This is a genomic window from Corynebacterium sp. HMSC055A01, assembly GCF_001809405.1.
GTDB classification, from domain to species: Bacteria; Actinomycetota; Actinomycetes; order Mycobacteriales; family Mycobacteriaceae; genus Corynebacterium; species Corynebacterium hesseae.
On record NZ_KV797592.1, the window covers coordinates 114,161 to 163,639 of the forward strand.

Sequence of the window (49,479 nt, forward strand, 5' to 3'; positions counted from 1 at the left end):
GATGCCTGCTTTGAGGGTTTCACCCTCCTGCATCGGGTGGGTACGACGCACCGAATCGAAGCGACGGATGAGCACATCATCGCGCGCATCGAGGAAAAGCAAGGTGGGCTTCATGTCCAGCTTTTCGAGTTCCTCCAAGGTTTCCGCTAAAGAACCCGGAAACATTCGGGAACGCACATCGGTCACCGCGGCAATCTTTGTCACCGGGGAATCGGGCCGAGCGCACAGCCTCAGCAGGTCGACGATAGACTTCGGCGGAATGTTGTGGGCTACGTAATAGCCCTTATCCTCCAGCACTTTAGCCGCCGACGTCAGGCCACCGCCTGACATGCCCGTGATCAAAATGGGTGGGGAGTCTAACAGCGTCATGACTTCCATTCTTACCATCTGATCACGAGGCAAGGAGGGAATCCTGCTTAGGAATCCTGGAGATGATCAAATACCGTCTGCGCCAGCTTCGGGCCAAACCCCTTCACCGCAGCAATCTCCTCCACGCTGGCCTCTTTGAGCTTCTTCACTGAGCCGAAGTGCTTCACCAGATCGGTGCGCCGCTGCGGCCCCAATCCCGGTACCGCATCGAGTACGGACGAGCGCATCCGCTTCGACCGCTGCTGTCGGTGGTACGTAATAGCTACGCGGTGCGCCTCATCGCGGAGGTGCTGAAGAAGATATAGCGCCTGCGAATTACGCGGCAGAATCACCGGCTCATCATCGCCCGGGACCCACACTTCTTCCAGGCGCTTGGCCAGGCCGATGAGTGTCACATCGACGATGCCGAGCTCGTCGAACACCGCCTGCGCCGCCGCCACCTGCGGTGCGCCACCGTCGACGATGAACAGTTGCGGCGGGTAGGAGCTGCGTTTGGTCTGGCTCGCGGCCTCCTCGCGGACCATTTCTTCAGCGAAGGTGGTGTTCTCCAGCTCCTCGTCCGGAACCGCTCGTTTGTCCTCGTGGTGGTGCTTGAAGCGGCGCCGAGTCACCTCAGCGATAGACCCCACGTCGTTCGAGCGGCCATCGCCCGCCGCCTCCTTGATGCGGTAGCGGCGGTAATCGGACTTGCGCGGTAGCCCATCTTCGAAAACCACCAGGGAGGCCACGACATCGGTGCCCTGAATGTGCGAGATATCCGTGCACTCGATGCGCAGCGGCGCGGAATCCATGTCCAACGCTTCCTGCAGCTCCTGCAGGGCTGCGGATCGGGCAGTAAGGTCTCCGACTCGCTTGAGTTTGTGCTGCCGCAGCTGTTCCTTCGCATTGCGCTCGACGGTCTCCATCAAGGCGCGCTTGTCACCGCGTTGCGGAACCCGCAAGTCAATCTGCGCGCCCCGCAGGTCCTCCAGAACTATCTTCACCTCATCGGCTTCGTCCGGCAGCGTTTGGACCAAGATCTCACGAGGGATGGCGTTTCCCCGATGAACCGCGGTACGGGATTCCTGGTCTACTCCCCTGCGCTCCAGCTTGGCGTCTTCCGCGGCCTCCTGGCGCTGGCGCTCCACGACATCCGAATAGAACTGGATTAAGAAATTCTGGATGAGCGCCGGAAGCCCCGGATCAGGCTGTCCCTCCTCGATTGGCTCCGTGATGGCTTGGTCACCGGAGCGTTCCACCACCCAGCCGCGCTGGCCGCGGATGCGCCCCGCGCGCACGTGAAAGATCTGAACTGCCGCCTCCAACTCGTCAGAGCTAAACGCGATGAGGTCGGCGTCGGTGCCGTCGGAAAGCACCACAGCCTGTTGCTCCATGAGCTTGTCAATCGCGCCGAGATCGTCGCGCAGGCGGGCAGCCAGCTCGAACTCGAGGTTCTCTGAGGCCTCCTCCATTCGCTGCGTTAGTCGCTTGCGCACAGGACCGGTATTGCCGTTCATGAAACTCAGCAGCTGGTTCACCGTCTCACGGTGTTCCTCGGCGCTCACCCTGCCAATGCACGGGGCGTCGCATTTTCCGATATACCCCAACAAACAAGGCCGCCCCAAGCGCTCATGGCGGTTGAATACCCCTTTGGCGCACGTGCGCATGGGGAAAATTCGCGTCAGCAGGTCAAGCGATTCACGCACCGCCCAGGCGTGGGAATAGGGGCCAAAGTAGCGCACACCTTTACGGCGAGGCCCGCGGTAGAAAAACGCTCGCGGGATGGTCTCCCCCACAGATACCGCGAGCATCGGATACGTTTTGTCATCGCGGTACATGACGTTGAAGCGTGGATCGAAGCGCTTAATCCACGTGTACTCCAACTGCAGCGCTTCCACTTCGCTGGCCACCACGGTCCATTCCACCGAAGCCGCAGTGAGGACCATTTGGCGGGTCCGCGGGTGCAGTTGCGTGATGTCTTGAAAGTAGTTCGATAGCCGCGCCCGCAAATTCTTTGCCTTGCCCACATAGATGACGCGGCGATTGTCATCGCGGAACTTATAAACGCCCGGATCCGTGGGGATGCTTCCGGGCGCAGGGCGGTACTCAGAGGGATCAGCCACTAGTCATCCTGCGGCATGTAGCGTGCTTCCAAGTCACGGAAAGAGCGGACCTTGGTGACAATGTCCTGCTTATCGCCCGATTGCAGGGCCCACACCGGAACATATTCAAAGTCAGGAAGTTCGATGCGTGCCATGCGCGAGCCTTCGGGAAAGGACAGACCATAGATGACCTGCCACGGGTAGAAGCGGGTTCCCACAATGTTGCGGATCTCTACGCCATCGGAGTTCGCGCGCAGCCGCGGACGCGTCAGTGCCAACCAAGACAGGATGGAGATAATCACGCCGACGCCGGGGAAGGCAAACTTATCAATCGTCGTCACAGTCGCGCCGGTAAAGGACAAGCCAACCGTGAAGCCCATAAACAGGTGCGCTGCCATCACAAGGATGATCCAGATGATTGCCACCTTGCGCAGATAGGGCGAGGTGGCCTCATACTCCCAGGGCTTGGATGAAGTCTGGGCGAAGGGATCGGCGCTGGTATAAGCCCGCACCTGCTCATCGCTCACGCTCGAGGAACCCCCAGACGCAGCGGGCGCGCCCGGCTGCGAGGATTGGGAGGCCTTGCCAGCGCGGGCTGACCGCGCGCGCTCTTCGTGCGCCGAAGGCACCTGTGGATCAGTCATCGAGTTTCCATCTCCTCATCACTCCGCTAAGACAGGCCACGGGCCTGCGCGATATGCAGATCGCCGTGGTTGCGCTTGGCAGCCTACTTTAGGGTCGACTCGTTCAGTGTACGCAACGTATGCACGGTTTCTAAAGCTGCATGCATAGCCTCCGCGCCTTTATCTTCTGAAGAGTTCTCAAATCCGGCGCGATCGACGGCTTGCTCATAGTCGTTCACCGTCAGGACACCATTTCCTACAGGCGTCGACTCGTCGAGAGCAATGCGCGTCAGTCCCTGCGTGACCGAATCACACACGTAGTCAAAGTGCGGAGTGCCGCCGCGGACGACACAGCCCAGCGCCACGACAGCATCGTGGGTGCGCGCCGCAGCTTGGACCACGACGGGCAGCTCAAGGGCACCGACGACGCGCAACGGAGTGACCTCAGCGCCAGCGGCTTCGGCGGTCTCAAGCGCGCGGCGGTGCAGCTGATCGCAGATCTCGGCGTTCCATGTGGCGGTAACCACGGCGACGCGCAGTCCCTCTCCCGAGACATTGTTCGGGGTTGGCAGGCCTTCCTTGCTCACGGTGTGCTCCTTTGTTTTGTTCTAGAGTTCGGTCTTAATGCTCTAAGAGTGTTTGAGATCCCATTCGGCCACCTGTGGCAGGTCATGGCCCATCCTGTCGCGCTTCGTGCGCAGATAGCTAATGTTTTCGGCCGTGGCGGGTGTCGCCAGGCCGGTGCGGGCAGTGGCGTCAATGCCGAAGCCCTGTAGCCCCTCACCCTTGTGTGGGTTGTTGGTCAAGAGGTTGACGGATTTCACGCCCACATCGCGCAGGATTTGTCCGGCAACGGAGTACTCGCGGGCGTCTTCAGGCAGCCCCTGCTCCACGTTGGCGTCGACGGTGTCCATCCCGTCATCTTGCAAGCGATAGGCCTTGAGCTTGTTCACCAAGCCAATGCCACGCCCTTCCTGTCCGCGAAGGTAGATGACAATGCCACGCCCGGCCGCTTGGACCGCGCGGAGGGATTCCTGCAGCTGCGGGCCGCAGTCACAGCGCTCAGATGCAAAGACATCACCGGTCAGGCACTCAGAGTGCACGCGGACAGGTACGTCTTCCGCACCGGAATAGCTCTCCACGTCACCGACGAAGAGGGCAATGTGCTCGCGCTTGTCGACGCCATTCACATAGCCCACCGCGCGAAACTCGCCGTACTCGGTGGGCAGGCGGGTTTCTACCTCGCGGTGAACCTGTTGCTCATTGTGGCGGCGCCATTCGATGAGCTGCTCGATGGAGATCATCGTGAGCCCATGGGCGTCGGCAAAGCGGCGCAGCTCCGGCGAGCGAGCCATATCCGTGGGGTCTTCTTCGGAAACGATCTCACAGAGCACGCCGGCCGGGCGGAGCCCCGCCAACCGTGCCAGATCGATCGCGGCTTCCGTGTGGCCATCACGCTCGAGCACACCATTCGGGCGGGCAGCCAGCGGGACGACATGGCCCGGGCGCGTAAACTGCGACGGCTCGGAGGAGGGATCAGCCAACTTGCGGATGGTCTCACAGCGCGAGGTAGCGGAGATGCCAGTGGAGCCATTAGCCAGGTCCACGGTGACGGTGTAGGCGGTCTGCCGCACGTCCTGGTTAACCGCCATCATCGGGGGCAAGTTCAGGCGCTTGCAGTCCTCTGGGAGCAAAGGTGCACAAATATATCCGGAGCTATAACGCACCATGAAAGCCACGAGTTCCGGGGTGGCGAGCTCGGCGGCGAAGATGAGATCACCTTCGTTTTCCCGATCTTCATTGTCCACGACGACGACGGCCTTGCCGGCCGCGATGTCGGCGATGGCTTGCTCGACGCTATCTAAACTAAAAGCTGAATCTGCAGCGCTCATAAGGACTAACTCTATCCCTCTGTGCCCGCGGCGTGGGCGTTAGGGTGAACCATTTTCTCAACATACTTTGCAACCACGTCTACCTCGAGGTTTACGCGGGCACCGGGCGCCATCGCACCAAACACGGTATCGCGCAATGTGGTGGGAATGAGAGAGACCTCAAAAAAGCCATCCGCGCCAGGTTTATCTTCATCAGCCGATACCGCGGACACCGTCAGGGACGTTCCTTGGACGGCGATGGATCCCTTCTCCACGACGTATCGGGCGAGCTCCCGCGGCAGGCTAAAACGCAACACTTCCCAGTGCTCCGAGGGGGTGCGGGAAAGCAGCGTGCCGGTGCCGTCGACATGGCCCTGCACGATGTGGCCACCCAAACGAGTCGTTGGGAGCACCGCCCGCTCGAGGTTAACCGCCGAACCCACTTCGAGTTCTCCCAATGAACTACGGTTCAAGGATTCCTTCATAACGTCTGCGATAAAGGTTCCTTCTCCCAGCTCGGCTACTGTCAGGCAGACGCCGTTGACAGCGATGGAATCACCCAACTGCGCATCACTCAGCACGGTGGATGCCGCGATGCCCAAACGGACTGCATCGCCCTGCGGTTCCACGCTATCGACGTGCCCGATTTCTTCTACGAGTCCGGTAAACATAGTCCGTACTCCCCTTTCCTACTTCTCGTTCTTCCGGTATTCCACGAGCAGGTCGGCGCCAAGCTCGGTAACCGCCGCGCGCTGCCACCTCGGAGCCAGCGCCAAGTTCTCGGCCATAGCCCGAGTGAGAACTCCCCTGCCCTGGCCAAGGATGACGTTGCCGATGTATGCCTGAATGCAATCCACGCTGCCCAGTTCCATAAAGCTCGTCGCGAGTCCAGCGCCGCCTTCGACGAGAATGTCGCGCGCGCCGCTGGCGTACAGCTCGGCTAGCGCCTCCTGCGGGGTGGAATAGTGCTCGAAACCTAGCTTTGCCAGATTACTGCTTCCGCCTCGGTCCACGTCCCGGGAGCCGATGACGACGCGCCGCGGCTGCGTTTCACGCAAGGAGCCGTCCCGGTAACGTGCCGTCAACGACGGGTTATCAGCCAGCGCGGTGCCCGTGCCGATGAGGATGGCATCCCTTTTTGACCGGTCGCGGTGCACATGCTCGCGAGCCTGCTCCCCGGTAATCCATTGGCTGCTGCCATCCACTGTGGCGGTAAACCCGTCGAGGCTTTGGGCAAACTTAAGCGTCACGTGCGGCCGGCCCAAGCGCACCGCACCCAACCACCCGGCGAGTGCATCGCTCACGCCGTCCGGCGCCTCAATCTGCCCCACGGCAATGCCGGCGCCGCGCAATGTGGCCGCGCCGCCGCCGGCCTCCGGGGTGGGGTCTGGGTGAAGGAAGTAAACGGCGGCCACAGAGGCATCGATAAGCGCCTGCGCACAGGGCCCAGTACGTCCGGTGTGGTTACAGGGTTCCAAGGTCACGACCGCCGTGCCGCCCCGCGCCTTGTCGCCCGCTTCGCGTAACGCCATGACTTCGGCATGCGGACCGCCCGGGGGCTGGGTTGCGCCGACACCGGCGACGCGGCCGGCGGCATCAAGTATGACTGCTCCTACAGGCGGGTTTGGGCTCGTCGTGCCGCGCACCTTATCGCCGGCCTCCATGGCCACACGCAGCGCCCGCGTGAGAACCGCTGAGTTTAGGTGTGGGATCACAGCGTGGCCAAGCTACGCAGCTCGTCGACGGCCGCTGCCTTGTCTGCTTGTTTGTAAATGGCGGAACCTGCGACGAAAGCATCGCAGCCCGCCTCGGCGGCGGAGCGAATCGTTTCAGCGGAAATGCCACCGTCAATCTCGATGAGGACGTCCAGACCACGCTCGTCGATGGCCGCGCGCAAGGCGCGCACCTTGTCCAGCTGATCCGGCATAAAGCTCTGACCACCAAAGCCCGGCTCAACTGACATAACGAGCACTTCGTCGAAGTGCTCGAGGGCGTCCAGCCAAGGGTCGATCGGCGTGCCCGGCTTAATGGAAAAGCCCGCGCGCACACCTAAATCCCGGATTGTACGCGCGAGGGCGATGGCCGCGTCCTTGTCGGCGACTGCCTCGACGTGGAAGATGATGCAATCGGCGCCGGCCTTGGCGTAGGTTTCTACCCACTTCTCGGGTTCCTCAATCATGAGGTGAACGTCCAGCGTCTGGGGTGTAATCCCGTCTACCGTCGCGGTGATATCCGGGCCAAAAGACAGGTTCGGGACGAAGTGTCCATCCATGATGTCGACGTGGATCCAATCTGCGTTGGCCACGGCGCGGACCTCTTCGCCCAAGCGGGTGAAGTCGGCGGCCAAGATGGACGGGGAAATAATGGGACCAGACGAGAGTGCAGACATGACCTTCAGCCTAGTCCCTCTCGCAGCCTCAGTCCGCTACTCGGCGCAAGACCGCGAAAAACATCGCATCGGCGCCATGGCGGTGCGGCCACATCTGCGCGGACAGCTCGGCGCCAAGGTCCCCCATCTCCGGCAGCACGTCGCGCGCATCCAGTTCTTCGATGTGAATCGCTGATCCCTCTGCGTGCCGTTGCACGGCGGCATCCACGATGCCCCTGGTCTCACGCAGATCCGGCGAGCAAGTCGAGTACACCACGACGCCACCTGGGCGCACCAGCTCCAACGCGGATTCCAGGAGCTCGGTTTGCAGCTGGTTAAGCTCCGCAATATCCGATTCGGCTTTGCGCCAGCGAGCTTCCGGGCGCCGGCGGAGCGCGCCTAGGCCGGAGCAGGGGGCGTCGACCAGCACGCGGTCGAAGCCTGGTTTCAGTCCTGGTGCTCGGCCGTCCGCTTGGTGCACGCGCACAGGCAGGTCCCCCACCGTCTTTTCCACCAAGGTGGCGCGATGCGGGGAGACTTCAACGGCATCGACTGTCGCGCCCTCAATTCGGGCGATGGCCCCCATAAGGGCGGCCTTGCCACCAGGTCCGGCGCACAGATCCAGCCAGCGTCCAGTGTCTTCACCACTGAGCTCGGCTTCCGTTACCGCGCGGGCAATGAGCTGCGAACCTTCGTCCTGGACCGCCGCTAGCCGTTGGCGAACCGGCTCTAGCGAACCAGGATCCCCGTGCTCAAGGTAGACCGCATAGGGAGAATAGCGGCCTTCCTCGCAACCGGTGATCAGGGCGAGTTCTTCGGCGGAGATCTCACCGGGGCGCGCTACCAAGTGCACAACGGGGCGTTGGGAGTCCGCCTCGAGTGCGAGCTCCAGCTCACGCGACTGGTCGGCGCTGAGCGCACCAGTGCCATCGGGTTCCAACACACCCAAGGCACGGCCGAAGGAGCGGGCAATCCACTCCGGATGGGCATGGCGGAAGGCCAAAGCAGCCACCTGACCTTGGGGAGCAAGCTGATCCAACCACGCTTGCGCCGGCGTACGGGTGATGGTGCGCATGATGCCGTTGGCAAAACCTTTAGCCTTGTCCTGACCAACTGCCTCCACGAGGCGCACGGTAGTATCGACCGCCGCGTGTGCCTCAACGCGGGTATAGAGCACCTGGTAGGTTCCCATTCGCAGGGCGGTGAGCACGTCGGGGGCGATAGCGTCGAGGCCACGAGAGGAGCACTCGGCGATGACGGCATCGAGCACGCCCTCGGTCCGCAGCGTGCCATAGGTTAACTCGGTGGCGAAGGCAGCATCGCGGCCACTGAGGCTATTGGCACGTACGGCTTTCGGCAGCGTGAGGTTGGCAAAGGCATCGTCTGCATCCACGCGTTGCAATACTTCGAAAGCCACCGCGCGTGGACGATCCACCCCGCAGCGCTGCGCGGCAGAAACCACCGAGGTCGACGGCGCTGGGCGCCGTGTATCGTGACGCTGACCGCCGCGACGCTCCCTGTTGCCCTTGGCAGTGCGTTTCGCACCGCCGCGTTGCTGCTTCCCACGCGGCGCGCGGTCTGCAGGATCGCCTGACTTGCTGCGGGATCTAAAACCTCCGCTCATGAGAACTTCACCTCATCCTCGCCGCCTTCTACTGACTGCGAAGACTGGTGCGCAAGCCCGCGGCCCCAGTCGGCGGCATTCATCATCTTCTTGCCTGGCGGTTGAATCTTTCCCAAACGAACCGGGGAGCTGCCAGTACCGACCATCACTTCCTTCTTGGACACGTGAACTTCACCCGGCCGCAATGCGGAAAGCGCGGAATGTTCAGTAAGGTCCTCAAGTTCTGTGGGTGGCACAGGTTCTACTGGACCGAGCTTTAAGCGTGACTGCCCCAGCAGGGTCCAAGCACCCGGCCCCGGGGTATGCGCGCGAATGTGGCGATCAACGGCCTCGGCGGGCGCAGTCCAGTCGATGCGGGCATCGTCGGTAGAGATCTTGTGCGCATAAGAGGCTTCACCTACCTGCGGCTGCGGCGCGATGCTGCCGTCTTCCAACCCATCCATGGTCCGCACGAGGAGCTCGCCACCGGCATAGGCCAGCCGCGTCAATAGGTCATCCGCGGTATCGGTGTCTTGGATGTCCTCGTCGATCGTGGCGAGGATGTCCCCAGTGTCCAGGCCTTGGTCGATGCGGAAGGTCGTAGCACCAGTGCGAGAATCCCCAGCCGCAATGGCTGCTTGCACCGGTGCCGCGCCACGCCACGCCGGGAGCAGGGAGAAGTGAAGGTTCACCCAACCGTGCGTCGGAAGGCTCAGCAAGTCCTCGGTGATCAGGTTTCCGTAGGCAACCACGGGGATAGCCTCGGGAGCAATGTCTGCTAGTCGTGCACGCAGGGCATCACCGTCCTCGGTGCCAGGCTTAAGTGTGGTCGGCGTGAGCACCTCGATACCGTGTTTCTCCGCCAGTGCCTTCACCGGACTTGGATGAACGGTGCGGCCACGGCCCCGGCGGGCATCAGGCCGAGTAATGACGGCGGCCACCTCATGGGGTGAGTCAATGAGCTTCTCCAAAGCCACAACTGCGGGCTCCGGGGTTCCGGCAAAAACAATACGCACTGCTAGAGCATGCCTTTCTCGTGTGAGAGTTTCTAAATCTAATGTTCAAAAATGAATCTGCTGTACTGCTGATTAAGCAGGGCTACGGCTATGCGTTGAACCACTCCGATTGGCGGATGGTTTTCATAGAGTCCTTCCGAAGCTCATCGCTCAGACGCTGCAAGAACAAGATCCCATCCAAGTGGTCCGTCTCGTGTTGGATACAACGCGCCATCAGCCCAGAGGCAAGCATGGAAATCGGGCGGCCGTGTGGGTCGAATCCGCGCAGAAGTACGGTAGAAAAGCGTTCAGTGGGCTGAGAAATGCCGGGGATGGACAAGCAACCTTCGGTCCCCAACTGCATGTCCTGGCCCACCGCTTCCCATACCGGGTTAATGACGGCACCGCGCAAACCATGCTGATAATGCGAGCAATCGAAGACAAAGATGCGTTTGGTCACACCGATCTGGTTGGCCGCTAAACCTACTCCCCCTGCGGCTTCCATTGTCTCCAGCATGTCCTGAGCTAAGCGTTCCAATGATGGCCCGAACTCGGTGATTTCCTCAGCTCTGGTGGTGAGGACCGGGTCGCCGTAGAGACGAACCTCTCGCACGGTCATAGTGGTACTCCTCGTGGTTGACGGTGTGGCACGTCGTGCGGGGGTTGTCGGCCTTGGCATTCCTTGCCTGCCCAGGGCCCTCCGCGCTCCTGCACCGAGAATAGTTCACCTTCCGCGGGAGGCGCTCGACAGGGGTGGAAAGGAGCGCAGCGTTAACCGATGTTTATCGGATCCACGGCGATACGCAGAGGCAAGACATCCTTGCGAGCGCTGCGCAAGGAATTGGCTGTGCGCAAGGCCTGGCCCAGCAGGGACCTCGGGCCCAGCGGGGTTCGAATTAGCAGACGCTGTGGTTCGCCGCCGCGCTCATGATCGTATTCACCCGGCAAGCTCACGCCAGGCGGCAACGGTACGGGCCCGAGAAGCTCCGCATGCTCCGGCAGTTCCGCTAACTCTAGGAATGCATCGAGGGAGGCGTCGGCCCCGTCGATCGCCGCCATATGCACCGCGGGTGGAAAGCGAACCTCGCGGCGCGCCTGCAACTCGGCCGCTGCGGCGCCCACCATGTCCCACCGACTAAAGAAGCCCACAAGCGGCAGCTGTTCATCCGCGGCGACGATAACGACACCACCCTCTTTGGCTGGCGCTACGAGGGTGGCCGCCGCGGCCCATGTGGCCAACGTGTCCTCCGTGGCGCGCAGATCCTGGCGGCCGAGCAACGCCCCGGTTTCCACAAGGAGCGCAGCCCCGTACATCCCGCTTTTCGCTACGCGCGGCTCCGCGCCGGGTGTCGCGATGACGAGCGCCGGTGCGTCTGGGATTTCATCTACGACGGTGGATCCACCGGATTGAATCACGCGTGTATTGGGAAAGGCCCGGCCCATCTCTTCCGCAGTGCGCTCGGAGCCCAACACGATGGCGCGCAACCGCGGTGAGCCGCACTCCGAACAGCGGTAATGCGCGTCAACGCGCCCGCACCACCGACACGTGGGCAGCGCCGCAGAATCGGTCGACTCGTGCTTCGAGCCGCGAGCGGAAGGCAGACCTAAGGGGCCGTTGCAATGACGACACCGCGCAGGAGATGCGCACTGCCCACAGGCGAGGATTGGGGCGTAGCCCTTGCGCGGGACTTGAACAAGGACGGGCTCGCCGCGGTCGAGGGCTGCGCGCGTGGCTTGGAAGGCGGAGCCGCTTACCGACGTCGTGCCTCCCCGCATATGGCGGGCCACGTTGACGCCATACGCACCCACCGCAACAATCTCGGGGCGCCTATCTTCCAGTGTGTTGGCGGCGGGTAGAAGATCGTGGGCCCACCCCGATTCAACGAGCAGTTGGGCTTCCGCGGTGCGGGCGTGGCCGGCGAGGATAAGGCTGCAACCTTCCTGCGCGGAGCGTGTGCTCAGCACTTCCCTGGAGTGAACATAGGGCTTGAGGTTGTCAACCAGGCTATCGTCGCCATCGTTGAGTAGGACGGCCAATTGGAGGCCCTTGACCGGGGCAAAGGCGGCGGAGCGCGTCCCGATGACGATTCGAGCTTGACCTGTCAGCGCCGATAGATAGCGGCGATAGCGTGCCTGGGGGCCGGTGCTGTGCGCGAGCACCGTGATTTGTTTGGCAGAGACGTGGCGGCGAAAAGCCTCCTCGAGCTGATCCAAGTCCTTCTGGTCGGGTACGACCATGAGCACGCCGCCGCCTTGGAGCGCCACACTGGTGCCCAGCGCTGCCAGCGCGCTTGCCCAATCCTCCCCCGGCGCTATCTGCCATGCTGCTCGCGCGATATGGCCCGACAGCACTGAGTCCACGAAGGACTCACCATGCTGGTACCCGGACCACGCAGAAAGATCCGGGTGCTCCGCTGTGCCTAATTCTTCCCACGGTGTATCGACATCCGCTTCCTCAGCCTTCGCATGACGCGCCGGGATAGCGGCGCGAATGATATCGGAGCGCACGCCGCCATAGCGGGCCGCAAGGGATTCGATGAGCGCCGACATTTCCGGCGAGTACACCGCAAAGGGGGAAATGACGCGATCGATAAAGCGAAGTGATCCAGCGAAGTCGGAATCGCTGGCGCGGGAGAGCAGGATGGCGTCGACCAGCCGGCCATTGAAGCGAATACGCACGCGTACGCCTGGCTGGGCGGCCTGCGAATCCGATTCATCGATGAGGTAGTCGAATTCGCGGTCCAGGTGCGCTACCCCCAACAAAGGCAACACCCGCGCGACCGGTTGCTGGGCGGCGGGTGTCTTCTTGGGCATAGCGCCCGATTCTACAGGCCGGCGGCGCGGCGCAAGTCGACAGCCCGCGAGGTGTCCTCCCACGGAAGGTCAACATCGGTACGGCCAAAGTGACCGTAGGCCGCAGTTTGACGGTAGATCGGGCGCTGCAGGTTTAGCTCGCGGATAATGGCGGCGGGGCGCAGATCAAAAACCTTGTCCACCGCAGCCTGAATGTCGGCATCGCTCAAACCGGGTTGAGCAGTGCCGAAGGTTTCGACATAGAGACCAACGGGCTTTGCGCGGCCAATAGCGTATGCAACCTGCACTTCGGCGCGATCGGCCAGACCGGCGGCCACGATGTTCTTAGCTACCCAACGCATAGCGTAGGCGGCTGAGCGGTCCACCTTGCTCGGGTCTTTGCCGGAGAAGGCACCACCACCGTGGCGAGCCATGCCGCCGTAGGTATCGACGATGATCTTGCGCCCAGTCAGGCCTGCATCACTCATTGGCCCGCCAAGAATGAAGGAACCAGAGGGGTTGATGAGGAGCTCGGTGTCTTCGGTGTAGTACTTGCTCAGGTTCGCATCGTTGACGACCCACTCGACGACATGGGTGCGAAGCTGCTCCGCGAGCCAGTCCTGGGTCACCTCCGGATCATGCTGGGTGGAGATGACAATCGTCTCTAAGCGAGTCGGCACATCGTCCTCGTCATATGCAAAGGTGACCTGGGTCTTGCCATCTGGGCGCAGGGAAGGAACGATGCCTTCCTTGCGGACCTGGGTGAGGCGCCGCGAAAGGTGGTGTGCCGTAGAGATCGGCAGCGGCATGAATTCTGGAGTCTCATTCGTTGCGTAGCCGAACATGAGGCCCTGGTCGCCAGCGCCATATTGATCGTCATCCTCAAACTGGCCCGAGCGAACCTCGGTTGAGGCGTCCACTCCGGCACCAATCTCTTGGGATTGCTCACCAATGGCTACGTTGACTCCACAAGTGTGGCCGTCAAATCCCACGTCGGAGGAGGTAAACCCGATCTCCACGAGGGTCTTGCGTACAATCTGCGGGATCTCCACATACCCGGAGGTACGCACCTCACCCACAACGTGAACTTGACCCGTGGTGACAAGAGTCTCCACGGCGACGTGTGCGTTTGGGTCTTCCTTAAGGAGGGCGTCAAGAATGGCGTCCGAGATAGCGTCACAAATCTTATCCGGGTGACCTTCTGTCACGGATTCGCTGGTAAAAAGACGTACCGCCTGAACAGCTGTTTCAGTCACAAATCTTCCTTAAACTAGTTCTGCGCGCCGTGGGCAAGGCAGCGCCTATCCCACGTCCCGGCTAATAACACCGCCCCATCGTAGACCAAGCGGTCTACAGCTGCAAGAACGAGCGCTACCTTTCCAGAATTTCATTCACCACGTTAAGTATTTGGGCGGCTACAACCTGTTTCGACCCCGGTTCAACCTCCACCGGATCAGCACCCTTCCGAAGGATCCACCCTGCACTCGTTGGCTGTCCGAAGACCTTGCCCTCCCCAACCTCGTTGGCCATGAGTACATCGCACCCCTTCTTCAAGAATTTTTGCTGGGCGTACTCGAGCACGGTCGTGTGTGCATCCCCGGTCTCCGCTGCAAAACCGACGATGATGGCATCGCGCTTCAAGTCCCCATTCTCGCGGCGTTCGACCAACCCCTTGAGGATATCCGGGTTTTCCACCAGCTCGAGATGAGCTAAGTCCTCGTCAGCGGCCCCCTTCTTCATCTTGGAGTCCGCGACGGAAGCCGGCCGATAGTCTGAAACAGCTGCAGCCATGATGACGATATCCGCATCCACTGCTTCAGCGTTGATTGCCTTGTGCATATCGCGCGTAGAAGTCACCCGCACAACGGAGGCGCCTGATGGAATCGGAAGCGCGTCAGTATTCCCGGCAACGATAGTTACATCTGCACCGCGCTGCGCGGCTACTTCTCCCAAGGCAAAGCCCTGTCGACCAGAGGAACGATTGCCCAGATACCGCACCGGATCTAAGTTCTCCTGCGTTCCCCCGGCAGAAATCACGACCTTTAGCCCGTGCCAATCATGATCTACGCGGTGGCCAGCCATAATCGTGCGGGCAAACTCCGCTATCTGCCCCGGTTCCGGCAAGCGGCCTGCGCCGGAATCAACGCCGGTGAGCCGCCCATGGGCCGGTCCCATCACGATAACGCCGCGACGACGCAATGTCGCCACGTTGTCTTGCGTCGCGGGATTGAGCCACATCTCCGTGTGCATAGCTGGGGCAATGATGACAGGACACGTAGCAACCAGCACAGAGGCGCTCAGCAGATCATCGGCGCGGCCACAAGCCAGCCGAGCGATCAAGTCAGCGGTAGCTGGGGCGATGACGACGGCATCGGCCTGCTGCCCCAGCGCGACATGCTGCACCTCATCAACAGCATCGAAAACGGTAGTCGAGACCGGATGCCCTGACAGGGCCTCGAAGGTGGCTGCACCGACGAAATTTAACGCGGCTTCTGTAGGAATCACGCGGACATCATCGCCGTGCTCCGTGAAGTCCCGAATCAGATGACACGCTTTATAGGCGGCGATTCCGCCAGCCACACCGACAAGGATGCGACGCGGCTGCGTGGTTCCGCCTGCACCCGGTGAAGCCGCCTCTGCGGGAGCCGAGGCAGTGCTGCTCTCTGGACTATCTGGGGTTTGCTGTACATCCTTCACTCGGACGATAGTACCCAAGACACAACAAACCCACCCAAGCGCCTCAAGCGACACTAGGGTGGGTCTATTTCGGAATACGCGCTAGGCTGCTGCCTTCACGGGGCGAAGGCTAGTTGCCTTCCTCGTGGTCCAGCAGGCCGGCGTCGATCTCGCGCAGTGCGATGGACAGCGGCTTCTCGCCCGGCTCCGGGGTCACCAGCGGTCCGACGAACTCGAAGACGCCTTCGTCCTGTTCCTTGTAGTAGCTGTTGATCTGACGTGCGCGCTTAGCGGCGAAGATCACCAGGGCGTACTTAGACGAGACCTTGCCCAGCAGCTCATCGATAGGCGGGTCAGTGATACCCGTCGGCGGATCGAATACTGGCTCCGGCTTTGCGGCCTCAGAATTGGCAGGTGTGGTCACGTTGGTCACATGCACCTTTACTGTTGGTAGATGGTCAAAATCGTGGTCTATCCACGCAGGATAGCACTAATTGCAGCAACGGCCTCATCGAGATTGTCATTGACAACGATGTGGTCGAACTCTTTTTGCGCGGCAAGTTCCGTTTCTGCGGTGTGCAAACGGCGGTCAATCACATCCTGTGGCTCGGTACCGCGCCCAGTCAGGCGCTCCACCAAAACCTCCCAGGACGGTGGGGCCAGAAACACGGTTTCCGCCTCCGGCATCGCCGCCTTCACGTTGCGGGCGCCTGCAAGATCAACCTCCACCAACACTGGGCGACCAGCCAACATCGCTTCCCTAACGGGTTGAGCCGGCGTACCAGAACGCTGCAAACCACCGTGGATCTCTGCCCATTCGAGCATGTCTCCGGCGTCTATGTGTTCCTGGAAAGCCTCCGGGGAGACAAAGAAGTAGTCCACCCCATCAGACTCGCCGGGGCGGGGTTGGCGCGTCGTCATCGAGACGCTGAAGTAAAGGTTGTCTACATCATCGCGCAGGCGCGAAACCACAGTGGACTTACCCACAGCGGACGGCCCGGCCAGAACGACCAGGCGCCCGCGTGCAGTTTCGTCAGCCATTGCGCTAATTACTCGCCGTAGCCGAAACGCTCGAGCAGGGCGCGGCGCTGACGGTCACCCAGGCCACGCAGGCGGCGGGTCTGAGCAATCTCCAGGTCCTCCATGATTTCCTTAGCCTTGACCTTGCCAACCTTCGGCAGAGCCTCGAGAAGCGCGGAGACCTTGGTCTTACCGATGATCTCATCGGTCTCGGCTTTCTCCAGAACTTCCTGCAGGTTGGTCTCGCCGCGCTTCAGCGCAGCCTTGAGCTCAGCGCGAGCCTTGCGAGCCTCAGCGGCCTTTGCGAGAGCTTCTTTGCGCTGCTCATCTGTCAACTTGGGAAGGGCCACGGGTTTCCTCCGATTTCATTAGTACGAACATTGTCATCTGATGGCTAACACCAGAATCTCGGCTCACGGTGGGAAGATTTCCCCAGCGCGGGGTAGCTTTTGCTACCGCCGCGAACCGACTTCTGGCAATCCTAGCACTGGTCTGTACGCGATGACGTAACCCGGCCCCTTTCTACTAAAGGTTCCTGCACGTCAACGCACATGCCTTAAACAAAATACCAGGTAAACGGCGCGCCTGTTAATCCAGCGCGCCGTTTGAGACCGAGCTCTTTAGTCTCGGAATTCAGCAGCCGTATCAATTACGGCTTTGCGCAGGTCAGCAACGTCTGGACCTGCCGAAAGGATGGCTCGAGAGACGTTGGCAAAGCCCAGCTCGGGTGCCGCGGAGGTGAGTTGCCTAACATCAGCTGGAGTCGCGCCCTGCGCGCCCACGCCCGGAAGAAGAACCGGACCATGTAAAAGGTCTAATACCGGCGGCGCGTCGAGTGTCGCACCGACAACCACTCCGAGCGCTCCCACAGCGTCATCCGTGGCCATTGCCGCGACATTGCGCTGTCCGAGTTCATCAACGACGCGCTGCGCGACGCTGCGGCCATCGACGCTCAGCGATTGCAACGCTACGGCCTCCGGGTTGGAGGTCGCCGCAAGGACGAAGACACCAGCACGGGTCTTTTCCGCAATATCGAAGACAGGACTCAACGCTCCCACACCGAGGTAAGGCGATACCGTCACCGCGTCCGCGCGCAACGGCGAGTCCTCCCCCAGCCAGGCCTCGGCATAACCAGCCATGGTGGAGCCGATATCGCCGCGTTTAGCATCGGCCAGACTCAGGCAGCCTTGCTCGCGCAGCGCCGCCAGGACCTCTTCGAGGACGGCGAAACCGCGCGAACCACAGCGCTCAAAGAACGCCACTTGCGGTTTGACTACAGCTGCCGTATCGGCGAATGCCTCTACGCAACGCATACTGAAGGTGCGCAGTCCGTCGACATCGACTGACAGGCCCCACGCCTCCAGGAGGTGTGGGTGTGGGTCAATACCTACGCACAGACGCCCTCGTTGCCTACCCGCGGCGACAAGGCGATCGCCAAAGGTAGGTGCAGCATTAGTTGACTGGGTCATGCTTGAGCTCCTGCAGCGCGCGTACCTTAAGATCGCCCTGGCGCAGCGCCTCGATGCCCTGCACCGCCGCGGTAACGCCCTGGACGGTCGTCACCAGCGGAACCCCGACGGATACTGCCGCGGCGCGAATGTCATAGCCGTCGTGGCGTGCACCGGCGGAACCGGCCGGGGTGTTGAGGATGAGGTCGACCTTGCCTGCCAGGATGGCGTCGACGATGGACTCTTGTCCCTCCTCAGCCTCGGAGACCTTGACTGCCACCTCGCACTCCACGCCATTGCGACGCAGCATCTGCGCGGTGCCTGCCGTGGCGACGATGGTGTAGCCCATGTAGGCCAGGCGCTGAATCGGGAAGATCAGCGTGCGCTTGTCGCGGTTGGCCACGGACACGAAGACCGTGCCCTCCGTCGGCAGCTCGCCGAAGGCGGCCATCTCACCTTTGGCATAGGCTGCGCCGAAGTTGTCGGCCAAGCCCATGACCTCACCGGTGGACTTCATCTCCGGAGAGAGCAGCGTGTCAAGCAGCTGACCGTCCGGGCGGCGGAAGCGGTTGAACGGCAGCACGGCTTCCTTAACCGCAATCGGGTGCTCAATGGGCAGGGAGCCGCCGTCATAGGTGGACGGGATGATTCCCTCATCCTTGAGCTGCGCGATGGACGCGCCGAGCATGACGCGCGCTGCGGCCTTAGCCATCGGTACACCGGTGGCCTTGGACACGAACGGCACCGTGCGAGACGCGCGCGGGTTGGCCTCAATGACGTAGAGGGTGTCGTCCTTAAGCGCGTACTGGACATTCATCAGGCCCTTGACGCCGATACCGTGCGCTAGACGACGCGTCGACTCCCGCACCTTTTCAATATCCTCCGGGCCGAGGGTCATCGGCGGCAAGGCGCAAGAGGAGTCGCCGGAGTGGATACCCGCCTCCTCGATGTGCTCCATGACTCCGCCGAGGTAGACCTCCTCGCCGTCGCACAGCGCATCGACGTCGATCTCGATGGCGTTGTCGAGGAAGCGGTCCACCAACACCGGGTGATCCGAGGTGATCTCGGTGGCGCGCTCGATGTAGTCACGCAGGGAGTCTTCGTCATAGACAATCTCCATGCCGCGGCCGCCCAGCACGTAGGACGGGCGGACCAGCACTGGGTAGCCGATGCTCGCGGCGACCTCGCGGGCCTCATCGAAGGAGGTGGCGGTACCGAAGTCCGGTGCTGGAAGCTCGGCAGCGGCAAGCACCTTACCGAACTCGCCGCGGTCTTCCGCCAGGTCGATGGCGGCGGCAGAGGTTCCGACGACCGGAACGCCCGCGGCGGTCAGGCGCTCGGCCAAGCCCAACGGAGTCTGCCCGCCCAGCTGGACGATGACACCGGCAACCTCACCACAGGCGGCCTCTGCGTGGTAGACCTCCATGACATCTTCGAAGGTCAAGGGCTCGAAGTAGAGGCGGTCTGCAGTGTCGTAGTCCGTCGATACGGTCTCCGGGTTGCAGTTGACCATGACCGTCTCATAGCCCTCGCGGGAGAGCTCCAGCGCGGCATGCACGCAGGAGTAGTCAAACTCAATGCCTTGACCGATGCGGTTCGGGCCGGAGCCCAAGATGATGACCTTGCCCTTGGTCTTTTCGGAGCTGGCTCGAACCTCGGATTCCGCGTTCGGATCCATCTCGTAGGTGCTGTAGTGGTAAGGGGTTTGAGCCTCGAACTCGCCCGCACAGGTATCAACGGTCTTGTAGACCGGGCGAATACCCAGGGACCAGCGCAGGGAACGCACGCCATCCTCACCGGCGAACTCCGGACGAAGCGCGGCAATCTGGGCATCTGAGAGGCCAAAGACCTTGGCGCGGCGCAACAACTGCGCGTCGAGCACTGGGGCGTTCTCGAGCTCCTCGCGGAACTGCACGAGTGCTTCGAGCTCCGCCAAGAACCACGGGTCCAGGTGGGAGTGCTCGTGGAGCTGCTCAACGGTAGCACCCAAACGCAGCGCCAGCTCGATGTCGTACATACGGCCCTCGGTCGGGCGCTCTAGATCCTTGAGCACGGCGTCGAGGTCGGTGGCGCGCTCACCGGCGAAGTACTCATCCGGCTTGGTCCAGAAGCCAGAAGGCTTGCCTTCCAGCGAGCGCATGACCTTATTGAGGCCGGAGATGTAGTTGCGGCCAATGCCCATGGCCTCGCCCACAGACTTCATCGTGGTGGTCAGGGTGTCATCGGCGCCCGGGAACTTCTCGAAGGCAAAGCGAGGGGCCTTGACGATGACGTAGTCCAGCGTGGGCTCGAAGGCGGCCGGGGTCACGCCGGTGATGTCGTTGCGCACCTCGTCCAGGGTGTAGCCGATAGCCAGCTTGGCGGCCAGCTTGGCAATCGGGAAGCCGGTGGCCTTGGAGGCCAGCGCCGAAGAGCGGGACACACGCGGATTCATCTCGATGGTGATGATGCGGCCGTCATCCGGGTTTACAGCGAACTGGATATTGCAGCCGCCGGTGTCGACGCCGACCTCGCGGATGATGGCGATACCCTGGTCGCGCATCTTCTGGTACTCGCGGTCAGTCAAGGTCAAGGCCGGGGCCACGGTGACGGAGTCACCGGTGTGGACGCCAAGGGCGTCGACGTTCTCGATGGAGGCGATGACCACGACGTTATCGTCACCATCGCGCATGAGCTCGAGCTCGAACTCCTTCCAGCCCAGGATGGACTCCTCGATGAGGACGTTCGCTTCCGGCGAGGCGGCCAGGCCGCCGCCGGCGATACGGTCGAGGTCCTCCTCGTTGAAGGCCAGACCAGAGCCCAGACCGCCCATCGTAAACGATGGGCGTACAACGACCGGGAGGCCGAGCTCGGCGACGGTCTCGTGGACCTCTTCCATGGTGTGGCACACGCGGGAGCGCGCGGATTCGCCGCCGATGGAGGCCACGATGTCCTTGAACTTCTGGCGGTCCTCGCCGCGCTCGATGGCGTCGATATCGGCACCGATGAGCTCGATATCGTACTTCTTCAGGATGCCCAGGCGGTCCAGCTGTACGGCGGCGTTGAGGGCGGTCTGGCCACCGAGGGTTGCCAGGACGGCGTCGATAGGATTGCCCTCTTCTTTTTCCTTCTGGAAGATCTTCTCGATGAACTCGGGTTCGATGGGTTCCACGTAGGTGTGGTCTGCGAACTCCGGGTCGGTCATAATCGTTGCCGGGTTGGAATTGACCAGCGTGACGCGCAGGCCTTCCTCCTTGAGCACGCGGCAGGCCTGGGTGCCGGAGTAATCGAACTCACAGGCCTGGCCAATAACGATCGGGCCGGAGCCGATAACCAGGACGTGATTGATGTCGTTGCGCTTTGGCATTAGTTTCTTCTTCCTCTTCCTGGTTGCGTTCTACTTGTTCGGGGACTTCTCAGTCATGAGCTCGATGAACTGGTCAAAGAGCGGGTTAGCATCGTGCGGACCGGCGGCGGACTCGGGGTGGTACTGCACGGAGTAGGCCATGCCGTTCTTGAGCGCTACGCCCTCGATGGTGTTGTCGTTGAGGCAGGTGTGGGACACAACTGCCGGGCCGAAGTCAGTATCGAACTCCTCGCCCGCCGGGTTCTCCTTGCCCGAAGGGCTGGCCAGGGCGAAGCCGTGGTTCTGGGAGGTGATGTCGATCTTGCCGGTGAGCTGGTTGCGCACCGGGACGTTGATGCCGCGGTGGCCGAACTTCAGCTTGTAGGTGTCCATACCCAGCGCGCGGCCGAGGATTTGGTTGCCAAAGCAGATGCCAAAGAAGGGGTACTTGGCAGCAAGGATATCGCGCACGATGCCCACCATGGTATCGGCGGTAGCCGGGTCGCCCGGACCGTTGGAGACAAACACGCCATCCGGGTTGTACTGCTTGATCTTCTCGAAGGGGGTGTTGGCTGGAACCACGATGGTCTCGATGCCGCGCTCGGCGAAATTCTTCGGGGTTGCGGTCTTAACACCCATGTCATAGGCCACGACGGTGAAGCGCTTCTCCCCTACAGCTGGGAAGGTGTAGACCTCATCGGTCGAGACTTCTTCGGACAGGTCAAGACCTGCCATGGATGGCTGATTCTTGACCTCAGCGATGAGCTCCTCGACGTCCCGCTCAGCTGCCTCGCCGGAGAAGATACCGGCCTTGATGGAACCGTGGTTACGCAGGTGACGCACCAGGGTACGGGTATCAATTCCGCCGATGCCGATGATTCCCTGCTTCTCCATCTCCTCCGGCAGGGAACGGGCGGCGCGCCAGTTGGAAACACGGCGGGCAAGGTCACGGATAACCAGGCCGGCAACCCAAATCTGGTCGCCGTGGGACTCGCTGTCCTCATCGTTCCAGCCGGTGTTACCAATCTGGGGCGCGGAGGCCACGACGATCTGACGGTGATAAGACGGGTCAGTCATGGTCTCTTGGTAGCCAGTCATGGCGGTAGTAAAGACGGCCTCGCCCAGGGTTGTGCCCGTGGCACCGAAGCCGAAGCCACGGAAAGTGCGGCCATCGGCGAGGACCAAGATGGCGGGAGTGGTGCTAGTGGAAGTCACTGTGCGTTAAACCTTTCAGTGAATTTGTCGGTGAAGGGTTGGTTGTGTTGGCTATGAGCGTTGGGTACTCGGGTTGAGCAACTCTGACTCTCGATTATCCCGATTATTCGTCTGCCTCGTCACCACTTTCAGCAGAGAGGTCGTAGGTCACCGCGCCGCGCAGGATGGTGTAGGTAACGCGCGCGCCAAACTCCTCCCCCTCATAGGGGTTGTTCTCCGACTTCGAGGCCAGGCGAGTGGAATCTGATACCCACTCATGTTCCGGATCAACGATGGTGAGGTTGGCCGGCTCGCCGACCGCAATCGGGCGACCATGGCCGGGCAGGCGGGTAATCTCCGCCGGACGCTCCGACATGACGCGAGCAACGAAGCGCCAATCCGCCAGACCGGTGGCGACAAAGAGCTTGGCGATGACCGCCAGGGAGGATTCAAGTCCCAACATGCCCGGCTTGGCGTGCTCGAACTCGACACACTTGTCTTCGCTGCCGTGCGGGGCGTGGTCCGTTGCCACGACGTCGATAAGCCCGTCGAGCAATGCCTGGCGCAGGGCCAGGGTGTCGGATTCCTCGCGCAGCGGTGGGTTGACGCGGAAGACGCCGTCGTAGGTCACCAGCTTGTCATCGGTCAGCAAAAGGTGGTGCGGGGTCACCTCAGCAGTCAGCGGAATCCCCTGTTCCTTGGCCCACTTGAGCAGCTCGACTGTGCCCTTCGTCGAAGCGTGGCAGATGTGCATGCGGTTGCCGTAGTCACGCGCGAGCAGTGCGTCGCGCGCCACGATCGATTCCTCAGCCACGCGCGGCCAGCCGCGCAGACCGAGGCGGGCGGCAACCTCGCCCTCATGGGCACTCGCGCCTTCGGTCATCCGGTGATCCTCCGCGTGCTGGGCCAGCAGGACGTCGAGCCCCTTGGCGTATTCCAAGGCACGGCGCATGAGCTGCGGGTCTTGGACACACTTGCCGTCGTCGGAGAACATGCGCACCTTGGCATCCGAGCGGGCCATCATGCCGAACTCGGTCAGCGTTTTACCCTCCAAGCCCTTCGTGATGGAGCCAACCGGATGGACGTCGCACAAACCGCGCGCCTGTCCCTTGGCCCAAACGGACTCCGCGATGATCGGCTGGTCCGTGACCGGGGAGGTATTCGCCATGGTGAACACGGCAGTAAACCCTCCCTTGGCGGCGGCCCGCGAGCCGGTCTCGATGGTTTCTGTGTCCTCGCGGCCTGGCTCACGCAGGTGGACGTGCATGTCCACCAGGCCCGGCAGCAGCACGTTGCCGCCCCCGTCGATGGTGCGGTCGACGCCTTCCGCTGGGGTGATGTCGGTGGCGCCGATCGCCTCGATGACGCCATCCTTGATCAGGATGTTAGTGGGTTCCCCTTCCCCATAGGGGCGAACATTGGTGATGAGCAAGGTGCCCGCCGCGGGAGCAGAGAGCACGCCGGTGTCTGGATAAGTAGTCATGGTTTCTGAAAAGCTCTCCTCGTTGATTTATGAGATAACTCGTTTTAGATACCGGCGTTCTCGCCGTTGGTGAGCAGCGTAAAGAGGGTGGCCATGCGCACGTGGACACCGTTGTGGACCTGCTGGAGCACCGCGGTGTTGTCATAGTCAGCCACCGCGTAGTTGATTTCCATGCCGCGGACCATGGGGCCCGGGTGCATGATGATGGCGTCCTTCTTCATGGCAGCAGCGCGGTCCTTGGACATCCCGTAAAGAGCTGCATACTCGCGGTGCGAGGGGAAGAAGCCGCCGTTCATACGCTCTGCTTGGACGCGCAGCATCATGACGACATCAGCCTTGGCCACCTCGGAGTCGAAGTCATGGGAGACGCGCACCGGCCAGGTGTCGACGCCAAAGGGCAGCAGCGTCGGCGGAGCGACAAGCGTAACCTCAGCGCCCAACGTCGACAGCAGGTCCACGTTGGAGCGCACGACGCGGGAGTGCAGGCAGTCACCGACGATGGTGACGTTCAGGCCCTCGAAGCCGGTGCCAGAGGCGGAGCGATCCGTACCAAGGTGTAGGCGCTGGCGCATCGTGACGGCGTCGAGAAGCGCCTGCGTGGGGTGCTGGTGGGCACCATCGCCGGCGTTAATCACGCTCGGTCCCTGTCCTCCCGGTGCTACCCAACCGGCCAGCTGCTGCGCCGCGCCGGAGGAAGGATGGCGGATGATGATGGCATCGGCGCCGATGGAGGTCAGCGTCAGCCCAGTGTCCTTGAGGGACTCGCCCTTCTTCACCGAGGACGTCGAGGCAGACAGGTTGATGACATCCGCCGACATCCACTTTCCCGCCGTTTCAAAGGAAGAGCGAGTACGGGTGGAGTTCTCATAGAACAACGTAAACACGGTTCGCCCGCGCAGAGTCGGCAGCTTCTTAACTTCGCGGCCGTCCAAGGCTTCCCGGAAACGGTCGGCCTCATCCATGAGCCCGAGGATTTCCTCGGCGCTGTGGTCGGCGATATTGATGAGGTGCTTCATTTATGCCTCCTTGCCGGGCTGTGCAGTGAAGCGGGTAAGAATGACGGCATCCCGGCCGTCGATGTCGGCGTTGTAGACGGTGACGTCCTCGTCGCGCGCAGTGGGGATATTCTTGCCCACGTAATCGGCGCGGATAGGCACCTGGCGGTGTCCGCGGTCCACGAGGACGGCAAGTTGGATGATGTCGGGGCGCCCGATATCTGCCAGGGCATCTAACGCAGCGCGGATGGTGCGGCCGGAATACAGCACATCATCAACAAGGATGACCGTGGCGCCGTTGATACCACCGGCTGGGACTGTGGTGGGCTGCAATGCCCGGTGCGGGCGGGCATATAGATCGTCGCGATACAACGTGATGTCAAGGGAGCCCCAGGGAACCTCCACCCCGGAGAATTCCTCAATCTTTTCGGCAAGGCGTTGCGCTAAAGGCACGCCACCAGAGGGAATGCCTAAGAGCAGGACCCGAGGAGATTCACTCGAATCAAGCGCCGTTTTCTCAATGATCTGGTGCGCGATGCGTGCGACAGTACGCGCGACGTCTTTCGAGCTCAGCAGCTCGTTGGACTCCGCGTGGGTGCCGGTTTCACTCATCGTGACCTCCTTCCCCGCCTCACGGTGCGGTCTTTAAAGGATGTCGGACAATGGTTAATAGGACTTGTCTATGCTTGAAAGCCAGCACCAACCATAGCACTCTTCATCCGTGCTGTATACGCCCTCGCACCCCCGAATTTTCTGAGGCAGGTCCATAGACAGTGAGTTTTACTACCCAGCACGTTGTTCCAGCCCCGCGCGAAGAGGTATGGCAATGGCACACCCGCCCCGGGGCGCTCGCCCGCCTCACCGCGCCATTTGGATTCATGTCTCCCCTGCAGCAGGCAGAGTCACTGGCCGACGGAACATCGGTCTTGAGCTTGCCTGGCGGCCTGAAATGGGTTGCCCGGCATGATTTGAGTAGGTACCAGCCGCGGCGTTCCTTTGCGGATGTGTGCATCAACGCCCCCTTCCGTTCGCTGGCCAACTGGCGCCATGAACACCTCTTTGAGGATCACCCGGAAGGCACGCTCATCACCGACAAGGTGGACACACGCATTCCCACGGGTGCGGTGGAGTCGGTCTTTGCCTACCGCCAGCAACAGCTCATCGAAGACTTTCGCTTTGCCCAACGGCTCGGTGAGCTCAACGCCGAGCCCCGCACTATAGCGATTACGGGAACACACGGGACGGTTGGCGCTGCTGTAGCCTCGCAACTCGGCACCTTGGGTCATACCGTCGTGCCTCTAGTGCGCTCCTCCCCGGGCGCCGGCGAACGCTTGTGGCGCCCAAACATTCCCGCCAAGGATTTATTGGAGGGAATCGATGTTCTCATCCACCTAGCCGGGGAGCCAATCTTCGGTCGTTTTAACACCGCTCACAAGGAGGCGATCCGGGATTCGCGCGTGGGCCCCACTCACCTGTTGGCCCAGCTTGTAGCCCAGACACCGTCCGTGTCAGCGATGGTCTGCGCCTCCGCCATCGGCATCTACGGTCCGGACCGGGGCGACGAGGATCTCACCGAAGAATCGGAGCGTGGGGATGGTTTCCTCGCCGACGTCGTGGGGGCGTGGGAGGAGGCCTGCGCGCCGGCGCGCGAGGCGGGAAAGCGCGTGGTGAACCTGCGCACCGGCATAGTGCAATCAGCCAACGCGGGTATCCTCCCGCTGCTACGTGCATTGTTTTCTACTGGACTCGGCGGCGCGTTCGGCAAGGGCACCATGTGGAATAGCTGGGTTGCACAGGACGATCTTTCAGACATGTTTGTCCGCGCCGCACTCGACCCAGAGTCGCAGGGCGCGATCAACGGGGTCTCCCCGCAGCCGGTGCTCAACCGAGACTATGTCGACGCCCTCGGCGCCCTGCTCCACCGTCCCACCTTCATCCCCATTCCCAGCGTCGGGCCCGCCCTGCTGCTGGGTAAGGAAGGCGCACGCGAGCTCGCACTGGCTAACCAGAAGGTGGTGCCCAGCCGGCTGGAGAATCTGGGCCACGTCTTCCGCTACCCAGAGCTAAAACCAGCGCTTGCCCACGAACTCGGCGGCGAACAGCTCGTCGATGCCCCCACCTGCGCACCCGAGGAGGACGGCTCCGGTAGTGTCGGGGCCGGAAAAGATTAAGAAATATGTAGCAAGTAGCAAAGTGAGTAGAAGAATTGACGGACACCACTAATCACGACGACACGCAGCAGCGCCAGCTGCAGCCCGACACCCCCATCGAGGAGGTCACCCTCGAGCGCATCGCGGAGATCTTTGAGTCAGAGAACTTGGAGTACCGCATCGAAGAGCAAAAGACCCAGGACGGCCAGACGGTCAACCTTCTGCGCACCGGTTTCTCCAACGCCGCCATTGCCTTCCAGCTCGTTGGCTCCTCACTCATCGTCGATTCCGTGTGGCGCGGCTCGGTCCCCGCCTCTGAGGGACCTGCGCTCCTCATGCACATCAACGCGTGGAACCAGGACCATTTCACCCCGACTTTCCGCTTCTTCGAGGCGCCCGACAACGCCCTGGCGGTGTCTGGTGCGCGTGATCTCGACGTGACACATGGCGCCTCCCGCAACCAGCTTGGCGCGTTCGTCATGTCTACCTTGGATGCCGTGTTGCAGTCCTTCGAGTGGATTGAACAGCAGTACCCGCAGCTCGTTACCTGGAAGGAGCACAACCATGACTAATCCGACAACCACCGCCGCCGAAGACCCGCACGCACTGCCGGAGGTCACCCTCGACCGCATCATCGAGGCGATGAAGACCTTCGACATCGAACTCGAGCCAGTCACCGGCCGCGACGATGCCGCCACTGCAAACCTCAACGGTCTGCCCTGCATGTTCGCCGTGTTGGAGAGCGTTGCCATCGTGCGCTGTGATGTGCCGACGGACGTCAACTACGCCAAGGCTGATGCAGGCCTTTTCCTGGCGGCCAACCAGATCAACTCCGTGGCCATGGGTGCCCGCGCGGTGATCGCGGACTTCGACGGCATGCTCCTCGTTCGCACTGAGGCCGACCTTCCGTGCGCGGCCGGGATGACCGACGAACAACTCGCAGCCGCACTGCGCGCCTCCGTGGACGGCGTCATCAACGCCCAGAACGCCATGGTCGCCGCCGCCGAAGAAATGGCCAAGCTCGGGTCCGAGTCCGCCGCGCAGGCAGGCGAGGGATCCGAGGACGCCCAGGGTGAACAGCAGTGACCGATCTCCACGTGGTTGAGCCGGTCACCATCGACCGGTTGGCGCAGTTGTGCGAGCTTATCGACGCCGACTATGCCCTCGTCGAGGCAGCACCGGAAGCCACCGAGGACGCTGACACTGGCGACACCGCATCCGCGCGGCGCGTGCTGCAGACCGGTGTCCCCATATCGCTGTGCACTGTGACCTCGACGCCGAGGGCGACGTGTTGAGCGCCTTCGCTTCCTGGGAAGGCACGCTTCCCGCGCACTTGGAGCAGGACGTGGCTGCCGCCGTGGCGGAGCTGAACTGGGCTAGCGTTGCACCGACGTTGAGTTACCTCATGGAAGAGGATGCAAAGGGAAACGAGGAAATCCACCTAGGCGCCAACCGCGCGATGGCTGTGGGCGAAGGCCTCTCCTTGGCCCAGCTGGGCCACTTCCTGCTGAGCTCGCTCGCCAGCTTCGCGGAAATCTTCGATATCGTGGCGCAGCGCTTCCCGCAGGCAGTCACCTGGGATAAGGAGGAGCAAGCATGAGCCACAACTCGACAACGAACCAGAATGCATCCGTAGGTTCCGATCCCTTCGATATCATGTCCGGCTCACCACTGCCCGCCGTGAGCCGGGATCGCGTGCTCACCGCGCTGAACAGCACCGAACTGGACATGGCGGCCACTGCGCACCCGGAGGATGCGACTGCCGCAGTTGCCCGCCTCAACGATCTGGACTGGGTCATCACCGTGGAAGAGGGCCTCGTGCGCATCGAGTGCGTACTCTCCACGCAGCTCAACGCCGACATGCTCCCCATCTTCCACGTCCTGTGCAATGAGTTCAATGCAGGCGCATTCGATGGGCGCGCGCTCGTCGGGCTGGTCGAGGATGAGGTGGAGCTGCGCGGTGACGCCTGCTTCGTCACCACTGCCGGACTGAACGAAGACCAGCTCTTCCACGCGCTTAACGTGGGCGTCATCAATGCCCAAGAAGCTCTGCTCTCTGTTCTCGATACCTTCAACGCCGCGGCCCGTGAACTTGCCCGCGACGTCGATGACGCAGAAAGCGACTAGCTCTTAGTCGGCGTCCTTAATGCGCTGGCGCTCTACTTCCGGATCAAAGTCGGGCGCTGGCCATTCCAGGTCCAGGTGGCGTAGGAGATCCACGATGAGGAACTTCAGCGCCATCCGGGCATACTTTTTATTATCGGTGGGGATGACGTACCAGGGTGCGTAGTTTTCATCTGTGCGCCGAATGGCATCCTGATAGGCCGCCATGTAGTCATCCCAATAGGCCCGCTCTTCCACATCGGAAGGGTCAAATTTCCAGAACTTGTCCTCCCGTTCCGTGCGCTCCAGTAGGTTCTTCTTCTGCGCGTCCTTGGACAGGTGCAAGAAGACCTTGATGACCTTGACGCCCTTCGCCGTCAGATCCAGCTCATAGTCGCGGATGGCTTCGATGCGTCGGTCCACTTCTTCTTCATCGACCCACTCGTGTACGCGTTGGATGAGGACATCCTCGTAGTGTGAGCGGTCAAAGGCCACGATTTGCCCCGGCTGTGGGTCGTGTTTACGGATGCGCCACAAGAAGTCGTGTTCTAGTTCCTCCTCGGTGGGCTTGCCAAAGCTCACGGTCGTGGTTCCCTGAGGGTCAAAGGTGCTCAACACGTGGCGGATAGCCCCGCCCTTGCCCGAGGTATCCATGCCCTGCAAGACAATGAGTACCGCCGGGGCGTCCTCACCATAGCTGCGGCCATTGGCAAAAAGCCGCTCTTGGAGTTCATACAGCTCATCATCGTACTTGGAGAAACGAGCGGCGAGCTCCTCCTTATCGCCGTCAAAACCGGGCGTTGCCGAAGCATCGACCGAATCAATCTGAAAATTCTTGCCAGCGCGCAGGGACAGTGCGTCCTCAATCTTGAATTTCGCCATGGTCCCACCCTACCCAGGCGCTGTCTAAGCACCCAGAGTGAACAAGCCTCGCAGTAGTGCGCTCAACGCACCCAAGCCGGCGAGCGAAAGCGAGAGCTTGTGCGCCTTATCGCGCGAGACCCGTCCGGCAATCTTCTTTCCTAAAAAGATGCCAACGCACATGCCAATTACCCCACAGGGCCACACCAGCCAGTGCAGTCCCTCGAAGCCTCCAGAACCCAAGAAGGATTTCGTTAGCACCGAGGACAATCCGCCGATAAAGAAACAGGGCTGCAAGGTTGGCGCGAGGACTTCCTTCGGCCACCGTGCTGCCTGCGCATACACCGTGATGACAGGGCCGGCCACGCCGGCGAGCGTGTTGGTGAACCCGCCCAAAATGCCCGCGGAAATGGCCGGGCCCGTACCGCGCATCTCCGGGACGAACTTTCGCCCGAAGACCACCACACCCAACGCGATCAACAAGGCCGCGCCAACGAGTACCAACAATGCTGCGGTATCAATACGCGCGATGAGCAGGGCTGCCGGGATTGAGCCGAGGATCATGAAGGGGCCGATGCGCAGCCACTTTCCCCAATCCACGTTCTCACGCATCGAATAGGTCGTGAGAACAGCGTTAAGGCAGGCCAAAACATTGATGACCATAATGCCTTCCACCGGGCCGAGGAAGAGGGTCAGGATTGGTCCACCAATGAGGCCAAGGCCCATGCCGGACACTCGTTGCAGGCAGGAGCCAGCTAGAACTGTGAAGAGAACAACGAGCGGTATTGCCAGTACAGACATGTCCCCTTAGCCTCGGTAGCGTTCCATGACAGCAGCAGCCACATGCTCCGGGAACATACCCTTGACGTCGCCTCCGTAGTGTGCCACCTGCTTGCATAGCGAGGAGGAAATGTAGCCATACTTCTCATCCGTCAGCAAGAAGACTGTATCGATACCGGAAAGGCGCCGGTTCATCTGCGCCATGGGCAGCTCGTATTCATAGTCCAAGGAGGAGCGAAGGCCCTTCACAATTGTGTCTATGCCATGCGCGCTGGTGTAGTCCACGAGCAGACCGCCCCACCAGTCCACCTCGATTTCCGGGGCGACGGTACGGCGAATCAAATCCACGCGCTCCTCCACGCTGAACAACCCGGAAGGCTTGTCTGGGTTGCCCGTCACCAGCACCGTGACCTTGTCAAAGAGCTCGCTCGCACGGTTAAACACGTCAACGTGCCCTAGCGTGATGGGATCGAAAGAGCCGGGGCATACGGCGTGGGTCGGCATGGCTAGTCCTCCTGGTTGTCGGTGTGATTGGTGTCCGAGGTCTCCGCGTCGCGGTGATAAATCGCCATATCAAAACGCGCGATACCGAAGGTCCGCTTCTTGAGCTTCTGACCGGTGGGCTCGAAACCTTCCGGCCATTGTGTCTGGGGCGAATCTACATGGCGCTCGATGACAACTATCGCGGCATCATCCAGCACCGGCTCGATCGCAGCGAGAAGTCCGTCGACGTCATCGAAGCTATACGGCGGATCCGCGAGCACCATGTCGAAGTAGCCGCGCGGTGCGGTGGCCAGGTAGGAGGAGGCATTCATTTCTCGTACCTCGACGCGCGGGTGCTTGACCACCCCAATGTTGTGGCGGATGACCTTTACGGCCGCGGCGTTGTTCTCCACGAGGACGACTTCTTCGGCACCGCGGCTGGCCGCCTCCAGCCCCAGCGCACCGGAACCCGCAAACAGATCCAGCACGCGGGCATCAATGAAACCCCAACGCACGTTCAGTGATGAGAAAAGGCCCTCACGGGCACGGTCGGACGTGGGCCTCGTCCCGGCTTCGGGCACCTTGATGGTGCGCCCGCGGGCCTCCCCGGCGATGATTCTGGTCATGGCTTCTACCCTATCTCCCCTGTCCCAGCCGCGGAGACTCCCCTAGTTCTTCTCCAAAAATCCCTGCTCATCGGCGCTCAGATTGTGCGTCAACTGCTCCGCCAGGTCAGGATTGCGCTCAACCAATGCGGCGGCATCGGCATGCGTGCGCTCGATGATGTCCCTGTCATAAACAAGGTCGAGCAATTTGAGCGTGCGCTTCGTGCCGGATTGGAGTGTTCCTAAGATGTCGCCTTCGTGGCGTTGCGTGAGATCCAATTCGGCAAGGTCAAAGCCGGACGGCGTATCCGCAATGGCTTTGATGCGCCGAAAGGACTTGCTGTCTGGCTCGGCCAGCGTATGCAGCAAACACACGGATTCGTTTCCCCCGCGGCCCACGCGCCCGCGCAGCTGATGTAACTGCGAAACTCCAAAATTCTCCGATTCACGGATGAGCATGACGGTGGCGTTGGGCACATCGACGCCGACCTCGATGACCGTGGTGGCCACGAGGACGTCAATCTCCCCGCGGGCGAATCGCTCCATCACCTCATCCTTATCGGGCATCTTGCCGTGGAGCATCTCCACTCGAAGCCCGCGAAAAGGTAGGTTGCGCAATTGCAAAGACATGGTTTCCACCCCGCCCTCGCCTTCAATTCGCGGGCAGACGATATAGGCCTGGTGGCCTTTGCTCACCTCTTCGCGAATGCGCTCGATGGCGCGGCGCACCCATTCCGGTTTCCATTCAGGCACCACCGCGGAAAGGATGGGTTTGCGCCCACCGGGAAGCTCCTTGAGCGTCGAGACTGCCAGGTCACCGAAGACGGTCATGGCAATGGTGCGCGGAATGGGGGTTGCTGTCATCACCAGCACGTGCGGGCTGATGCCCTCACGCGTCTTGGTGCGCAGACTATCGCGCTGCTCCACGCCGAAACGGTGTTGCTCATCCACGATGACCAGGCCAAGATCGAAAAACTCTACGCTGTCCTGGATGATGGCGTGGGTGCCGATGACGATATCGGCCTCACCAGAAACAATCTCCAGCAGCGCCTTGCGCTTCTCCGCCGTCTTCATCGACCCTGTCAAGACCGTAACGGTGACACCATCCGGAACGCTGGCGCTTATCGACGCCCCATGCTGCGCCGCCAGCACCTCCGTCGGCGCCAGGAGCGCGGCCTGCTTGCCGGCGTCTACCGCTTGCAGCATGGCGCACGTGGCAACGAGCGTTTTCCCCGAACCCACCTCGCCTTGCAGCAGTCGCATCATGGGCGCGGTGCCGCAGAGATCAGCATCGATTTCGGCGATGACGCGGCGTTGGCCGTCGGTTAGCGCAAAGGGCAGCTCAGAAAGCAGCTCATCGCGGTAGCCCTCCAGAATGGCTGGCATTGGGGTTGCCGTGCGCGCCTTGACGTCGCGCTGACGAAGGGCCATGACCAATCCGATCGACAAGGCCTCGTTGTATTTCAGACGCTGGATGGCGCGTTCCGGCCCGCTGTCTCCCGGTTCGTGGATTTCGCGCACTGCCTGATCGAGCGTCACCATCATCCGATAGTCCAGCGGCTCCGGAATAGGCGGGGTGTGTTCGAGGACCTTGTGGATGGCACCCATGATGTACCACGACGTCACCTTCCCGCTGGCCGGGTAGACGGGGATCCATTCACGTTGCAAGAAGGTGTCTAGTGAACCGAACTGGGAGAGCTTCTTGAGCGAGCCTGTCCCCTGCCCGGTTGCGCTATCCAGCAGGGACTCCTGATAGCGGCCGGGATCAAGGATGAGGAAGTCGGGGTGCTGCAGGCTGGGATATCCGCGAAAGTACTTCAGCTTGCCGGAGAGCATGACGCGCATACCTCGGCCCAGCACGCGCTGGACGTAGTGCGCGTTAAAGAAGGAGGCTTGGACTCCGTTATCCATGTAGAGGATAAACACCATGGCTTTAGAGGTGTGCTTGACGCGGGCCTCCTCGATGACGCCGGTGATGGTGACGTGATCTCCGTCCTCGGCACCGCCGAGGCCCACGTCCTTGTTGTGGCGGATATAGTCACGCGGATAATGGCTAAGCAGCTCCCCGCACGTGGTGTAGCCGAAGGCGCGCTTGAACGCCGCGGCATCCTTCTTTGCCAGTACTTCCGTCAGCGCCCGATCGTCTTGCCATCCCAGCATGGTCTACTCCACCCCGATCTCCGTGCGCAATCCGGGAACTCGAAGCACAACGACGTCGACACCAAGAATCTGCGTCAACTCTTCAGCATCGATGTCACAGCCGGACAACACAGTGATTTGTTCGCCCCCATAGGCCAACTGGGTGCGGCATGCCGCGATGATGCCGTCGAAGCTTTCTGTTTCCGGATGAGCCACCCGCATAGAACGCGCGGCATCGGACATAGCGGCCACTACTTCGGCCGAACGAGAGGGGTTGGGCGAATACACCGATAGCGCAGCGAGCCCGGCCACGATGGAGCCAGTTGGTATGACTGTCGCCCTGCCTGGATCCCCACCGCACCCGTTGGGCAGGAAAAGATCGCCTACCGCAGCATTCTCTAGATCCTCGCCGGGCCCAATTGCTCGCGCCCCAGCCTTCTCAAATAGCTCCCGTGCGGCACCTTCGGGCACCGCAGCAAAAATGCGCCGCTGCGGGCTCTCGCCCTCGCTGTGCTTCGTGGCGCACGCCCCCGCCTCTGCGGGCGGCAGCGCTTCGAGCCGCAGGTTGCTGACCTTTCCCAGGCCGTAAGCCTTTTCGATCACCGTGCCGGCCTCAGAACTATGGATGTGAACGCTGGCAGAGGTGTCCGTCGCCCGCGCGATGACAAGGCTATTGCCCAGCGGGGCCAAGGTTTGTTCAACCTCAGCGAGGTTTCCCTCGAAGAAGAAGACGGCTTCGATCTCTGCGAGCTCCTCAGGTTTCTCTGGCGCCGAAACGCTCAACGGCTGGTTGGCGGGTTCTTCACCGGTGACCTGTGCAAGCAGGCACTCCAGCAGAATCACGAAGCCGGTACCGCCGGCATCCACGACACCCGCCTCGCGCAGCGCGGGCAGTTGCGACGGAGTCTGCGCCAAGGCCTGCCGTGCGGCGTCTAACGCCGCAACCAGGATGCCGTGCAGCTGGGCACCGGGCTGCCCGGCGGCCTCACTGGCAGCGGCCGCTGCAGCGCGCAAAACGGTGATGATGGTGCCTTCTACTGGGGCGGCAAGCGCGCGATCGACCAACGTGACAGCCAGCGTCAAAGCATCAGCGAGGACCGCGCCATCCACGCGCGAGTCCGTTGTGGCATCGGCAACGCCACGCAGCACCTGCGAGAGCACCATCCCCGAGTTGCCGCGGGCACCGCGCACCGAGCCGATGGCCAATGCTTCGGCGACGTCCGCCTCACCCTTATCGGCCTCCGCCAAGGCGGACTCCATGGTGTGCGCCATGTTGGATCCCGTGTCCGAATCGGGCACCGGGAAAACGTTGAGGGCATTGATTTCAGCGCGGCGGCGCTGCAGCTCCTCCACGGTTCGTGCGGCCCACTCGTGCAAGCCACGAGCATCCAACTCGGCGGGATATGACATGGTGGCTAGTTTACAAGCGCCAGTCCACCGCGGGGACGCCACGGGCCTCTAAGGCCGCGTTTGCGCGGGAGAAAGGGCGCGAGCCGAAGAAGCCACGCCGCGCTGACAGCGGCGAGGGATGCGGGGAAATAATGCAGTCCGTGCCCGGTAGGAAGGCCTGGCAGGACTGGGCGTCGCGGCCCCACAGGATGGCCACGATATCGCGCCCTGCCAGCGCCCTAATGGCTGCCTCGGTAATCGCCTCCCACCCGAGCCGGCGGTGCGAGCCCGCCTGGCCCGGGGCCACGGTGAGTACCCGGTTGAGCAGTAGCACGCCCTGGTCAAACCAGGCCCGCAGGTCACCATCGGCGCGGCCGGGGATGCCGAGGTCGGCGCCAAGCTCGGCGTAGATATTCTTCAGCGAACGCGGGGCCGGAACACCCGGCCGCGTGGAAAAGGACAAGCCCATGGCATGCCCCGGTGTGGGATAGGGATCCTGGCCCACGATGAGCACCCGCACGTCCTCGAGGGGCATCGACAGGGCGGCAAAGACGTCCTCGGCCGGCGGCAAGAACGCTGCCCCAATCTCACGCTCGATGCGTGGGAGGTTGTCCTCCAAGGCCTGCCTGATGTGCGGCATCCACGAATAGTGGATGTGAGAAGTATCGATGTGGCTCACGCAAATCCCTCCCAGCCCTCGCTATAGCGAGGTTCCTCTCCGTCAATGGTCACGCCGGTGCCGCGCATCACTCGGCCAATTTCCCGGAACCCGGAGGGGGCAGCCTTAAACGTCGTAGCCAACAGCGTGTGGTCCTCCCCACCCGCCAAGACCCACTCCCAAGGGTCGATGCCGAGCACCGCACCGGCGGCGGCCACAAGCGGATCGGGAGCAATGGCGCCGCGGTCAAAATCGATGCGCACCCCGGAGCGCTCAGCCAAGTGCCCCACATCGCGCACGAGACCATCCGAGTTATCCGTCATCGCGGTCGAGCCGGTTGCCCGAGCGATGACGCCGCGCCCGGGTGCGAGGGTGGGCGCGCAGTGGGCGTCGATCAACGGCCAGAGCTCGTCCAGCTCCGGGGGCAGCGCGCGGCCATAACGTTGCAAGAGGGCCAAGCCCGCCCCGGAATACCCAATCTTGCCGTGCGCCACTAGCTTCTGGCCCGCACGCGCACCATCCAGAGTCAACGGTGCGCCGCTTCCGCCCAAAGAGCCCATCGCTGTGACGTTGATGACCAGGCTGTCGCTGCGGGTCAAATCACCGCCGACCAGCTCAGCGTTGTACACCGCGCAGCGCTCAGCAATGCCTTGCGCTATCCCACGCACGAAATCCACCGGGGTATCGCCCGGGGCGGCGATCGCCAGAAGCGCTGCAGTGGGCCGAGCCCCCATTGCCTCAATATCGGCAAAGTTGCGCACGATGGCCTTGTGACCGACTTCCGCGGCGGTGGACCAGTCCCGCCGAAAATGCCGGCCCTCCACCATCATGTCCGTCGAGGCCACAGTGCGCGAATTAGGCGCCGCCGGATAAAGCACCGCGGCATCATCGCCGTTGAGTGCACTCGGCGCTGCGGTGACGATTTCATGGATAACGTGCCGTTCGCCGGCTTGGTCGAGGGTATGGGATAAACCCACCGTCACGGACTCCTTTTCCTTGCGCAGATGGCGCACCATTCTGGCACGCCTTCAACGTTCGTTCTTCTTGGGCTATCAGCGATAGGATAAGCCCCTATGGATACCCAATTTAACCGCACCGCTATATACATCTCACTCGGGATTGCCATCGCGATGGTCTTCGCGGTGATTTTTGGGGCAAAGTACGTCATCACCAGCGCCGCGCAACAGCCGGTCGCGCTGCCTCCCACTCCGTCTGAAGCAGCGGACTCCCCCGAATGCGCCGCTGTCGTCGACTCTCTGCCGGAAAAGCTCATGGGATACTCACGGGTCGAACTCGTCGACCCAGCCCCGGCGGGTGCCGCAGCCTGGACGAAGAGCTCGGAGGACAAAGTAACCCTGCGCTGTGGCGTTGACCTGCCGCAGCAGTTTACGGATTATTCCCAGACCATCGAGGCCGACGGCGAATCCTGGTTGCAGGTCATTGACGCCACCCCCGGCTCGAACCTCACGACGTGGTACAGCACCCAGCGCACTCCTGCGGTCGCCGTGACTACGTCTACAGGCGACGCACATTCCGACGCCCCGCAAGGGCTAACAGAAGCCCTCAACAAACTAGATAAAAAGCCTCAAGACCCCAATCCGGCACCGCTATCCAAACTCAAGGCAGGTCCGGATTCCATGTGCCCCGCGCTGGACAAGGCTCTGCCAGACTCACTCGCGGAGGGCTATACGCGCCGCACGGATGCTGGCGCTAAGAACACCTGGGTCTACAGCGCGCCGGGCCATGAGGAAATAGTCGTGCGCTGCGGTGTCGCCGCTCCGGAGAACTACCGCGCGGGCGTTCAGCTCCAGCAGGTTAACGACGTCCCTTGGTTCGAGGACACCACGCTGGCGGAAGGCACCACGGCCGGCACGTGGTTCGCGCTCGGCCGCGCGGAGGACCTCGCGCTGTCTGCCCCGCAAGAAGCGGCGAACTCGGCACTGGTGCGGCTTAGCGACGCCCTCGTTGAAGCCACCCCCGCTCAGTAGGTGTCGCGGCCTCTTTCTTCACCACCTTCCTTTCGCGCACTGCTCAGGGACTAGGAACGCGCGAGAGCGGTCTGGATGAGAGTATCGAGCAGCTCGGCGTAACCCACTCCCACGGCGGCGAAGACCTGCGGGTACATCGAAATCGGCGTGAATCCAGGGAAGGTATTGATCTCGTTGATGCAATAAGAGTCTTCGCTAACGAAGAAATCCACGCGCGACAGCCCCGTTGCGCCCAGCGCCCGGAAGGCCTCGATGGCGCGCTGACGCAGCTCGTCGATGAGCTCCGCGCTCAGCGGCGCAGGAATCGCCGCCGACACTCCCTCATCGATGTACTTGGCGTCGAAGTCATAAAAGCCTTCCTCCGACTCGGTGGTCCCCAAAAGCTTGGCCGGAACAGAGGCTTGCAGGCTTCCGTCCGGGTGCTCGAGGACGCCCACCTCAACCTCGTCTCCGCGGATCTCTGGCTCGACTAGGACCTTGTCATCGGACTCATAAGCCAGGGCCAGCGCCGCGTCAAAATCTTCCCACGCGGAAACCTTGGAGACACCGATGGAGGAACCGCCCCGCGCCGGCTTCACGAAGACAGGCAAACCAAGGCGCTCTTTCTGAGCATCATTCAGCGTATCTCCACCGCTAAGCACTTCTTGGGGTGCGACGGGAAGACCTTCGGCCACCAGGAGCTTCTTGGTGAACTCCTTGTCCATACCCACCGCAGAGGCCAGTACGCCCGCGCCGACGTAGGGGATTCCGGAAAGCTCAAAAAGGCCCTGCACCGTGCCATCTTCCCCATAGGGTCCATGGAGAACTGGAACGATGACATCCACCTCTGTGTAGTGCTCGTGGCGGGTGACATTGTGGATGCGCCCGCGTGTTGCGGGGTTGAGGGATAGCGCCAACTCATCGTGGAGTTCCACCTCAGGCAGGCGCCCATCGACGATGGCAAGGCCCGCGCGGTTGCCCTGGGTCCAGGTGCCTTCCCGCGTGATACCGATCGGCACGACCTCATACTTTTCTGGATCTAGGTGCTCCATGATCGCGCCGGCGGAAATGCATGACACCGAGTGCTCGGAGCTGCGGCCGCCGTACACAACGGCTACGCGCACAGGTTTCGCTTCAGTCATACCGAGCAACTTTACTCGGCTTTACTCAGCTTTCTTGGTACGACCCATCAGAGCGACGATCATGTCGTCGACAGTCACGCCACGGTGACACACTCCATAGACCGCCTGGGTAATGGGCATCTCCACGCCCGCGCGCTGCGCCAACCTAAAAATGGAATCGGAAGAGATAACGCCTTCCGCGACCTGCCCGTTGGTAGCCGCGGTAGCTTCCTCCAGAGTCCCGCCCTGGCCAAGGCGGTAGCCAAAGGTACGGTTGCGCGAGAGCGTCGAGCTGCACGTCGCCACAAGGTCACCCATTCCAGCTAGACCAGAGAAGGTAAATGGATCCGCGCCCAGTTTCACACCAAGGCGGGTAATCTCAGCAAGCCCGCGCGTGATAATGGTCGCCATCGTGTTATTGCCCAACCCCTTGCCAGCGGCCATACCACACGCAAGAGCAATAACGTTCTTGCAGGCGCCACCAATTTCTGCGCCGATAACATCGGTGTTGGTATAGGGGCGGAAATATGGAGCGGCAGCTGCATGCTGGACGGCCTCCGCGCGGGCAGCATCGCTGCAGGCAATAACCGTAGCGGCCGGCTGTTCCTGGGCCACCTCCTTGGCCAAGTTGGGCCCGGAGAGCACGGCAATGCGGTCAGTGGATACGCCGGCGGCATCCGCGATGACCTCGCTCATCAAGTTAAGCGTAGCTTTCTCCACGCCCTTCGAGATTGAGACCAATGTAGCGTCCTCCGGCAAGAGCGGCGCCCATTTCTCCAGGTTTCCGCGAAGGGTCTGAGAAGGAACGCCGAAGATGACGATGTCTGCGGCTTCCAAAGCAGCGGCGGGTTCGGTGGTTGCCCGGATCGACTCAGGCAGTGAGAGCTCCGGGAGATAGTCCGGGTTTTCGTGGCGCGTGTTGATGGTGTTTGCCAGTTCCTCGCGGCGCGCCCACAAGCGGACGTCATTGCCGGCGTCAGCAAAGACTTTCGCCAGCGTGGTTCCCCACGAACCCGCGCCCATTACTGCCACGTTTGCCATGTGCCACCTCACAATCAATTCCACTGCATCGACTTTTCCCATTAAAGCACGCCCGGCATTGAAATACGTTCGGCGCGTAAAGCTGCATCGTGGCGGAGAGTGGAGGAAGATGGAGAAGGTCACAAGCTACAGGCACAAAGGAGCAGCATGCCCAAGGCAAAGAACATGCATGAGACGGATAAAGATATCCGATCGGAGGTCTTCATCTCTGGTCGCCACCAGGAGATCCCTGTCGATCCGGCGGATGAGTTCAAGCGGACGACGCTTGCCGCTGGTGCGGTTCTCTGGCGTGGGGATCCGCACGATCCGGAGGTTGCTATCATCCACCGCCCGCACTACGACGATTGGTCGCTGCCTAAGGGCAAGGTCGATCCGGGCGAATCCCTTCCCGTCACCGCCGCGCGCGAGATCTTCGAGGAAACCGGCTACACCGTGCGCCTGGGCAAGCTCATTGGCAAGGTGGCTTATCCCGTTCAAGGACGCACGAAGGTTGTCTACTACTGGCTGGCACGTGTACTCGACGGCGAATACACCACGAATTCGGAGACCGATGAGCTGCGTTGGATGACAATCGACGAGGCCTGCACGCTGCTCTCCTATGACGTTGATACGCAGGTGCTGGCGAAGGCCAAGAAGCGCCTCCGCCTGGCTCCGACGACGCGTGTGCTGTATGTACGCCATGCACGTGCTCACCAGCGCCGCTCCTGGGAGGGCGATGATGACCTGCGCCCGCTGGATAAGAAAGGCCGCCGCCAAGCAGAGATGCTCGTGCCGATGCTCACGCCTTTTCACCCGACCGCGATTTACAGCGCCCCGCCGCAGCGCTGCCAGCACACCGCCGCACCGTTGGCGGATGAGCTCGGCATGGACATCGCTGTGAACAAAGCATTCGGTGACGATGTGTTTGCTGAATCCCCTGAAGACGCCCGCGCGGCCTTCCAGCGCGTTGTTGACGGCGGCGGTGTCCCCGTCATCGTGAGCCAGGGACTAACCATTCCGGGGATTATCGAATCCTTCGCGCCGAAGTTCATCACGACTCCCATCGACGAGCTCAAGTTCAAGAAGGCTTCGGTGTGGGTGCTCTCCTTCAACGACGGTGAACTTACCGGCGCAGACTACCTCGCTAGCCCGCTGCCCGTGCGATAAGCACTACATCGCCACTTCACTAGGTACCTTTCGCCGCCCTGCTGCTCTATTCCCACCGCACAGCAGGGCGGCGCTGCATAGCGCGGGTAAACAGGACCATCCCCAAAGCCCAGATCGGGTAGGCGGCAAGGAAGCCGACAATGGGGATAAATATGACAAAGCTCGTGATGAGGGAACAGACCAGAATAAAGAGCAGGGATTGACCCAGGTTCTCAATGACCAAGTTCAAAGCCTCCCGGAAGCACTCCATGAGAGGCTTATCCGGGGCATCAGCCTTGATTACAGGCGCTGGCCACAGAAGCGCAAAGAGAATCAGTCCGGGGAAGCCGCCCGCAATTGTTCCGAGCATTGCCAAAATAAAGAAGCAAGCATAGACGCCGGCGCAACCATTCAGCTGGGCAAACCTAAAGTAGTCACGGAAGGTGACCTTCTCCCCATCAGCGATCTTCCGGGAGCCATTAAAGAGGTTCGCCATCAGCCAGAAAAGATAAGCGAAGGCGGCTAGCCCCATGACAACCATGAGAGGGATCCCCACGGTAGTCGCTAAAGGCTCGATGTCCGTGCCATTTCCTTCCATTACTGCGAATACACCGCCTACAACGGTTCCCGGCACAAGAAGAAGAGCAAACGTGATAATGAGATGCACCAGCATGGCTAGCATCCCTGGCACCGGTTGCTTTAAGTAACCCTTGAATGACTGGCCCAGAATATCCATGGCGTCAATGGGCGGCGCTCCTGCCCCGCCGGGTGGGTTGCCAGGCGCGGCGCCGGGCTGGTGGTACCCGTAGCTTCCCGTCTGCTGGTACCCGTAGCTTCCCGTCTGCTGGTAGCCGTAGCCGTTGGGTTGCTGGTAGCCGTAACTCCCGGATTGTTGATAGTCGTAGCCACCGGGCTGGTGATAGTCGTAGCCACCGTACCCGGTGGTGCCGCCGAATTGATTGCCGTTCTCTCCGCTAAAGCCGTCAAAAGGATTAGTCATGCTGAGGATGTTAACGACGCTATGTGCACTGCGCCACAGGAGGCGGGGAATACTACCCCACCGGTGCCGCCTCCGCTAAGACGCAACGACGCGCGGTTTGAATCCCGGGCGCTTGGATTCAAAGGCATCGATATCGTCCTCGTTACGCAAGGTCAGGCCGATGTCGTCGAGCCCCTCCATAAGGCGCCAACGGGTGTAGTCATCGATATCGAAGGTATAGCTATTGCCGCCCACGGTAACCGTGCGCGCCTCCAAGTCGACGGTGGTTTCGGTCTCCCCGGCCTCCAGCTGCTTCCAGATAAGCTCAATGTCTTCTTGTTCCATGAGTCCCGTCAGCAAGCCTGCTTTACCGGAGTTGCCGCGGAAGATATCTGCGAAGCGCGAGGAGAACACCGCCTTGAAGCCGAATTCCGCAAGCGCCCACACAGCATGCTCACGAGAAGAACCGGTACCAAAGTCCGGGCCTGCGAAGAGCACGGAGCCCTCTTTAAACGGTTCTTGGTTGAGCACGAAGTTCTTATCGCTGCGCCAATTGGAGAACAGGCCGTCGGCAAAGCCGGTGCGCTTCACGGATTTCAGGTAACGCGCGGGAATAATCTGGTCGGTGTCCACATTGGAGACACGCAGCGGAACGCCGACGCCCGTGTGAGTAATAAACTTCTCCATTGTCTTTTTCCTTTCCTTAAACGCCGGCGACGGCGGAATCGTCGATGTCTGCTGGTGCGGCCAGGTGGCCCAGAACGGCAGTTGCCGCGGCGACGGCCGGGGACACCAGGTGGGTGCGGCCACCAGGGCCCTGACGGCCCTCAAAGTTGCGGTTGCTTGTCGACGCCGACCTCTCCCCCGGCTTCAGCTGGTCCGGGTTCATGCCCAAGCACATCGAGCAGCCAGCGGTGCGCCACTCGGCGCCGAAGTCGGTGAAGATCTTGTCCAGCCCTTCCTCCTCAGCCTGGGCCTTGACCACGGCCGAAGACGGAACCACCATCATGCGGGTATCAGCCGCGATGCTGCGCCCCTTGACCACTTCGGCGGCCGCGCGCAGATCCTCGATGCGCGCGTTCGTGCACGATCCAAGGAAGACCGTGTCGATCTGGATATCGCGCAGCGGCGTGCCGGGTTTCAGGTCCATGTAGGCCAAGGCCTTCTCGACGGCGGCTTTTTCGCCGTCGTCGCCGCACTCCTCTGGGTCGGGCACCGCAGCGCTCAATGGCAAGCCCTGTCCCGGGTTAGTACCCCAAGTCACGAAAGGCGTCAACGCGGAGCCGTCGATCTCCACGACGGTGTCGAATTCGGCGCCGTCGTCAGTCGGCAGCGTCTTCCAGTACTCGACGGCCGCGTCCCAATCTTCTCCTTGGGGTGCGAACTCACGGCCCTTGACGTACTCAAAGGTCGTCTCGTCCGGAGCCACCATGCCGGCGCGGGCACCGGCCTCGATGGACATATTGCAGATGGTCATGCGGGCTTCCATCGACATCTTGCGAATGGCCTCACCGCGGTACTCGATGATGTGGCCTTGGCCGCCGCCGGTGCCAATCTTGGCAATGATCGCCAAAATCAAATCCTTGGCGGAAACGTCCTCCGCCAGCTCACCGCTGACCTCGATGGCCATTGTTTTAAAGGGCTTAAGTGAAAGTGTCTGGGTGGCCATGACGTGCTCCACCTCAGAGGTACCGATGCCCATGGCAATAGAACCGAAGGCGCCGTGCGTCGACGTGTGCGAGTCACCGCACACGATGGTCATGCCGGGCTGGGTAATGCCCAGCTGAGGACCCACTGTGTGAACGATGCCCTGTTGCGCATCACCCATCGAATGCAGGCGCACGCCGAACTCTTCACAGTTCTTGCGCAGCGTGGACACCTGCGAGCGGGAGACCTCATCCTTGATTTCTAAAAGGTTGCCGGACTTAATACCCACGGTCGGAACGTTGTGGTCCTCAGTGGCCAGGTGCAGCTCTGGGTGGCGCATCCTACGACCGGCCAGGCGAAGACCATCGAAAGCCTGCGGGCTGGTAACTTCATGCAAGAGCTGGAAGTCAATATAAAGGAGATCGGGCTCACCGTTCTCACCTTTACGCACGACATGGTCGCGCCATACCTTCTCTGCGAGTGTCAGTTTCTCAGTCATGTGCCTCTCCACTTGAAATCTCAATTAATGGGACGTAGATTTCATTATATGGGAGAGTATAGCGCAGTATCAGGAATTAAGGTATTGGATCGCGCAGTAGCCATCATGATGGCCGCGACCAATCAACCTTCTACGCTCAACGAGCTTTGCGAGACCACCGGACTGCCTCGGGCAACGGCACACCGTCTCGCCACAGCGCTCGAGGCGCACCGAATCCTCACCCGCACCCCCGATGGAAAGTGGGGCGCTGGGCCGGCCCTACCCGGCAACCGTGATCGCATAATCGAAACCGCAGGCCCCATTATGGAGGAGCTTCTCGACGCCACCGGTGAGTCCGTCCAGCTTTACGAACTCTCCGGCACCACGCGCACGTGTATCGCCACGCGCGAGCCGGAGATCGGACTCCACAACGTGGTGCCCGTAGGCCGCCAGCTTCCACTCACCTCCGGTTCCGCCGCCCGCGTCTTCGCCGCCTTTGCTGATGTCCATGTTCCCGATGCCATCTTTAGTGAGCACGATGTCGAGCTCGCGCGCACCAACGGCTACTCCGAATCCATCGAAGAGCGCGAGTCAGACCTCGCTTCCGTTTCCGCCCCCGTCTTCGACGGCGCAGGGAACTTCATCGCCGTCCTTTCCGTCTCCGGTTCCGCCGAACGCTTCCGCCCTTCCCCGGCGGAAAAGTTCGCAGATGTCCTGGTTAGCGCATCCAACCGCTTAAGTGCCGCACTCTCCAATGGCACGCCACACGACGGCAACCGTTAAGAACTGGGCACTTAGCGCAGCGCAGTGCAGTGCAGCGGGGTCTAAAGCTTCGAGGCGGCGTTCCTAAATACCGAGACCGAAATACATCGCAAGGCCGCGCAGCCCTTCCGGTCCCGCGCTACTCGTCGAGGACAATGCCTCACCTTTTTCTTGGGCCACCCGGACTGGGTTTCCTGGCTCCCGGTTGGGACGGCGCGGCACCCAACCCTGGTGTTGCAGGCGCGCTAGCTCATCCGCATGTGGCATGCGCGCATAATTTGAGAAAGTAACTGTCCGGCCACCCCGATTAGCCTGGGTGATCCCCTGGTAAATGCCCACAACGCCCGGCTGCCCTGGGACGGACACTGCTCCACCGCTGTCCCCAGGCGCCAGCGACACATCGGCCGCATAGTTCATGCCCGGAAAGACACCCGGCCCCTTCACCGCGGTGCCACACTGACGCGACGCGGCCTGTCCGTAGAAGCACACCGTTGAGCCTTCACCAGGCACCGGTGCCATGCCATCCCCGGTGAGCGGGTTGCCTGCCGAATAGGTTCCGCCGGCGAATTGAATATAGGCCAAGTCATGCCCCGCAGCCCCCGAGGGCGTGAACCAACGCAACGTTCCTAGGTGCTGGCCTGCTTCGTTATACACTTGTTCGCCATTTAAGCCACAGTGCGCCGAGGTCCACGCCCGATTAGCCTCGACGTAACCGACAGTGCACAACGCGCCATCAGAAGCCGCGATCTTTTGTCCTTGCCGAACCGGCACCCCCTCAGCAGCGGTCGCGGGGGCGGCGAGAGCAAAGGCCAGCGAGCATGCGCCAGCCATGAATGCAAAGCCTGGTAAGACACGGGAAAAGCGAAGTTGCGGAGACCTTTTCATCATCACCTCACTCTAGCCTGGGCTACGCCAATTCTCCCTTCACGCCCCGCGTTCAGCTCCGGCGATACCCCCACCCACCCCCACTATTGAAAGTGGATTGAAAACACGCTTTACTAACATTGATAGCTACTGAAAATGTAGTGAAAATCCCCGACCTCCAGGAGGAGCCATGACCCACACCATCCACGACGAGCACACCCACGTCCACGGCGAAGGCTGCGGCCACGTCGCCTTCCCGCACGGCGATCACACCGACTACGTACACGACGGCCACATTCATCGCGAGCATGAAGGCCACTGGGACGAGTGCGAAGCATCCGAGCACACCGTTCACGAGGCCCACGAACACGAGCACGGCGAGGGCTGCGGGCACGTCGCTATTCCCCATGGCGACCACGTGGACTACCTGCATGATGGTCACCGCCACGCAGCACATGACGGCCACTGGGATTGCCACTAAGAGCTACCCCGATTCTGTTTATTGAGCTGCCCAATCTGAGTGCACGTCACTGTGATTGGGCAGCTTTCCCCGTTTTCCCCAGCGCATCGCCACACATCTCGTTAGGGTGGGCTTTATGACTTCCACGCGCGCCCACCGTCCCATCGCAGCTTTTGCAGCCATAATCACCGCCGGTGTTCTAACAGTCGGATGCTCCACGTCATCCGAGATGGCAGCGCCGTCGAGGACGGAAACGGCATCGGGTGAGCCAACGTTTGAAAACACTTACCCGGCATTTCAGCCGCTTAACGATGACGCTGAGCTTCACGTTCCGAACACTGCCGACGAGGCAGCCCCCGACGGCCCTGAACCAACCTTGCCGGACAACGCTAGCGATCAGCCTGCGGACCAGGCTCAACAATCTGACACACAGGTCCAGAGTGCACAAGGAGCCCAAGCCGCCCAACCAGCCGCAGGCCAACGCCAAACCTCTCAAACGGCACAAACAGCCACGTATAACAGCCTTTCTGAACAACTCCCCGAGGGCGACGCCAACGGCGCGTCAGTCAACGTTTACGGCACGCCCGCCACTGTGTGCCAGATGGGCGATGGCTATAACATCGCTTTCGTCATGGCCGGTGCGAACACCAGTTGCGATTTCGCCCGTTCCACAGCAGGCCGCTTGATGACCTTGGCGCCAGGCTCTAAAGACGACCTCCGGTCCTTCATCCCCGGACAGGTCACCGTCAACAGCCCCATTACCCAACAGAACTATTCACTGACATGCCAAACCGATGAGCACGAGGTCATTCGCTGCACCGGCGGCAATAACGCTGAGGTCCTCATTGTCTAGTCTTTAGCCTAAACCGAAAAGGCGGCGAGCATGATGCTCGCCGCCTTTTATTTTTGTACCCCGTACGGGATTTGAACCCGTGTTACCGGCGTGAGAGGCCGGCGTCCTAGGCCGCTAGACGAACGGGGCTCGTTTAGCTGTCCGTTGCAGACTTGCTAAACACTATAGGATCGGCGAAAGAATGCACAAATCGTCAGCTAGCATGGCCTTTTACACAAAGAAAATCCCGAACCTCGTTGCCGCTTTCGACTGCGATGAAATCATTGACTCTCAGGGCCCGGGTGCGGATCGAATCAGTGGTTATTCCGCTGGCGTGCCGTTGGCAGCTGGGGCCGGAGCACTCGTTAGTCATCGCTAGAGGTTCGGGAGGACACGTGCGCTAACAGCATGTGGTGCAAGGCTCCTACTTCGCTCGAATGTTGGCTTTAAGAAGTTGTGGATTATGGCGATGCCGCCTCGTTTCATCTGCTAGAGTCGCGTCGGCGATAGTGATGATTATCAGCTTCCGCCATCCGCTCTCCTTTCTTCCGGGAATGTCCTGTACCTGCAGTGTAAGCCCAGCGCACGCACACCGGAAGCACCTAGACCAATTGGACACTGGTTTGCCCCCTGGTGCTTGATTTCACACTCCAAGAACCTAGGCTCTTCCCTCACCGGTATGGGGCACAACAAGACCACTACCCTCCTAAGGCAATGGAGGCGACCCCTTCCTTCCTATGACTCTTTCGGACTAAAGCCCTTTACTTGCACCACTTGCAAGTGTTAGTCTTGCATTAGTTGCAAGTAAGGGAGATGAGCAATGAACGATGATCTAAAAATCATTGAGGAAGCCCAGAAACGCACCGCCTGGAGCCAGAGCCCGTGGGCGGTTGCGCTTGTCGCGCTCGGCATCGGATGTGGCCTCGCGGTGACCAAGGCATCCTGGTGGTACGGTCTCGCGGTTCTCATACCGACCTTTATTCTGGGCTATCTCCTCAAGGACAAAATTGCGAACCCGTTCGTGCGCCCCGATCCGAATATGGGGCCAAGCAACAACCGCGCGACCTGGTCACGGGTACTGCTGCCCGGTGCAATGATCATGTCCACCACCCCAACTCCGGACTCATGGCCGTGGATGGTTATCTGCGGCGCACTTGTCTCTGCGGCAACGGCGTGGATGCTGTATGAGAACCGCAATGCCGCTGTAAAGGGCGTCAATGCCTAAGGAATCTACGCACCGCCCAGCCGAACTGAATCCGATCATCCATCCGATTAATCGGCTGAAAATCTGCGCCACGCTATTTTCCGCAGGCGCTACAGACGGCCGACAGATGAAATACAGCCTGCTTGCTGACCTCACGGAACTTCCCGCCGATACACTGTCGAAGCAGTTGAAGCATCTTGAAGACAACGGCTATGTCAGCCGTACGCGCGAGTACGGCTCCACGCGCGCAAAGGATGCCGTGTGGGTCACGCTTACTGAGACAGGCACACAGGCTTACGCGCAACACGTGGAGGCACTTAAGGCAATGACTCAGGGCCTATAGACCGCGCAACCACTGAGTGAGGCGCTCCTCCAACTGTGGAAACTCGGTATAGCCGTCGCTTTCGAGGAAATGCCCCGCATTGTGGACGGTGATGGGGGTGGCCGAGAGGGCGTCGGCAAGCTGCTGCGTTAAGTCTGGATCCACGAGGATATCGTTCGTGGACACGAAGACCTCTGTATGAGCAATGTGGGGCGTAATAGCAGGCACGTCGACATGTGCTTGGCCAATAAACTCGTCGAGTTCTGGGATCACACGAAGCTTCTCCACAAACCCAGAGACAATGAAGAGCCCAGGAAGCTCCCACTCACCCTCCAATGCAGTGAGATAGTGCAGCAACGCGGTGCCGCCCAGGCTATGCGTGATGATGCAGGTATTAGCGTTTGGACGCTCAATATCGTTGCGTATCGACTCTACCCACTCATCGAGCTTCGGAGCGTTCGGTTCCGGCAGCGCGATGGTGTGAACGGTGTGGCCATCGGCGGTCAACAGGCGCTCTAGCCACGGGAACCAGTGACTGTCAGGGCTGGCTTGGTATCCATGAATAATGTAGAAGTGCATGGTCGCCAATTATAAAAAAGAGTGGCAAGTTTATTGCGCTTGCCACTCTTTAAGTGGTACCCCGTACGGGATTTGAACCCGTGTTA

At 61.4% G+C, this 49,479-nt stretch carries 52 protein-coding genes and 1 tRNA gene (1 of these 53 running past the window's edge); 14 read left to right on the forward strand and 39 right to left on the reverse strand.

Features of this window, described 5'->3' with window-relative positions:
- The 23 genes from rapZ to pyrR form a co-directional block, all read right to left on the reverse strand.
- Positions 1 to 378 carry the start of an RNase adapter RapZ gene (rapZ, locus tag HMPREF2604_RS10660; RefSeq protein WP_070524299.1) on the reverse strand. 504 nt of this gene lie to the left of the window's left edge, so 378 of the gene's 882 nt are visible here — the first part of the coding sequence; it begins with the start codon at positions 376 to 378; its stop codon lies beyond the left edge, outside the window.
- 38 nt (positions 379 to 416) lie between these two features.
- Positions 417 to 2,471: an excinuclease ABC subunit UvrC gene (gene uvrC, locus HMPREF2604_RS10665; protein WP_070524301.1), complete on the reverse strand. Its 2,055-nt coding sequence runs from the start codon at positions 2,469 to 2,471 to the stop codon at positions 417 to 419.
- On the reverse strand, positions 2,471 to 3,094 hold the full coding sequence (locus tag HMPREF2604_RS10670) for a PH domain-containing protein (protein ID WP_070524303.1): 624 nt from the start codon (positions 3,092 to 3,094) through the stop codon (positions 2,471 to 2,473). Before HMPREF2604_RS10670 ends, uvrC begins: the two co-directional genes overlap by 1 nt.
- Positions 3,095 to 3,177: 83 nt before the next feature.
- Positions 3,178 to 3,660, reverse strand: coding sequence for a 6,7-dimethyl-8-ribityllumazine synthase (gene ribH, locus HMPREF2604_RS10675; RefSeq protein ID WP_070524305.1), 483 nt, complete (start codon positions 3,658 to 3,660; stop codon positions 3,178 to 3,180).
- A 42-nt stretch (positions 3,661 to 3,702) separates the two neighbouring features.
- Positions 3,703 to 4,965, reverse strand: a complete 1,263-nt coding sequence (locus HMPREF2604_RS10680; protein ID WP_070524307.1) for a bifunctional 3,4-dihydroxy-2-butanone-4-phosphate synthase/GTP cyclohydrolase II — start codon at positions 4,963 to 4,965, stop codon at positions 3,703 to 3,705.
- Between the two features lie 11 nt (positions 4,966 to 4,976).
- Complete coding sequence (locus HMPREF2604_RS10685; protein WP_070565342.1) at positions 4,977 to 5,615, reverse strand: riboflavin synthase; 639 nt, start codon at positions 5,613 to 5,615, stop codon at positions 4,977 to 4,979.
- Between the two features lie 18 nt (positions 5,616 to 5,633).
- Entirely contained in the window at positions 5,634 to 6,659 is a 1,026-nt protein-coding gene (ribD, locus tag HMPREF2604_RS10690) for a bifunctional diaminohydroxyphosphoribosylaminopyrimidine deaminase/5-amino-6-(5-phosphoribosylamino)uracil reductase RibD (RefSeq protein ID WP_083299249.1), read from the reverse strand.
- On the reverse strand, positions 6,656 to 7,333 hold the full coding sequence (gene rpe / locus HMPREF2604_RS10695; RefSeq protein ID WP_070565344.1) for a ribulose-phosphate 3-epimerase: 678 nt from the start codon (positions 7,331 to 7,333) through the stop codon (positions 6,656 to 6,658). Before rpe ends, ribD begins: the two co-directional genes overlap by 4 nt.
- A gap of 28 nt (positions 7,334 to 7,361) precedes the next feature.
- On the reverse strand, positions 7,362 to 8,936 hold the full coding sequence (locus tag HMPREF2604_RS10700; RefSeq protein ID WP_070524312.1) for an RsmB/NOP family class I SAM-dependent RNA methyltransferase: 1,575 nt from the start codon (positions 8,934 to 8,936) through the stop codon (positions 7,362 to 7,364).
- Positions 8,933 to 9,931: a methionyl-tRNA formyltransferase gene (gene fmt / locus HMPREF2604_RS10705; protein WP_070565346.1), complete on the reverse strand. Its 999-nt coding sequence runs from the start codon at positions 9,929 to 9,931 to the stop codon at positions 8,933 to 8,935. Before fmt ends, HMPREF2604_RS10700 begins: the two co-directional genes overlap by 4 nt.
- 88 nt (positions 9,932 to 10,019) lie before the next feature.
- Positions 10,020 to 10,529 (reverse strand): peptide deformylase, encoded by a 510-nt coding sequence (def, locus tag HMPREF2604_RS10710; protein ID WP_070524315.1) that lies wholly within the window; start codon positions 10,527 to 10,529, stop codon positions 10,020 to 10,022.
- Between the two features lie 152 nt (positions 10,530 to 10,681).
- Complete coding sequence (locus HMPREF2604_RS10715) at positions 10,682 to 12,724, reverse strand: primosomal protein N' (RefSeq protein WP_070565351.1); 2,043 nt, start codon at positions 12,722 to 12,724, stop codon at positions 10,682 to 10,684.
- 11 nt (positions 12,725 to 12,735) lie between these two features.
- Positions 12,736 to 13,959, reverse strand: coding sequence for a methionine adenosyltransferase (gene metK / locus HMPREF2604_RS10720; protein ID WP_070565353.1), 1,224 nt, complete (start codon positions 13,957 to 13,959; stop codon positions 12,736 to 12,738).
- 115 nt (positions 13,960 to 14,074) lie between these two features.
- Positions 14,075 to 15,295 carry a bifunctional phosphopantothenoylcysteine decarboxylase/phosphopantothenate--cysteine ligase CoaBC gene (gene coaBC, locus HMPREF2604_RS10725; protein ID WP_070533083.1) on the reverse strand — a complete coding sequence of 407 codons (1,221 nt, stop codon included), beginning with the start codon at positions 15,293 to 15,295 and terminating at the stop codon, positions 14,075 to 14,077.
- A gap of 214 nt (positions 15,296 to 15,509) precedes the next feature.
- Positions 15,510 to 15,812 (reverse strand): DNA-directed RNA polymerase subunit omega, encoded by a 303-nt coding sequence (gene rpoZ / locus HMPREF2604_RS10730; protein WP_070524322.1) that lies wholly within the window; start codon positions 15,810 to 15,812, stop codon positions 15,510 to 15,512.
- A gap of 38 nt (positions 15,813 to 15,850) precedes the next feature.
- A complete protein-coding gene (gene gmk, locus HMPREF2604_RS10735) occupies positions 15,851 to 16,420 on the reverse strand; it encodes a guanylate kinase (protein WP_070524324.1) in 570 nt (189 codons plus the stop codon).
- Positions 16,421 to 16,428: 8 nt separating this feature from the next.
- A complete protein-coding gene (gene mihF, locus HMPREF2604_RS10740; RefSeq protein ID WP_010186801.1) occupies positions 16,429 to 16,749 on the reverse strand; it encodes an integration host factor, actinobacterial type in 321 nt (106 codons plus the stop codon).
- 270 nt (positions 16,750 to 17,019) lie between these two features.
- Positions 17,020 to 17,868 (reverse strand): orotidine-5'-phosphate decarboxylase, encoded by an 849-nt coding sequence (pyrF, locus tag HMPREF2604_RS10745; RefSeq protein ID WP_070524326.1) that lies wholly within the window; start codon positions 17,866 to 17,868, stop codon positions 17,020 to 17,022.
- Positions 17,852 to 21,193 (reverse strand): carbamoyl-phosphate synthase large subunit, encoded by a 3,342-nt coding sequence (gene carB / locus HMPREF2604_RS10750; protein ID WP_070524328.1) that lies wholly within the window; start codon positions 21,191 to 21,193, stop codon positions 17,852 to 17,854. Before carB ends, pyrF begins: the two co-directional genes overlap by 17 nt.
- 30 nt (positions 21,194 to 21,223) lie before the next feature.
- On the reverse strand, positions 21,224 to 22,387 hold the full coding sequence (gene carA / locus HMPREF2604_RS10755) for a glutamine-hydrolyzing carbamoyl-phosphate synthase small subunit (protein WP_070524331.1): 1,164 nt from the start codon (positions 22,385 to 22,387) through the stop codon (positions 21,224 to 21,226).
- A 103-nt stretch (positions 22,388 to 22,490) separates the two neighbouring features.
- Positions 22,491 to 23,849, reverse strand: coding sequence for a dihydroorotase (locus HMPREF2604_RS10760; RefSeq protein ID WP_070524335.1), 1,359 nt, complete (start codon positions 23,847 to 23,849; stop codon positions 22,491 to 22,493).
- A 44-nt stretch (positions 23,850 to 23,893) separates the two neighbouring features.
- Positions 23,894 to 24,865 (reverse strand): aspartate carbamoyltransferase catalytic subunit, encoded by a 972-nt coding sequence (locus HMPREF2604_RS10765; protein WP_070524337.1) that lies wholly within the window; start codon positions 24,863 to 24,865, stop codon positions 23,894 to 23,896.
- Complete coding sequence (pyrR, locus tag HMPREF2604_RS10770; RefSeq protein WP_070524339.1) at positions 24,866 to 25,456, reverse strand: bifunctional pyr operon transcriptional regulator/uracil phosphoribosyltransferase PyrR; 591 nt, start codon at positions 25,454 to 25,456, stop codon at positions 24,866 to 24,868.
- A gap of 161 nt (positions 25,457 to 25,617) precedes the next feature.
- Between pyrR and HMPREF2604_RS10775 the strand changes: the two genes are divergently transcribed.
- Genes HMPREF2604_RS10775 through HMPREF2604_RS10795 form a run of 6 tightly spaced genes read left to right on the forward strand, consistent with a single transcriptional unit; the run spans position 25,618 to position 29,121 of the window.
- On the forward strand, positions 25,618 to 27,015 hold the full coding sequence (locus tag HMPREF2604_RS10775) for a TIGR01777 family oxidoreductase (protein ID WP_070524342.1): 1,398 nt from the start codon (positions 25,618 to 25,620) through the stop codon (positions 27,013 to 27,015).
- 35 nt (positions 27,016 to 27,050) lie between these two features.
- Positions 27,051 to 27,566 (forward strand): YbjN domain-containing protein, encoded by a 516-nt coding sequence (locus HMPREF2604_RS10780; protein ID WP_070524343.1) that lies wholly within the window; start codon positions 27,051 to 27,053, stop codon positions 27,564 to 27,566.
- Positions 27,559 to 28,080, forward strand: a complete 522-nt coding sequence (locus HMPREF2604_RS10785) for a YbjN domain-containing protein (RefSeq protein WP_070524347.1) — start codon at positions 27,559 to 27,561, stop codon at positions 28,078 to 28,080. Before HMPREF2604_RS10780 ends, HMPREF2604_RS10785 begins: the two co-directional genes overlap by 8 nt.
- On the forward strand, positions 28,077 to 28,289 hold the full coding sequence (locus tag HMPREF2604_RS14380) for a hypothetical protein (RefSeq protein ID WP_246818421.1): 213 nt from the start codon (positions 28,077 to 28,079) through the stop codon (positions 28,287 to 28,289). Before HMPREF2604_RS10785 ends, HMPREF2604_RS14380 begins: the two co-directional genes overlap by 4 nt.
- Positions 28,253 to 28,594 (forward strand): hypothetical protein, encoded by a 342-nt coding sequence (locus tag HMPREF2604_RS10790; protein ID WP_246818422.1) that lies wholly within the window; start codon positions 28,253 to 28,255, stop codon positions 28,592 to 28,594. The genes HMPREF2604_RS14380 and HMPREF2604_RS10790 overlap by 37 nt, the downstream gene beginning before the upstream one ends.
- Positions 28,591 to 29,121 (forward strand): hypothetical protein, encoded by a 531-nt coding sequence (locus HMPREF2604_RS10795; protein WP_070524349.1) that lies wholly within the window; start codon positions 28,591 to 28,593, stop codon positions 29,119 to 29,121. The genes HMPREF2604_RS10790 and HMPREF2604_RS10795 overlap by 4 nt, the downstream gene beginning before the upstream one ends.
- Positions 29,122 to 29,124: 3 nt before the next feature.
- Here the strand turns inward: HMPREF2604_RS10795 and HMPREF2604_RS10800 are convergent, their stop codons facing one another.
- The 8 genes from HMPREF2604_RS10800 to HMPREF2604_RS10835 are packed head-to-tail and all read right to left on the reverse strand — an operon-like array spanning position 29,125 to position 37,028.
- Entirely contained in the window at positions 29,125 to 29,979 is an 855-nt protein-coding gene (locus tag HMPREF2604_RS10800) for a PPK2 family polyphosphate kinase (protein WP_070524352.1), read from the reverse strand.
- Between the two features lie 24 nt (positions 29,980 to 30,003).
- The gene (locus tag HMPREF2604_RS10805) at positions 30,004 to 30,759 is read right to left on the reverse strand and encodes a sulfite exporter TauE/SafE family protein (protein ID WP_070524354.1); all 756 of its coding nucleotides are present in this window, start codon (positions 30,757 to 30,759) and stop codon (positions 30,004 to 30,006) included.
- A 6-nt stretch (positions 30,760 to 30,765) separates the two neighbouring features.
- Positions 30,766 to 31,242 (reverse strand): pantetheine-phosphate adenylyltransferase, encoded by a 477-nt coding sequence (gene coaD / locus HMPREF2604_RS10810; RefSeq protein WP_070524357.1) that lies wholly within the window; start codon positions 31,240 to 31,242, stop codon positions 30,766 to 30,768.
- A gap of 2 nt (positions 31,243 to 31,244) precedes the next feature.
- A complete protein-coding gene (gene rsmD, locus HMPREF2604_RS10815; RefSeq protein WP_070524359.1) occupies positions 31,245 to 31,847 on the reverse strand; it encodes a 16S rRNA (guanine(966)-N(2))-methyltransferase RsmD in 603 nt (200 codons plus the stop codon).
- Between the two features lie 42 nt (positions 31,848 to 31,889).
- On the reverse strand, positions 31,890 to 33,986 hold the full coding sequence (locus HMPREF2604_RS10820) for an ATP-dependent DNA helicase RecG (protein ID WP_070524361.1): 2,097 nt from the start codon (positions 33,984 to 33,986) through the stop codon (positions 31,890 to 31,892).
- 3 nt (positions 33,987 to 33,989) lie between these two features.
- Positions 33,990 to 35,375: a DAK2 domain-containing protein gene (locus HMPREF2604_RS10825; protein ID WP_070524363.1), complete on the reverse strand. Its 1,386-nt coding sequence runs from the start codon at positions 35,373 to 35,375 to the stop codon at positions 33,990 to 33,992.
- Positions 35,376 to 35,385: 10 nt separating this feature from the next.
- Positions 35,386 to 35,994: a uracil-DNA glycosylase gene (locus tag HMPREF2604_RS10830; protein WP_209167807.1), complete on the reverse strand. Its 609-nt coding sequence runs from the start codon at positions 35,992 to 35,994 to the stop codon at positions 35,386 to 35,388.
- A gap of 35 nt (positions 35,995 to 36,029) precedes the next feature.
- Positions 36,030 to 37,028, reverse strand: a complete 999-nt coding sequence (locus tag HMPREF2604_RS10835; RefSeq protein WP_070524368.1) for a thiamine-phosphate kinase — start codon at positions 37,026 to 37,028, stop codon at positions 36,030 to 36,032.
- 57 nt (positions 37,029 to 37,085) lie between these two features.
- Between HMPREF2604_RS10835 and HMPREF2604_RS10840 the strand changes: the two genes are divergently transcribed.
- On the forward strand, positions 37,086 to 38,000 hold the full coding sequence (locus tag HMPREF2604_RS10840; RefSeq protein ID WP_070524370.1) for a DUF3515 domain-containing protein: 915 nt from the start codon (positions 37,086 to 37,088) through the stop codon (positions 37,998 to 38,000).
- Between the two features lie 50 nt (positions 38,001 to 38,050).
- On the opposite strand, the gene HMPREF2604_RS10845 is transcribed toward HMPREF2604_RS10840, so the two are convergent.
- Positions 38,051 to 39,121 carry a D-alanine--D-alanine ligase family protein gene (locus tag HMPREF2604_RS10845; protein ID WP_070524372.1) on the reverse strand — a complete coding sequence of 357 codons (1,071 nt, stop codon included), beginning with the start codon at positions 39,119 to 39,121 and terminating at the stop codon, positions 38,051 to 38,053.
- Positions 39,122 to 39,142: 21 nt separating this feature from the next.
- The gene (locus tag HMPREF2604_RS10850) at positions 39,143 to 40,141 is read right to left on the reverse strand and encodes an NAD(P)H-dependent glycerol-3-phosphate dehydrogenase (RefSeq protein WP_070524374.1); all 999 of its coding nucleotides are present in this window, start codon (positions 40,139 to 40,141) and stop codon (positions 39,143 to 39,145) included.
- Between the two features lie 147 nt (positions 40,142 to 40,288).
- Between HMPREF2604_RS10850 and HMPREF2604_RS10855 the strand changes: the two genes are divergently transcribed.
- Positions 40,289 to 41,287, forward strand: a complete 999-nt coding sequence (locus HMPREF2604_RS10855; protein WP_070524377.1) for an NUDIX hydrolase — start codon at positions 40,289 to 40,291, stop codon at positions 41,285 to 41,287.
- Between the two features lie 46 nt (positions 41,288 to 41,333).
- Here the strand turns inward: HMPREF2604_RS10855 and HMPREF2604_RS10860 are convergent, their stop codons facing one another.
- The 3 genes from HMPREF2604_RS10860 to leuC form a co-directional block, all read right to left on the reverse strand.
- A complete protein-coding gene (locus HMPREF2604_RS10860; RefSeq protein WP_070524379.1) occupies positions 41,334 to 42,266 on the reverse strand; it encodes an EI24 domain-containing protein in 933 nt (310 codons plus the stop codon).
- 75 nt (positions 42,267 to 42,341) lie between these two features.
- Complete coding sequence (gene leuD / locus HMPREF2604_RS10865; RefSeq protein ID WP_070565355.1) at positions 42,342 to 42,932, reverse strand: 3-isopropylmalate dehydratase small subunit; 591 nt, start codon at positions 42,930 to 42,932, stop codon at positions 42,342 to 42,344.
- Between the two features lie 16 nt (positions 42,933 to 42,948).
- Complete coding sequence (gene leuC / locus HMPREF2604_RS10870; protein WP_070565357.1) at positions 42,949 to 44,391, reverse strand: 3-isopropylmalate dehydratase large subunit; 1,443 nt, start codon at positions 44,389 to 44,391, stop codon at positions 42,949 to 42,951.
- Between the two features lie 48 nt (positions 44,392 to 44,439).
- Here leuC and HMPREF2604_RS10875 point away from each other — a divergent pair, with 48 nt between their 5' ends.
- Positions 44,440 to 45,153, forward strand: coding sequence for an IclR family transcriptional regulator (locus HMPREF2604_RS10875; RefSeq protein ID WP_070533008.1), 714 nt, complete (start codon positions 44,440 to 44,442; stop codon positions 45,151 to 45,153).
- A 63-nt stretch (positions 45,154 to 45,216) separates the two neighbouring features.
- On the opposite strand, the gene HMPREF2604_RS10880 is transcribed toward HMPREF2604_RS10875, so the two are convergent.
- Positions 45,217 to 45,963: a S1 family peptidase gene (locus tag HMPREF2604_RS10880; RefSeq protein ID WP_227485768.1), complete on the reverse strand. Its 747-nt coding sequence runs from the start codon at positions 45,961 to 45,963 to the stop codon at positions 45,217 to 45,219.
- Positions 45,964 to 46,186: 223 nt separating this feature from the next.
- Between HMPREF2604_RS10880 and HMPREF2604_RS10885 the strand changes: the two genes are divergently transcribed.
- Both HMPREF2604_RS10885 and HMPREF2604_RS10890 read left to right on the forward strand, forming a co-directional pair.
- Positions 46,187 to 46,477 (forward strand): hypothetical protein, encoded by a 291-nt coding sequence (locus tag HMPREF2604_RS10885; protein ID WP_070524389.1) that lies wholly within the window; start codon positions 46,187 to 46,189, stop codon positions 46,475 to 46,477.
- 115 nt (positions 46,478 to 46,592) lie between these two features.
- Positions 46,593 to 47,309: a hypothetical protein gene (locus tag HMPREF2604_RS10890; protein WP_246818423.1), complete on the forward strand. Its 717-nt coding sequence runs from the start codon at positions 46,593 to 46,595 to the stop codon at positions 47,307 to 47,309.
- A gap of 56 nt (positions 47,310 to 47,365) precedes the next feature.
- Here HMPREF2604_RS10890 and HMPREF2604_RS10895 read toward each other — a convergent pair.
- A tRNA-Glu gene (locus HMPREF2604_RS10895) sits at positions 47,366 to 47,438 on the reverse strand.
- A 73-nt stretch (positions 47,439 to 47,511) separates the two neighbouring features.
- Here HMPREF2604_RS10895 and HMPREF2604_RS14135 point away from each other — a divergent pair.
- The 3 genes from HMPREF2604_RS14135 (at position 47,512) to HMPREF2604_RS10905 (ending at position 48,835) form a co-directional block, all read left to right on the forward strand.
- Positions 47,512 to 47,667: a hypothetical protein gene (locus HMPREF2604_RS14135; protein ID WP_154761985.1), complete on the forward strand. Its 156-nt coding sequence runs from the start codon at positions 47,512 to 47,514 to the stop codon at positions 47,665 to 47,667.
- Between the two features lie 441 nt (positions 47,668 to 48,108).
- Positions 48,109 to 48,513, forward strand: coding sequence for a hypothetical protein (locus HMPREF2604_RS10900; protein WP_070565361.1), 405 nt, complete (start codon positions 48,109 to 48,111; stop codon positions 48,511 to 48,513).
- A complete protein-coding gene (locus HMPREF2604_RS10905) occupies positions 48,506 to 48,835 on the forward strand; it encodes a transcriptional regulator (protein WP_070565363.1) in 330 nt (109 codons plus the stop codon). Before HMPREF2604_RS10900 ends, HMPREF2604_RS10905 begins: the two co-directional genes overlap by 8 nt.
- Here HMPREF2604_RS10905 and HMPREF2604_RS10910 read toward each other — a convergent pair.
- Positions 48,830 to 49,393: an RBBP9/YdeN family alpha/beta hydrolase gene (locus tag HMPREF2604_RS10910; RefSeq protein WP_070565365.1), complete on the reverse strand. Its 564-nt coding sequence runs from the start codon at positions 49,391 to 49,393 to the stop codon at positions 48,830 to 48,832. The genes HMPREF2604_RS10905 and HMPREF2604_RS10910 overlap by 6 nt on opposite strands.
- Between the last annotated feature and the right edge of the window lie 86 nt (positions 49,394 to 49,479).

Excerpts from the sequence above, each read along its gene's own strand:
- HMPREF2604_RS10670 (WP_070524303.1), bottom strand. The coding sequence starts at position 3,094 with ATGACTGATCCACAGGTGCCTTCGGCGCACGAAGAGCGCGCGCGGTCA.
- HMPREF2604_RS10680 (WP_070524307.1), bottom strand. The coding sequence starts at position 4,965 with ATGAGCGCTGCAGATTCAGCTTTTAGTTTAGATAGCGTCGAGCAAGCC.
- HMPREF2604_RS10685 (WP_070565342.1), bottom strand. The coding sequence starts at position 5,615 with ATGTTTACCGGACTCGTAGAAGAAATCGGGCACGTCGATAGCGTGGAA.
- rpe (WP_070565344.1), bottom strand. The coding sequence starts at position 7,333 with ATGTCTGCACTCTCGTCTGGTCCCATTATTTCCCCGTCCATCTTGGCC.
- HMPREF2604_RS10700 (WP_070524312.1), bottom strand. The coding sequence starts at position 8,936 with ATGAGCGGAGGTTTTAGATCCCGCAGCAAGTCAGGCGATCCTGCAGAC.
- def (WP_070524315.1), bottom strand. The coding sequence starts at position 10,529 with ATGACCGTGCGAGAGGTTCGTCTCTACGGCGACCCGGTCCTCACCACC.
- HMPREF2604_RS10715 (WP_070565351.1), bottom strand. The coding sequence starts at position 12,724 with ATGCCCAAGAAGACACCCGCCGCCCAGCAACCGGTCGCGCGGGTGTTG.
- gmk (WP_070524324.1), bottom strand. The coding sequence starts at position 16,420 with ATGGCTGACGAAACTGCACGCGGGCGCCTGGTCGTTCTGGCCGGGCCG.
- pyrF (WP_070524326.1), bottom strand. The coding sequence starts at position 17,868 with ATGACCCAGTCAACTAATGCTGCACCTACCTTTGGCGATCGCCTTGTC.
- carB (WP_070524328.1), bottom strand. The coding sequence starts at position 21,193 with ATGCCAAAGCGCAACGACATCAATCACGTCCTGGTTATCGGCTCCGGC.
- HMPREF2604_RS10760 (WP_070524335.1), bottom strand. The coding sequence starts at position 23,849 with ATGACTACTTATCCAGACACCGGCGTGCTCTCTGCTCCCGCGGCGGGC.
- HMPREF2604_RS10765 (WP_070524337.1), bottom strand. The coding sequence starts at position 24,865 with ATGAAGCACCTCATCAATATCGCCGACCACAGCGCCGAGGAAATCCTC.
- pyrR (WP_070524339.1), bottom strand. The coding sequence starts at position 25,456 with ATGAGTGAAACCGGCACCCACGCGGAGTCCAACGAGCTGCTGAGCTCG.
- HMPREF2604_RS10785 (WP_070524347.1), top strand. The coding sequence starts at position 27,559 with ATGACTAATCCGACAACCACCGCCGCCGAAGACCCGCACGCACTGCCG.
- HMPREF2604_RS10795 (WP_070524349.1), top strand. The coding sequence starts at position 28,591 with ATGAGCCACAACTCGACAACGAACCAGAATGCATCCGTAGGTTCCGAT.
- HMPREF2604_RS10800 (WP_070524352.1), bottom strand. The coding sequence starts at position 29,979 with ATGGCGAAATTCAAGATTGAGGACGCACTGTCCCTGCGCGCTGGCAAG.
- HMPREF2604_RS10805 (WP_070524354.1), bottom strand. The coding sequence starts at position 30,759 with ATGTCTGTACTGGCAATACCGCTCGTTGTTCTCTTCACAGTTCTAGCT.
- coaD (WP_070524357.1), bottom strand. The coding sequence starts at position 31,242 with ATGCCGACCCACGCCGTATGCCCCGGCTCTTTCGATCCCATCACGCTA.
- rsmD (WP_070524359.1), bottom strand. The coding sequence starts at position 31,847 with ATGACCAGAATCATCGCCGGGGAGGCCCGCGGGCGCACCATCAAGGTG.
- HMPREF2604_RS10820 (WP_070524361.1), bottom strand. The coding sequence starts at position 33,986 with ATGCTGGGATGGCAAGACGATCGGGCGCTGACGGAAGTACTGGCAAAG.
- HMPREF2604_RS10825 (WP_070524363.1), bottom strand. The coding sequence starts at position 35,375 with ATGTCATATCCCGCCGAGTTGGATGCTCGTGGCTTGCACGAGTGGGCC.
- HMPREF2604_RS10830 (WP_209167807.1), bottom strand. The coding sequence starts at position 35,994 with ATGCCGCACATCAGGCAGGCCTTGGAGGACAACCTCCCACGCATCGAG.
- HMPREF2604_RS10835 (WP_070524368.1), bottom strand. The coding sequence starts at position 37,028 with ATGGTGCGCCATCTGCGCAAGGAAAAGGAGTCCGTGACGGTGGGTTTA.
- HMPREF2604_RS10840 (WP_070524370.1), top strand. The coding sequence starts at position 37,086 with ATGGATACCCAATTTAACCGCACCGCTATATACATCTCACTCGGGATT.
- HMPREF2604_RS10845 (WP_070524372.1), bottom strand. The coding sequence starts at position 39,121 with ATGACTGAAGCGAAACCTGTGCGCGTAGCCGTTGTGTACGGCGGCCGC.
- HMPREF2604_RS10850 (WP_070524374.1), bottom strand. The coding sequence starts at position 40,141 with ATGGCAAACGTGGCAGTAATGGGCGCGGGTTCGTGGGGAACCACGCTG.
- HMPREF2604_RS10855 (WP_070524377.1), top strand. The coding sequence starts at position 40,289 with ATGCCCAAGGCAAAGAACATGCATGAGACGGATAAAGATATCCGATCG.
- HMPREF2604_RS10860 (WP_070524379.1), bottom strand. The coding sequence starts at position 42,266 with ATGACTAATCCTTTTGACGGCTTTAGCGGAGAGAACGGCAATCAATTC.
- leuD (WP_070565355.1), bottom strand. The coding sequence starts at position 42,932 with ATGGAGAAGTTTATTACTCACACGGGCGTCGGCGTTCCGCTGCGTGTC.
- leuC (WP_070565357.1), bottom strand. The coding sequence starts at position 44,391 with ATGACTGAGAAACTGACACTCGCAGAGAAGGTATGGCGCGACCATGTC.
- HMPREF2604_RS10875 (WP_070533008.1), top strand. The coding sequence starts at position 44,440 with ATGGGAGAGTATAGCGCAGTATCAGGAATTAAGGTATTGGATCGCGCA.
- HMPREF2604_RS10880 (WP_227485768.1), bottom strand. The coding sequence starts at position 45,963 with ATGGCTGGCGCATGCTCGCTGGCCTTTGCTCTCGCCGCCCCCGCGACC.
- HMPREF2604_RS10885 (WP_070524389.1), top strand. The coding sequence starts at position 46,187 with ATGACCCACACCATCCACGACGAGCACACCCACGTCCACGGCGAAGGC.
- HMPREF2604_RS10890 (WP_246818423.1), top strand. The coding sequence starts at position 46,593 with ATGACTTCCACGCGCGCCCACCGTCCCATCGCAGCTTTTGCAGCCATA.
- HMPREF2604_RS14135 (WP_154761985.1), top strand. The coding sequence starts at position 47,512 with ATGGCCTTTTACACAAAGAAAATCCCGAACCTCGTTGCCGCTTTCGAC.
- HMPREF2604_RS10900 (WP_070565361.1), top strand. The coding sequence starts at position 48,109 with ATGAACGATGATCTAAAAATCATTGAGGAAGCCCAGAAACGCACCGCC.
- HMPREF2604_RS10905 (WP_070565363.1), top strand. The coding sequence starts at position 48,506 with ATGCCTAAGGAATCTACGCACCGCCCAGCCGAACTGAATCCGATCATC.
- HMPREF2604_RS10910 (WP_070565365.1), bottom strand. The coding sequence starts at position 49,393 with ATGCACTTCTACATTATTCATGGATACCAAGCCAGCCCTGACAGTCAC.